Raw genomic sequence first — 54155 nt, 5'->3', positions numbered from 1 at the left:
CGGCCGGCCGGTCCGTCGAGGGCAGCCCGCGGATGGAGGAGATCGTGGCCCGGCTCGGCGGGGCGTCCGGCATGGCCGACGCGTACCTGGGCGTGACGCTGAGCCTGGCCGGGCTGGCCGCCGCCGGGTACGGCATCCAGGCCGCGCTGCGGATGCGCGCCGAGGAGTCCGCCGGGCACGCCGAGCCGGTACTGGCCACCGGCACCCGCCGCTCGACCTGGCTGCTCTCGCACGTGACGTTCGCGCTGCTCGGCCCGGTGGTGGTGCTCGCGGTGACCGGGCTGGCCACCGGCCTGACGTACGGGCTGAGCACCGGTGACGTGCCCCGCCAGCTGGGCCGGATGCTCGCCGCGGGCCTGGCTCAGGTGCCGGCGGCGTGGGTGCTGGCCGGGCTCGCCGTGCTGCTCTACGGCCTGCTGCCCCGGCTCGCGCCGGTCACCTGGGCGGTGCTGGCGGTCTGCGTGCTGCTCGGGCAGCTCGGCGCGGTGCTGGAGCTGGACCAGTGGCTGCTGGACCTGTCCCCGTTCACGCACACTCCGCAGGTGCTCCGCGACGCCTGGACCCCCACCCCGCTCTACCTGCTCACGGCCCTGGCGGTGACCCTGGCCACGGCTGGCCTGCTCACCTTCCGCCGCCGCGACGTCCCCGTCCTCTAGCAGCGTTGATCTTGCACTTGCGGCCCCGGCGAAAGGGGTGAATCACCCTCATGGAGGGCCGCAAGTGCAAGATCGCGGAGGAAAGCGAGGGTCGGGCTACGGGGTGGCTTCGTTGCGGATCATCAGGGCGCTGCGGAGACCGGTGATGTCCAGGACGCGGATCAGGAAGTCGCCGACGTTGGTGAGTATCAGCAGGCACTGGGCATGACTGGCCTTGCGGCTGAGCACCACGAGCGTGCCGAGGCCCTGCGAGTCGCAGAACGTGACCCCGGCCAGGTCGAGCACGATGCGCGGGGGCGGATCCGCCAGCACCTCGTTGACCACCGTCGAGAGCTGGGCGGCCGTGAGCATGTCGATCTCACCGGCCAGACGAAGCACTGCTTCGTCACCGGTCCGCTGTACGGCGATGGACAGTTCGGCACGATCCACCCGGTCAGCCTATCGCGATCTCGACCGACGGGCCTGTCGAGCGGATCGCTGGCGGCCTGCCGCCGCTCACCGGGGTGAGCCTGGTAACCCCCGTCGCGGGGTGCGTGCCAGGCAGCACTCCGACGCTGACACAATGGGCCCATCGTGACCGAGACGCTTTCCGCCGGATCCGGCCGCTACCCGGCCGACGCCCCGGCCTCCGAGGCCCTGTTCGACCGCGCCAAGGCCGTCGTGCCCGGCGGGGTGAACTCTCCCGTGCGCGCGTTCCGTGCCGTCGGCGGCACCCCGCGCTTCATGGTCCGGGGGGAGGGTCCGTGGCTCTTCGACGCCGACGGTCGTCGGTACGTCGACCTGGTCTGCTCCTGGGGCCCGCTCATTCTCGGCCACGCGCACCCGGCAGTGGTGGAGGCGCTGCGCGAGGCCGCCACGCTGGGCACGAGCTTCGGCACGCCCACCCCGGGTGAGGTGGACCTGGCCGAGGAGATCATCGCGCGGACGCCGGTCGAGCAGGTGCGCCTGGTCAACTCCGGTACCGAGGCGACCATGTCGGCGATCCGGCTGGCCCGCGGCTTCACCGGCCGCTCCAAAATCATCAAGTTCGCCGGCTGCTACCACGGCCACTCGGACGCGCTGCTCGCCGCCGCCGGCTCCGGCGTGGCCACGTTCGGCCTGCCCGACTCGCCCGGCGTGACCGGCGCGGCGGCGAGCGACACGATCGTGCTGCCGTACAACGACCTGCGCGCGGTCGAGGAGGCGTTCGCCGCCCAGGGGCAGCACATCGCCGCGATCATCACCGAGGCCGCCGCCGGCAACATGGGCGTGATCGCCCCGCGTGACGGCTTCAACGCCGAACTGGCCCGGATCGCGCACGCGCACGGCGCGCTGCTCATCGTCGACGAGGTGATGACCGGGTTCCGGGTGTCCCGCGCCGGATGGCACGGCCTCGACCCGTCGGACGCGGACCTGTGGACGTACGGGAAGGTCATGGGTGGCGGCCTGCCCGCCGCGGCGTTCGGCGGGCGCGCGGAGATCATGGCGAAGCTCGCCCCGGCCGGCCCGGTCTACCAGGCCGGGACGCTCTCCGGTAACCCGCTGGCCTGCGCCGCCGGACTGGCCACGCTGCGGCTGGCCGACGACGCGCTCTACCGGCGGCTCGACGAGACCTCCGCCGCGCTCGGCAAGCTCACCACCGAGGCGCTGTCCGCGGCCGGCGTGCCGCACCGCCTCTCCACCGCCGGCAACATGTTCTCGGTCTTCTTCACCGACGCGGACGTGCGCGACTACGACAGCGCCCGTACCCAGGTGGTGCCGGCGTTCAAGGCGTTCTTCCACGCGATGCTCGCCGGTGGCGTCTACCTGCCGCCGAGCGCGTTCGAGTCGTGGTTCGTCTCGACCGCGATCGACGACGCGGCGTGGGAGCAGATCGCCGCCGCCCTGCCGGTGGCGGCGCGGGCGGCGGCAGCGGCGGGAAGCGGGGGGTAACTATGGCGGAGACCGTGGTGCACGTGCTGCGGCACGGTGAGGTGCACAACCCGGACGGCATCCTCTACGGCCGCCTGCCCGGGTTCCGCCTCTCCGAGCTGGGCGTGCAGATGGCGAAGGCGGCCGCGCAGGCGCTCGCCGACCGGACCGTGGTGCACGTGGTGGCCAGCCCGCTGGAGCGCGCCCAGCAGACCGCCGAGCCGATCGCGGCGCAGTTCGGCCTCTCCGTCGGCGTCGACGAGCGGCTGATCGAGAGCGCGAACTGGTTCGAGGGCAAGAAGGTCTCGCCCGGTGACGGCTCGTTCCGCGACCCGCGCAACTGGTGGGTGCTGCGCGACCCGGTGACCCCGTCCTGGGGCGAGGCGTACCGGGCCATCGCCGAGCGCATGTTCGCCGCGCTGCACGCCGCCCGCGTCGCCGCCGAGGGCCGCGAGGCGGTGCTCGTGTCGCACCAGCTCCCGATCTGGACGCTGCGCCGGCACGTCGAGCGCAAGCGCCTCTGGCACGACCCGCGCCGCCGCCAGTGCGGCCTGGCCAGCCTCACCTCGTTCCACTTCGACGGCGCCAAGATCGTCGGCATCGGGTACTCCGAGCCGGCCGCCCACCTGGTGTCGATCTCGCCGACCGCCCGGACGGCCAAGGGGGCCTGATGCTCACCCGGAGGCTCGCCGCCGCCCTGCTCGCCGCCGTCACCGCCGGTACGGCGCTGGTCGGCTGCTCCTCCGGCAGCCAGGAGAGCCGGTGCGCGGCCGACGGCTCCGTCGTCACCTGCGCACCCGACCAGCGCTCGAAGACGCCGAAGGTCAGCGGTGAGCTGCTCACCGGCGGCGGCTACGACATCTCCCGCGACCGCGGCCAGGTCGTCGTGGTCAACTTCTGGGGCTCCTGGTGCGCGCCCTGCCGTGCCGAGGCGGACGACCTGGAGGACACCTACCAGGCCACGAAGGGCTCCGGCGTGACGTTCCTCGGCATCAACGTGCAGGACAGCAAGGACAAGGCGCTCGCCTTCGAGGAGGGCCGGGTCACGTACCCGAGCATCTTCGACCCGGCCAGCCGGCAGGCGCTCAACTTCGACATCCCGCCGAACACCACCCCGGCCACCGTCGTGCTCGACCGCGAGGGCCGGATCGCCGTGGTGATCCGCCGGGCCGTCACCCGCGACGAGCTGCGACCGATCGTCGAGAAGATCGCCGCCGAGTCACCGGCGCCGAACGGCGCCCGCTGATGGGCGAGACGTTCCGCCAGCTCGCCGAGTCCGGCCCGCTGCTGTTCGCGGTGGGCGCGGCCGCACTGGCCGGGCTGGTGAGCTTTCTGTCCCCGTGCGTGCTCCCGCTGATGCCCGGCTACCTGTCGTACGTGACCGGCCTGGCCGGCGCCGACCTGGAGGGTGCAAGGAAGGGCCCCCTGTTAACGCCTCCGGTAGAGGAAGGGCCCCTTGTTAACAGCGGCGGCGCGAGCGGGGGCGGTGTGGGCGTCGCCGAGCGGGCGGCGCCGGCCCGGACCACCGCGGCCGTCAAGGGCCGGGTGCTCGCCGGCACGCTGCTGTTCATTGCCGGCTTCACAGTCGTGTTCGTCGCCACCGCGATCCTCTTCTCCGGCGTCGGCAAGCTCTTCTTCCGGTACGAGCGCACGCTGGAGATCGTCATCGGCGCGCTCGTGGTGGTGCTCGGGCTCGGCTACCTCGGGGTGATCCCCGGCATGCAGCGGGAGTTCCGCATCCGCTGGCTGCCCTCCGCCGGGCTGCTCGGCGCGCCGGTGCTCGGCGCGGTCTTCGCGCTCAGCTGGCTGCCCTGCACCGGCCCGACGCTCGGCGCGGTGCTCGGCATGGCGGCCACCGAGGGGGGCACCGACCGGGCCGTGGTGCTCGCCGTGGCGTACTGCCTCGGGCTGGGGATACCGTTCGTCGTCTTCGGGCTGGGCTTCCAGCGCCTGCTCGGGGTGTTCCGCGCCGTCCGGCGCAACAGCCGCTGGGTCACCCGCATCGGCGGGGCCCTGCTGATCGCGATCGGCCTGGCGCTGATCAGCGGCGGCTGGGTGAACGTGGTGATCTGGCTGCAGACGAACGTGGGCGTGGGCGAGGTGAGCATCTGATGACGACCGTCGACGACCGGCCGTCGACCCCTCCGGCGCAGGCACCCCGACGGCGGGTCAACCCGGTGCTGGCCCTGCTGCGCAACTCGTGGCGGCAGCTCACCAGCATGCGTACCGCGCTGATCCTGCTGTTCCTGCTCGCCGTCGCGGCCATCCCCGGCTCGGTGCTGCCGCAGCGCGGCGTCAACCCGGAACGGGTCAACCAGTGGTTCGTGGACCACCCCGACCTCGCGCCCCGGCTGGACCAGATCGGCGCGTTCGAGGTCTTCGGCTCGGTCTGGTTCTCCGCGATCTACCTGCTGCTGTTCACCTCGCTGATCGGCTGCATCCTGCCCCGCGCCCGGGACCACGTCCGCGCGCTGCGGATGAAGCCGCCGGCCGCGCCGAAGCGGCTCGAACGGCTGCCCCAGCACACGGTGCTGGAGGCCCCGGCCGCCGCCGACCCCGAGGCGATCGCGGCGGTGCTGCGCGGCCGCCGGTGGCGGGTCACCGTGCGCGGCAACGAGGTCTCCGCCGAGAAGGGCTACCTCAAGGAGACCGGCAACCTGCTCTTCCACGTGTCGCTGGTCGCCGTCCTGCTCGGGGTCGCGCTCGGTTCCTGGTACGGATGGCACGGCAACCGCATCCTGGTCGCGGGCGAGGACAACGCCTTCTGCAACACCCGTCAGCAGTACGCCGAGGCGTCGCTCGGCCCGCGCGTGGACAGCGCCGACCTGCCGCCGTTCTGCCTGACGCTGGAGAAGTTCGAGGCCGACTACCTGCCGTCCGGGCTGGCGTCCCGCTACTGGGCCACGGTGACCGTGGACGAGCCGGGCGGCACGGCGCGGACCGCCGGCTTCTCGGTCAACTCGCCGCTGCGGCTCGGCTCGGCGAACGTCTACCTGCTCGGCAACGGCTACGCGCCGCTGCTGAAGTACACCGACAAGTACGGCCGCAGCCAGACCAGCGAGGCGCCGTTCCTGCGTACCGGCGACTCCAACGCGACCGAGGAGGGCGTGGCGATCTTCCCGGACGCCAACGTCGACCCGAAGACCGGCGCGCGGTCCCCGGACCAGCAGGTCGCCTTCGACGGGCTCTACCTGCCCACCGGGCCGGAGAGCGCGCCGTACGTGGCGTCGCAGTATCCGGCCGAGCGCAACCCGATGGTGAACCTGACCGCGTACCGGGGGAACCTCGGGATGGACGCCGGCATCCCCGGCTCGGTCTACGCGCTGGACCGGCGGCAGATCGACGACGGCAAGCTCAAGGAGATCGGCACCAAGCTGCTGCGGCCGGGGGAGAAGTGGACCCTCGACGACGGCAGCACGCTGGAGTTCGTCGGCACCAAGCCGTACATCACGCTCGCGGTCCGGCACGCGCCCGGGCAGACGCTGCTGCTGGTGGCCAGCGGCACGCTGCTGCTGGGTCTGATGGGCTCGCTGTTCGCCCGGCGGCGCCGGGTGTGGTTCCGGGTTTCGCCCCCGGAGGGTGTATCTCCGACGGGCGGTAGTAGTTTGGTGGAGGCCGGTGGGCTGCCGCGCACCGAGCACCCAGGGTTCGCCGACGAGTTCGCGCAGCTCGTCGCCGCGGTGAGCGGCGACGCGCCGGACGCGCGGCGGGCGCGAGAAGGAGACGAGTGATGTCCGCACTCTCCGACCAGCTGGTCGCGTACGCGATCCTGGTGTACCTGATCGCGATGATCAGCCACGCCGTGGAGTTCGCGCTGGGCAACGCGCGGAAGGTCCCCGCGGCCGCGCCCGCGCGGGAACTGGTCGGCGCGGGCGTCGGCGGCGCCGGCGGCACCGTCGACGAGCCGGCCGCGCCGCCGCGGCCGGACCACTCCGCCGCCCGGGCCGTGCTGGCCGGCCGGATCGCCGGCTGGCTCACCGCGGTCGCCGCCGCCGTGCACCTGGGCGCGGTGATCACGCGGGGCGTCGCCGCCGACCGGATGCCCTGGGGCAACATGTACGAGTTCGTGCTGACCGGCACCTGGATCGGTGTGGCGGCCTGGCTCGTGGTGCTCTGGAAGCAGCCGTGGCTGCGCCGGCTCGGGCTGTTCCTGACGCTGGTGATGGTGCTGCTGCTGGCGTTCGCCGAGCTGAAGCTCTACGTGCCGATCGAGCCGCTGATGCCGGCACTGCAGTCGTGGTGGTTCATCATCCACGTCTCGACGATCATCTTTGCCTCGGGCCTCTTCCTGCTGGGCGTGGTGCCCGCTGCCGCGTACCTGATGCGGGCCGGCTGGGAGCAGGGGCGGCGCAGCTTCCCGTACACCCTGGCCCGCCGCCTTCCGGCGGCGGCCGGGCTGGAGCGGTTGACCTTCACGCTGCACGCCTTCTCGTTCCCGATCTTCACGTTCGCGGTGATCGCGGGCGCGATCTGGGCCGAGGCGGCGTGGGGCCGCGCCTGGGGCTGGGACCCCAAGGAGACCTGGGCGTTCATCTCCTGGGTGGTGTACGCGGGCTACCTGCACGCCCGGGCCACGCCGAGCGTGAAGCGCAGCGTGGCCACCTGGATCTCCATCGTGGGCTTCCTGACCGTGATGATGAACCTGTTCGGCGTGAACTTCTTCTTCACCGGTCTGCACTCGTACGCCGGGGTGTAGTGGCCGGGCGCGCGCTCAGCACCTCGTCCACCCGGCGCGTGACCTGGTAGGCCACCTCCGGCAGGTCGGCCAGTTCGAGGCGGTCGGCCCGGAGCGCGAACTGGGCGTGCAGTTCGCGGGCCACCGCGTCGCGGATCTCTGCCTGGAGTGGGCTGAGGCCGTCCGGGTCACCCACCACGTATGCGTCGTCCATCCGCCGATGATGAACCGCCGTCGGCGATCCTGTCAGTGACGAATTCATCCGCCGAACCAGCCGGGGACGTCGAGGCGGAACACGTCGGCGGGAACCATCCGGCGCAGGTCGTCCTCGATGGCGGCGACCCGGTCCGCGCCGAGCGTGGCCGCCCAGCGGTCGCGTAGCTCGTCGAAGACCGCCGCCGAGCGGTGCAGCCCGTCGCGGCCCTTCGCGGTCGTCCGGACCAGCTTGCGTCGGGCGTCGGCCGGGTCGTCCACGCGTTCCAGGTAGCCGAGCGCGACCAGCCGGTCCACCGTCTTGCCCGCTGCCTGCTTGGAGACGCCGAGACGCTGGCCGAGGTCGGAGGCGGTGGTGCCGTCCGGGCCGACGGCCTGGAGGACGAACCCGTGGGCCGGGCGCAGCTCGGGGTGCCCCTGGCGGGCCAGCTCGGCGTGCAGGTCGTCGACGAGCGTACGGAAGCCGGCGAGCAGGAGCAGCGGCAGCGCGAAGCCGGGGCGGTCAGGCGTTGCCACGTTCGACAACCACGTTTACTATTTCGTCAACCACGTTGACCATCTTACGAGAGGGGCACAGTCATGTCCCGCTTCACCACGTACGAGCCGGACACCGCACCCGCCGCCGCCCGCCCGGTCATGGCCGGGGTACGCCGCACACTGGGCCACCTGCCCGCTGCCGTCGGCCTGATGGCGGGCTCACCCGAACTATTGAAGGGCTTCCTCGCCGCCAACGCCGCGTTCGAGGCGACCGACCTCGACCCGGTCGCCCGGGAGGTGGTCGTGCTCGCCGTCGCCACCCGCAACGGCTGCCACCTCTGCGTGGCCATGCACACCGCTACGCTCGTCCGGCACGCCGCCGCGCCGGAGCTGATCGAGGCGCTGCGGACCGGCGCGACGCTGCCCGACCCTCGGCTGGAGGCGCTGCGCCGGTTCACCGTCGCCGTCCTCGACCACCGGGGCGCGGTCCCCGACGCCGACCTCGACGCGCTGCTCGCCGCCGGGTGGCAGCGCCGGCACGCGCTGGACGTGGTGCTCGGCGTCGGCACGTACACCATCTCCACGTTCGCCAACCGGCTCACCGAGGCGCCGCTCGACGCGCCGCTGGCCGTGTACGCCTGGACGTCCGCGGCCTGAGCTGCGGGGTGTTAAGAAGGGGCCCCTCCTCTACCGGAGGCGTTAACAGGGGGCCCTTCCTTACCTCGCAGGAACGTGCGGGAGGATGGCGGCATGGCGGCTCGCTTCCCGTACACCGATCTCAAGGACTTCCTCGCGGCGCTGGAGCGCGCGGGCGAGCTGCGGCGGGTGAGCGCGCCGGTCGACCCCACGCTGGAGATCAGCGAGATCGTCACCCGCACCGTCCGGGCCGGCGGGCCGGCGCTGCTGTTCGAGCGCCCCACCCGGGGCGAGATGCCGGTGGCGATCAACCTGTTCGGCACCGAGAAGCGGATGGCGATGGCGCTCGGGGTGGAAGACCTCGACGAGATCGGCGCGCGGATCGGCGACATGCTCAAGCCGGAGCTGCCGCAGGGCTTCTCCGGGATGATGGGTGGCCTCGGCAAGGTCATGCAGCTCAAGTCGATGCCGCCGAAGAAGGTCAAGACCGCCCCCTGCCAGCAGGTCGTCTACCGGGGCGACGACGTCGACCTGAACCGGCTGCCCGGGTTGCAGGTGTGGCCCGGCGACGGTGGGATCTTCCACAACTTCGGGCTGACCCACACCAAGCATCCGGAGACCGGCAAGCGCAACCTCGGGCTCTACCGGCTCCAGCAGCACAGCCACAACACGATCGGCATGCACTGGCAGATCCACAAGAACTCCACCGCGCACCACGCGGTCGCGGAGCGGCTGGGCGAGCGGCTGCCGGTGGCGATCGCCATCGGCGCGGACCCGGTGGTGGCGTACTCGGCCAGCGCGCCGCTGCCCGCCGACATCGACGAGTACCTGTTCGCCGGGTTCCTCGCCGGTGAGCGGGTCGAGATGGTCGACTGCCTGACCGTCCCGCTCCAGGTGCCGGCGCACGCGCAGATCGTGCTGGAGGGCTACATCGAGCCGGGCGAGCGGCTGCCCGAGGGCCCGTTCGGCGACCACACCGGCTTCTACACGCCGGTCGAGCCGTTCCCGGTGATGCACATCGAGTGCATGACCATGCAGCGCGACCCGGTCTACCACTCGATCGTCACGTCCCAGCCGCCGCAGGAGGACCACGGTCTCGGCAAGGCCACCGAGCGGATCTTCGCGCCGCTGCTGCGCTTCCTGATCCCGGACATCGTCGACTACGACCTGCCCGCCGCCGGTGTCTTCCACAACTGCGCGATCGTGTCGATCCGCAAGCGCTACCCGAAGCACGCGCAGAAGGTCATGAACGCGATCTGGGGCGCGCACATGATGTCGCTGACCAAGCTGATCGTGATCGTGGACGAGGACTGCGATGTCCACGACTACAACGAGGTCGCGTTCCGCGCCTTCGGCAACGTCGACTACGCCCGTGACCTGCTGCTCACCGAGGGCCCGGTGGACCACCTCGACCACGCCTCGTACCAGCAGTTCTGGGGCGGCAAGGCGGGCATCGACGCGACCCGCAAGCTGCCCGAGGAGGGCTACACCCGGGGCTGGCCGGAGGAGATGCGGATGTCGCCCGAGGTGGTCTCACTGGTGGACAAGCGCTGGAAGGAATACGGGATCTGATGACGGCGGCGGTACAGGAACGGCCCGGCCGGGTCGCGTCCTTCCTCAAGCTCGTCGCCATCGAGCACTCGGTCTTCGCGCTGCCGTTCGCGTACCTGTCGGCGTTGACCGCCATGCAGCTCAACGGCGGCCGGGTGCGCTGGGGCGACCTGCTGCTGATCACCGTGGCGATGGTCGGCGCGCGGACGTTCGCCATGGCCGCGAACCGCATCCTCGACCGGCGGATCGACGCGCGGAACCCGCGTACGGCGAACCGGGAACTGGTCACCGGCGCGGTGAGCGTGCGGACGGCCTGGACCGGCGCGGCCGTCGCGCTCGTGGTGTTCCTGGCCGCCGCCGCCCTGCTCAACCCGCTCTGCCTGGTGCTCGCGCCGCTGGCCGTGGTGCCGCTGGTCGTCTACCCGTACGGCAAGCGGTTCACCAACTGGCCGCACGCCATCCTCGCGGTGGCGCAGGCGGTCGGCCCGGTCGGCGCCTGGCTGGCGGTCACCGGCACGCTCGACGGCTCCGGCCCGGCCTGGCTGCTCGGCGCGGCGGTCGGCCTCTGGATCGGCGGCTTCGACCTGATCTACGCCTGCCAGGACTCGGAGATCGACCGGGAGATCGGCGTGCACAGCGTCCCCGCCCGGTACGGCCGGCGCTTCGCGCTGCACGCCTCCACCGTCGCGCACGTGGTGACGTTCGCGCTGTTCATCTGGTTCGGCGCGTGGGTCGGCTTCGGCTGGCTGTGGTGGATCGGGCTGGCGCTGACCGCTGCCGCCTTCGCGTACCAGCACCTGGTGGTCAGCCCGACCGACCTGAGCAAGGTCAACCGGGCGTTCTTCACCGCGAACGGCTTCGTCGGCATCGCGTTGTTCGTCCTCGCGCTGCTCGACCTGGTGATCCGGCTCGGCCTGCGGCCGTAACGGCAACGCCGGAACGCGGTCAGGACGCCGGGGTGACCGGATAGCGGGCGCTCTCCAGCGTCCAGTCCACGGTGCCGCGCACGGCGGCGGCCAGGCCGTCGAGGTGGACGGAGACGGCGTCGTCGAGCGTCGGGCCGAACGACGGCGCCGCCGCGCGGAGCGCCGCGAACCGGTCCATCTCGGCCCGCCAGTGCCCGGCCACCAGGTCGACCGCCGCCGGCAGCGGCACGCCCCGCTCGGCGGCCACCGCCAGCACCAGGTTGTGCCCGCCGCCGGTGGCGTGGTCGCGCTCCAGCGAGGCGATGTCGTTGAACCAGGACAGCAGGTCGTTCGCGAGGTCCGCGAGCCGCCGCAGCGCCGGGTGGTGGTAGACCGCGTCGGGCAGCGGGCGTCCGGACGCGAACTCGATGAGCGGGTACGACACGTACGCCGCCGACGTGGCCCGGCGCAGCCGCACGTACTCGGCGACGCCCGGCGGACGGCCCGACCCGGTGGCGGTGGCCTCCCGGTGGACGCCGTCGAGGTGGTCGGCGACCGCGTCGGCGAAACGTAGCCGCCAGCGGGCCGGCATCCGGCGGCGGGGCTCCCGCCACGCCTGCACCAACAGGCGGCGCAGCGGGCCGGAGAAGCCCGGATGGCGGGCTCGCGGACCTTCGCGCAGCAACGCGAGCGCGCCGTCGCGCAACGCGCGGATCTGCCCCGGCGTCAGCCCGTCCCGCCCGTCGCAGGCGTCGTCGACCAGGAAGAACCAGGTGAACAGCGCGGTCAGCACCCGCAGGTCCGCCTCGGTGGCGTCCGGGTAGAGGCGGCCGGCGTACCGGGCGAACCCGGCCCGCGCCAGCCGCCGCCGGGTGGCCGGGTCGGGCGGCAGACCGAGCCGGTCGACCAGTTCCACCAGCCAGCCCTGCACGTCGTCCGCGTACGGGGAGAGGCGGGGCGTGATGGGGCAGTCGGAGCGCAGCGCCCGCAGCACCGCCGCAGTCATCACCGGCCCTTCCCACGGAAGTGGATTTGCCGATCGAAGAATTTCACGCCGAGGGAACTCCCGTGAACCCTCTGGACATCCCGGGCGGGCCGCCCGAACGGGGGTCGTGGTCCGCCGCCCGCGGCGACCAGGCACGCTTGAGGGCATGCGCGAACCATGGGTGGTGGGTGTCTCCGGCGCCTCGGGCACGCCGTACGCGGCGGCGGTCGTCCGGGCACTGCTCGACGCGGGCCAGGCGGTGGACCTGATCGTGTCCCGGGCGGCCCGGCTGACAGTGCTGGACGAAACCGGCCGGCCCTTCCGGGACGGGCACTGGGCCGAGGACCTGGCCGCCTGGCTCGACCGCGACCTCACCGGCGCGGACATCCGGCACTGGCCCGCCGGTGACCTGGCCGCCGGCCCGAGCAGCGGCTCCTATCGGGTACGTGGGATGGCGGTGGTGCCGGCCAGCACCGCCGCCTGCGCCGGCATCGCCATCGGGCTCTCCAAGGATCTGCTCCAGCGTGCCGCCGAGGTGAACCTCAAGGAGCGCCGCCCGGTAGTGGTGGTGCCCCGGGAGACCCCGGTGACCCGCAGCCACCTGGAGCACCTCATCGCGCTGCACGACGCCGGAGCCGTGGTGCTGCCGGCCAGCCCGGGCTTCTACGGCACCGGGGCGGCGGCCTCCGCCGGGCAGCTCGTGGACTTCGTGGCCGGCAAGGTGCTGGACGCGCTGGGCGTCCCGCACACGCTGTTCCGGCGGTGGGCCGGCGAGCTGGCCTCCGGTCGCCGGGAACCCGGCCCGGCCTGACCGGACCCGGCGTACGACGAGCGGGGCGCGGCCTCGATCGGACCGCGCCCCGCACGTTCAGTACATGCCGGCGTTCGCCGGGCCGGGGCCGGTGGAAGCGGTCGGGCCCATGTTGCGGGCCTTGCCCATGTCCTCCGCCTCGTCCAGCATGCCCTCCCCCTCGAGCAGGGCCCGCACCTCGGATTCCCGAAACCGGCGGTGCCCTCCTGGAGTCCGGATACTGCCGATCCGGCCGGCCGCTGCCCATCTGGTCACGGTTTTCGGGTCAACCCGAAACAGCGCAGCGACCTCACCCGGTGTCAGCAGGCGATCTCCAGTGTCCACAGCCCCCTCCTCGCGTCGACGAAGCCCCCGGCTGAACACACTGCCCCCGGCCGGTGCGAGCCCAGAGCCGTCATGAGGGACGTATGGCAATTACAGCACCGGCTACCGGACGTGTCCGCCAAACGCGAAAAACGCACACACTGGGAAGTTAGGAAATGGTACCGGCGGAGAACCCCCGTGAGCGCACGTTTGTGATAGGCGCGGCCCGACCTCATCGTCGCCCGGTGGCCGCAGTGCCGGGCCCCGATCGAGATAGGGTCACTCTCCGTGGACACGATCGACCTGAGCCTTGTGGAGCTGTTGCGAGGCAACGCCCGTCTGTCGTACGCCGAGCTGGCCCGTCAGGTCGGCCTCTCCGCCCCGGCCGTGCACGAGCGGGTCGGCAAGCTGGAGTCCAGCGGCGTGATCCGGGCGTACCGGGCCGAGGTCGAGCCGGAGTCGATCGGGCTCGGCGTCACCGCGCTCATCGGCATCATCGAGGACTCCGACGCGGACACCGACGACGTGCTGGAGTCGTTCCGGCGCATCCCCGAGATCGAGTCCTGCTACTTCATGGCCGGCGTCGAGTCCTTCCTGCTCAAGGCGCGGGTCGGCACGATCGCCGAGCTGGAGCAGCTGATCGTCCGGCTGAACCGGACGGCCGGCGTGGCATCCACCCGTACCAGCATCGCCCTGTCGACCAAGTGGGAGAACCGCCCGCAGCCGCTGGAACCGCCCACCGCCTGATCACTCTGGCCCCGGCGCGGGGATTGCGGTTACCGTGCGCCGATGACGATCTCGGGACGCGGCGCCGCAGTGGTCACCGGCGCGGCCGGCGGGCTGGGCCGGGCCATCGCCGTCGCGCTGCACGCCGACGGCTGGAACGTGCTGCTCACCGACGTCGACGCCGATGCCGTGGCGACCGCCGCCGCGCCGCTGGGTGGCTGGTCGCGCCCGCTCGACGTACGCGACGAGTCCGCCTGCGCGGACGTGGCCGCCGAGGCGGCGGCCGCACCCGGCGGCCTCGGGCTCTGGGTGAACAACGCGGGCATCCTGTTCACCGGCCCGTCCTGGGCGCACGACGCCCCGACCCGGCGCGCGGTGGTCGAGGTGAACGCGCTCGGCGCGATGAACGGCACGCTCGCCGCCGTCGCGGTGATGCGCGAGCAGGGCCGCGGCCACGTGCTGAACGTCGTCTCGCTGGCCGGGCTGATCGCCGCGCCAGGCGAGACGGTGTACGCGGCCAGCAAGCACGCCCTGCTCGCGTTCAGCCTCGGCACGCTGAGCGACCTGCGGATGGCCGGCGTCCGGGGCGTACACGTGTCGTGCCTGTGCCCGGACGGGATCTGGACGCCGATGCTGCACGACAAGCTGGACGACCCGGGCGCGCTGGCATCCTTCACCGGTTCGCTGCTCACGCCGGAGCGGGTGGCCGCGCGGGCCGTCCGGCTGGCCCGGCGGCCCCGGCCGGTGGTCAGCCTGCCGCGCTGGCGCGGCGCCCAGGTACGGCTGCTCGACGCCTTCCCCCGGCTCGCCCTGGCGCTCACGCCGGTGATCCGGGCCACCGGCCGGGCCGGTCAACGGCGGCAGGCCCGCCGGGTCCGGGAAAACCCGAGCCCACCTCGCTTGTAACGTTGCCGACGTGACTCATCTCGACCGGTGCGACGAGGCCAGCCGGCGCTGGGTGACCGAGGCGATCGCCGCTGTCGAGGCGGACGCCAACCGCTCCGCCGACACCCACCTGCTGCCGTTCCCGCTGCCCCGCGAGTGGGGGATCGACCTCTACCTCAAGGACGAGTCGGTGCACCCCACCGGCTCGCTCAAGCACCGGCTCGCCCGCTCGCTGTTCCTCTACGGGCTCTGCAACGGCTGGATCGGCCCGGACACCACGATCGTCGAGGCGTCGTCCGGCTCGACGGCGGTCTCCGAGGCGTACTTCGCGCGGATGCTCGGGCTGCCGTTCATCGCGGTCATGCCCGCCTCCACGTCACCGGAGAAGATCGCCCAGATCGAGTTCCAGGGCGGGCGCTGCCACCTCGTCCAGGACCCGGCGAAGGTGGTGGTGGAGGCGCGCTGGCTCGCCGAGGACACCGGCGGCCGGTTCATGGACCAGTTCACGTACGCCGAGCGGGCCACCGACTGGCGGGGCAACAACAACATCGCCGAGTCGATCTACGCCCAGCTCGCGCTGGAACGGCACCCGGTGCCCGCCTGGATCGTCGTCGGCGCCGGCACCGGCGGCACCAGCGCCACCATCGGCCGCTACGCCCGCTACCGGCGGCTGCCCACCAAGCTCTGCGTGGTGGACCCGGAGAACTCCGCGTTCTACCCCGCCTGGCAGGCCGGTGACTGGTCGGCGTGCACCGGCCGCGGCTCCCGGATCGAGGGCATCGGGCGGCCCACCGTCGAGGCGTCCTTCCTGCCCAGCGTGGTGGACCGGATGGTGCAGGTCCCGGACGCCGCGTCGCTCGCCGCCATGCGGGCCGGCTCGGCGGTGCTCGGCCGCCGCGTGGGCGGCTCCACCGGCACCAACCTGTGGGGCGCGTTCGGGCTGATCGCCCAGATGCTGGCGGACGGACGTACCGGCTCGGTGGTCACGCTCATCTGCGACCCGGGCGACCGGTACGGCGACACCTACTACTCCGACGAGTGGGTGGCCGCGCAGGGCCTCGACCTCGCCCCGCACCTGGCCACCATCGACCGGTTCCTCACCGACGGCACCTGGCCGGCGGCCTGAGCCGGACCCCGGACTGTCAGCGCGGGTCGACCCGCTCGGCCAGCCCCGGATAGCGCACCACGAAACCCTCCGGGTCGACCTCCAGGTCGGCCGTGAACGTGCCGCTGGCGTACCGGACCCGGCCCGGGCCGAGCGAGGTGTAGACCTGCTCGGCGGGGACCACGGCCAGGCCGGGCAGCAGCACCCAGGCCACGGTCACCGCCGTCGCCATGTCGGCGGGCAGCCGCCCCAACCCGATCCGGCGGATCGGCAGCGTGTTCGTCAGCGGGGACCCGCCCAGGTCGACGTCGAGCGCGTCGTCCAGCCGGCCCGGGTCGTCGGTGCCCGGCAACCCCGCCGGTGGGTGGCCCGCCGCGCTCAGCGCCGCGTCCAGGTCACCCTCCTCGCCGGTACGCACGCGCCACCCGTCCCGGCCCCGTTCCAGGCGTACGCTCCGCGACCAGCCCGCGCCCTCTGCCTCGACCTCCAGCTGGTCGGTCGACCAGTCGGGCGCGAGCGCCAGGCGGTAACGGCAGGTGTACGGGATCGGGTCCACGGCGAGTGCCACGCCCTGCGCGGTCAGCCCCTGCCCGCCGTCGAGCACGACGTGCTCGCAGCCGGCGGTGTCGGTCCGGGCCCAGAAGAGCGACTTCGGCATGGTCCGGACGTTACGCGACCCGGCCGTCGGCGGCAGCGGATGCGCGAACGCCGCCGCCGGCCGGATGGCCACTGACTACCCCTGCTCGTCGCCCTCAGTGGGGCGCGACGGCCGGTTGTGGCGGGCCCACTCGTCGACCTCGTCCGCGTCCCAGACGTTCATGCCGATCAGCCGGGCGAGCGGCTCGGGGAACCCGGGGCGGCGGGTGATCTGCAGGACCCGCTGACGCGATACGCCGAACAGGGCGGCCAGCTCACCGGGCCCGTACAGGCGTGGTCGTCTCACCCGACGAAGGTAGTCATGGTCGTGCCTCTTCGGGCTACTCGTCGTCGTCCGCCGGCCGGGGCGGCCGGTGCTCCCGGATGTACCGCTCCACGTCCCGCTTCAGCCAGACGGCGCCGACCGACAGCTCTTGATACGGCGCGGGGAATGCGGGATGCCGCCGGATCTCGCGGAATCTCGATCTGCCCACGCCGAGCATCTTCAAGATCTCACCGGCCGCGACGAGTTCGCCCGGTCCCGTCTCCTTGGTCACGACTTCGAAGGTAGGAGCGGGCCGACCCGACTATCTTGACGCGAACAAGAAATCGCACCTACGTGGGCCCGTCAACATTGACAGGGGGGCAAGGGAGCGATCTGATGGATCAGGCCCCCCGCCCGGTGGCGAGTTCGCGGCGGACGGGGGTGCCACCTGGAAGCCGACCCACGGCAGGAGGCCCCGAGTGACCCAGCGCCACGCTCCGCTGAAACCCCTTTGGGTCTGCACGGCAGACCTGCTCAACTGGCCGTGCGAAAACGCAAAGGTCGAGTTGGTCGCTGACTACAGGCACGACCGGCGTAACCTCGCCGTCGATCTGGCCGCCCTCATGCGGCAGGCGACCGATGACCTGGCCGGGCTCTACTCCGAGCCGCCGGATCCCGCCAAGATGCACATTCGATTCATGGGCTGGCTGCGGTCGGTGCGCGATGTCTGACCCGATCGGCACTGGTCTGCTGTTGTCCGCCGTCATCGCCCAGGCGTTCGGCTGCTGGGTGGCCTGGTCGTGGGGCCGGTCCGCTCGGCGAAGTCTCCGGCAGACCATCGATCAGACCATCCCGACACCGCCGCCCGACTGGCAGCCTCGGCATCGCCTGTCGATGTTGAACGAGCCGACCCGGCGGTATCCCGTCCTCGCACCGCGCAGCTAGAACGCCACCGGCCCGTTGACCCGCAGACGCACAGCCGCCGCCGAGCGGGTGCTCGGCGGCGGCGTCGTGGGTGCGCTCAGATCAGTGGGTACGCGCCGGCGGTCGCCCGCCGAAGCCGCGCCGGTCGTCCCGGCCCCGCCCCTCGGCCCGGAAACCGCCGCTCCGGCGCTCGGCCGGGCGCGCGTCGCCCCGGTCACCGAAACGCCGCTCGGCGTGCGGGCGGTCCTCCTGGCGACGGTCACCGAAGCCACCCGGCCGGTCGTCGTACCGCCGCTCGTCGCGGTCGTACCCGCGCCCGGCCGCCGGCCGGTGCCGGTCCCCGAACGGGCGGTCGGCGCGCTCGCCGAAACGCCTGTCGTCGCGCTGGCCGCCGAAGCGGTCGCTGCGCTGGCCACGGTCGTCGGACCGCTGCTCGCCGAAGCTCCGGCCGTCGGACCGCCGGTCGCCGAAGCTCCGGTCGTCGCGACGCTCCGGCCGCCCGAAGCGGCGCTCGCCGCCACCGGCCCGCTCGCCCGAGTAGCGCTCGCCCGCCGGCCGGTCGCCGAACCGGCGGTCACCGCCACGGTCCGCGAACCGGTCGCCGGACCGCTCGCCCGCGGGCCGGTCGCCGTAGCGGCGCTCGCCCCGGCCGTCGCGGTCGCCGAACCGGCGCTCGCCACGGTCGGAGAAGCCGCCCCGGCCACCCCGGTCGAAGCCCCGGCCGTCCCGGTCGCCGAAGCGGCGCGGGCCGCCGCGCCGCGGCTCCGGCTCGTCCCGGACGGGTACGCCGCTGGGCTCGCGCGCGCCGGTCAGCTCGGCCAGTGCCTCGTCGCCCGCCCGGACCCGGGTCTCGGCCGGCTCGACGCCCGCCTTCTCCATCATGGCCAGCGTGGTGCGGCGCTGCTTGGGCAGCACGAGCGTCGCCACCGCGCCCGACTCGCCGGCCCGAGCCGTGCGGCCGGCCCGGTGCAGGTAGTCCTTCGGGTCCTTCGGCGGGTCCACGTGCAGCACCAGCGACACGCCGTCGACGTGGATGCCGCGGGCCGCCACGTCGGTAGCGACCAGCACGGGCGTGCGGCCCTCGCGGAACTCGGCGAGCGTCTTGGTACGCATTCGCTGGGTCTTGCCGCCGTGCAGCCCACCGGCCCGCACGCCGACGGCCGCGAGCTGCTCGACCAGCCGGTCCACGCCGAGCTGCGTACGGGCGAACAGCATGGTGCGGCCCTCGCGGGCGGCGATGGACGCCGCGACCGCGAACTTGTCGTGCGGCGGGATCAGCAGCAGGTGGTGGTCCATGGTGGACACGGCGGCGGTGGCCGGTGCGGTCGAGTGGGTGACCGGGTCGGTCATGAACCGCTTGACGAGCGTGTCGACGTCGTTGTCCAGAGTGGCCGAGAACAGCAGCCGCTGCGCGTCCGCCGGGGTCTTCGACAGAAGCTGGGTGACCTCGGGCAGGAAGCCCATGTCGGCCATCTGGTCGGCCTCGTCCAACACGGTGATCTCGACGTCGTCGAGCCGGCAGACGCCGCGCTCGATCAGGTCGCCGAGCCGGCCCGGGGTGGCCACGACGATCTCCACGCCGCGGCGCAGCGCGTCGATCTGCCGGTCGTACGGCACGCCGCCGACGGCGGTCTTCAGGAAGACGCCCACCGACTTGCCGAGCGGCACGAGGGCGTCGTTCACCTGCATGGCGAGTTCACGGGTGGGGACCAGGACGAGCGCGCGGGGGTGCAGCGGCCGGGCCCGGTTGCGGTCGGCGACCCGGGCGATCACCGGCAGGCCGAAGGCGAGCGTCTTGCCCGAGCCGGTCTGGCCCCGGCCGAGTACGTCGCGGCCCGCGAGCGAGTCGGGCAGGGTGGCCCGCTGGATCTCGAACGGGGTGGTGATGCCCTGCCGGGCGAGCGCCTCGACGAGCTGCCGGGGCAGGCCGAGCGACGCGAAGTCGACGGCGTCGGAGTTCGGGTCGACGGACGGGGACGTGCTGGATTCAGCGAACGTGGTCAAGAAATGCCTCTCGAGCGGGGCGCATCTTCGCGATGGCCCGCCGCGGCCTGTCACGCCGCCGAATCGCCCGCAAGATCGCCCATGAGCGCGCAATCGGGGCGCGCCAGGTCAGTAATCGGAGACAAGTGTACGGCGCTTCGCCCACTCCGCCACGGCAGTGCGAGGCGGTAGTGGGCGGGCTCACCCCGTCACTCGATCGGCATGGCTCCGGTCAGGCCGCTGAGCGCGTCGTTGGCCAGGAAGACCACGAGCAGGCTGATCGCGATGAGCATGGTCAGCGCGACCGCCAGCACGATGATCACCTTGGCGTTGCCGCCCCGGGCCGCCGGGCTCTCCTCGGACCAGCCCTGAGCCAGGATGTGCCCGGTCAGCGAGCCGGAGTTCTCCAGCGGATTGCCCTGCGGAAACGACACGGTGGCGAAACCGGGTCCGTCCGTCCCGCCGCCGTAGACGGCGCCGGCGAGGTCCGTGCTGCCGGACTGCTGACGTACCGGACGGGTCGCGTCGGCGTCGCGGGCCGGCGTGGCCGGCGGCGGCCAGGTCGGCAGCGCCGGCGCCGGGACCGCGGGCGGCGGCGGGGCGGAGACGGGCGCGGCGGCCCACGCCGGAGGCGACTCGGCGGAGGACGCCGGAGTGCCGGTCGTGGCCGGCGGCGCGGACGGGAAGGGCGTGGTGGCCGGCGCGGGCGGCACCGCCGAGCCGGCCGACGGCGTGGCGAACGACGGCGGGCCCGCGGTGACCGGTGGCGTGACGAACGACGGCGCGCCTGGGGTGGCCGACGGCGTGCCGAACGACGGGCCTGCGGTGGCCGGTGGCGCGGGGAACAGCGGCGCGGGCAACGGGTTCGCCGCGGCCGTCATCGCCGGTGGTGGCGGGAACGGAGGCGCGGGCATCGGACCCGGTGGGGGCGGCGGCGGGGGCACCGCGGGTCCGGGCGGCGGCACCGGCGGCCCCGGTACGGGCGGAACCGGCCCCGGTGGGGTGGGCGCCGGCGCGGGCGGCGCGGGCGCGGGCGGCGTGGGCCGGAACGGCGGCTCCGGCTCCGGCACCGGCGGCGCGGGCGACGGCGGGGTCGGACCCGGTACCGGGGTCGGCGCCGGCTCGGGCTCCGGACCGTGCGGGGCCGGGGGCTGCGCGGGCTCCGGCGGCTGGGCGGGCTCGGGCGGCTCCGGGTTCACCGGACCCGCCCGGTAGACGGTCGCGGCGGCGGGAGCGGTCACCACCGAGGCGGCGATCTCGTCGGCGGACACCCGGCTCAGGCCGGGTACCGCGGCGCTGGCCCGGGCGTGCGCCGTCCCGCCTTGCCCGGCCGGCTTCGTGGACAGCGCCGCATTGAGCCCGGCGGGCTTCGCGGACGGCGCCGCATCGAGGTCGGCGGGCTTCGCGGAGGGCACCGCACCCGGCCCGGCCGGTTGCTCGGCGAGGGCGGGGGACGCGGTGCCGGAGTCGGCGGACCCGGCTGCCGGGGCGCCGTCCCGGGGATCGGTGGCGGTGCTTCCGGCCGCGTTCTCCGGCCCGCCCGGCGCGGCGTCGCGGTCCGGTCGATCGTCGGTCGCGACCGCATCCGCGCCGGCGGCGTCCTCACCCGGCGTCTCGCCGCCCGCCGGAGTGGACACGCCAGCCGGAGCGGCCGGTGTGGACGAGTCGGCGGGAGCGGAAACGGCGGGAGCGGACACGGCAGGCGGAACGGCCGGGGCAGCCGAGTCGGCGAGGGCCGTCGGAGTGGGCACGGGCACCCGGGCGGAACCGGAGACACGGGGAGCCGGGATACCGGCAGCCGGGCCGTCCGGCGTGGCCGGGGAGGGCGTACCCGCAGCGGGTGTGCTGATGGGGGCCTCGGGTGTCGCCGGGCGTTCGGCCACGGCGAAGGCGGACCAGGTCGACGGGGGAACTGTCGCGCCGGGCTGACGCCGGTCCAGCGGCGGGGCGTCCGCCGGGGTGCCCGCGCGGTACGTGGTTGGGCTCGACGGCGCCGCCGGCGGCTCGTCGCCTGCGGGAGGCGGTACGGCCGCCCCGGCGACGGTCACCCGTGCCCGCGCGACGGCCACCGGCCCGGGGCGGGCCGCTGCCGGGCTGTCGTCGGCAGGGTCGGCGGCGTCGGGCGTCGGTCCGGGGTGGACCTTCTCCGCCGGAACCTCGTGCTCGCCCATCTCGCCCCTCCGCACCTACGCTCGCCCCCGACCGTGGCGCCGGCCGAAAGTGCCTGGATCTCACCGTGCCATATTCCGGCCCGGGCGCACAGCCGGAGTGCGGGTTGGGTCAGTCGGCGCTGCCGCTCGCGCTGGCAGAGGCGCTGGCGGACGTGCTGCGCGACGGGGCGACGCTGCTGCTGCTCGGGGCGGCGCTGGTGCTCGGCGCGGCGCTCTTGCTCTCGCTCGGCGTCGGCGTCGGCTCCTCGGGCGGGCTGGGCGGCGTGCTGGGCGTCGGGCTGGAGGTCGTCGGGTCCGGCGTGGGCGTGGTCGGCCTCGGGGTGGTCGGCGTCGGCCTGGGGGTCGTCGGCGTCGGCTTCGGCGTGGTGGGCGTCGGCTTCGGCGTCGGGGACGACGGCGGCGGGGTGGTCGGCACGGGCGGCGGGGGAGCCGGGGTGGCCGGGGCGGCGACGGCTCCGATCACCCGGGTCGCGGCGTAGAGCCGGGACCAGCGGACCACCGAGATCTTGACGACGTCGCCGGTCCGGGGCGCCTCCACCATCTTGCCGTTGCCGATGTACATGGCGACGTGGTGGATGCTCGTCCAGCTGCTGCTGGAGGCGAAGAAGAGCAGGTCGCCGGGGAGCAGCGCGTTCGGTGAGACGGTGCGGGAGCGGGTGGCGTAGTACTGGTCCTTCGCGACCCGCGGCAGGCCCTTGTAGCCGGCCGACCGGTAGGAGGCGAGCACCAGGCCGGAGCAGTCGAACCGGTCCGGGCCCTCGGCGGCCCAGAGGTAGGGGTCGCCGAGCTGGGCGAGGGCGTAGCGGACCGCGGCGAGCGCCTTGGGGTCCGCCGCCAGACCGTCGATGCTCTGGTTGACGACGTACGAGCTGCCGAGCTGCTGCTCGGCGGCGTCGGCCAGGCGCTCGATCTCGAGCAGCTTGGCGGCGTTCTCCTTGCGCAGCGCGACGAGCGTCGTCTCCTGCTTGCGCAGGTCGGTCTCGGCGCGGGTGAACTCGGCGGCCTTCTCGGTCGCCCGGCGCTGGGCCGAGTCGTGCGCCTCCCGGGCGATCCGCTCGGCGTTCGTGGCCCGGAGGAGTTCGCCGGTCACCGACGTGGTGGCGCCCTCGGCCTTGTCGCCCCGGGTGATGCGCTGGAGGTTGGCGAAGTCACGCAGGCTGGCGCCGAACTCGCCCGGCGGCAGCGCCGCGTCGGCCTTGACCGCGTCGGCGGCGGCGCTCTTCGCGTTCTCCTGGGCCCGGGTGAGCGCGTCCTGGGCCTCCTTGAGCCGGGCGGCGGACTGGGTCAGCTCGGCCTGTGCGGCGTCCCGCTCGCCCTTGATCCGCAGCATTTCCTCGCCCAGCAGCCCGACCTGGGCGTCGAGCTGGTTGATCTGCGCGATCAGCGGGCCGTCGGCCGGGTTGGTGACGCCGGTGGTGCCGCCCGGCAGGCCCGGGACGGTTACTCCGGGCACGCCCGGAACGCTGCCGGGCAGGCCGGGGACGCTGCCGGGCAGGCCGGGGACGCTGCCGGGCAGTTGCAGGGGGCCGGTGACCTGGGGGCGGGAGCCGGTGCTGGGCACGGTGTCGGGCAGCGGGTCGGCCCAGGCCGGGGTGGCGAGCGCCGCCGCCGCGACCGCACCGAGGAGGGCGGACCAGAGGGCCGGACGCAGGACCGGTGAGATCACCGGCTGCCGGCCTCGTCGCCGCCGGGCCTTGGTGCTGTCGGACATTCCGCTCCCCGTCCGGTCTGGTGCCCGCCACGCGAGGTGGGGCGTGTCAGGACAGGACGGCACTGGTGTGTGTTCCGCCCCACCCTGTCTTACCTCACCGTCGCAGCGATGTCGATGTGCGGAGAGTGACGGCGGGTGAACTGGCTCGACCACGTCGGCGGCTGGTCGGACCCGCGACGTACGCTCGATCGGGAACCCAGGGGGAAGGACGTGGCTTTCGGATGGACGCCGGACTCAAGCGCGAACTCGAAGCGAAGGTGTACGCCGGGGAGCGGTTGACCCGCGAGGACGGCATCGCCCTCTACGACAGCGACGACCTGACCTGGCTGGGCCGGCTGGCCCACCACAGGCGTACGGAGCTCAACGGCGACCGGGTGATGTTCAACGTCAACCGGCACCTGAACCTGACGAACGTCTGCTCGGCGTCGTGCGCGTACTGCTCGTTCCAGCGCAAGCCGGGCGAGAAGGACGCCTACACGATGCGGATCGACGAGGCGGTCCGTAAGGCCAAGGAGATGGAGGACGAGCAGCTCACCGAGCTGCACATCGTCAACGGCCTGCACCCGACGCTGCCCTGGCGCTACTACCCGAAGGTGCTGCGGGAGCTGAAGGCCGCGCTGCCGAACGTCAACCTCAAGGCGTTCACCGCGACCGAGGTGCAGTGGTTCGAGAAGATCAGCGGGCTCACCGCCGACGCGATCCTCGACGAGCTGATGGACGCCGGCCTGGAGTCGCTGACCGGCGGCGGCGCGGAGATCTTCGACTGGGAAGTCCGCCAGCACATCGTCGACCACAACTGCCACTGGGAGGACTGGTCGCGCATCCACCGGCTGGCCCACTCCAAGGGCATGAAGACGCCGTCGACCATGCTCTACGGCCACATCGAGGAGCCCCGGCACCGGGTCGACCACGTGCTGCGGCTGCGCGAGCTGCAGGACGAGACCGGTGGCTTCCAGGTCTTCATCCCGCTGCGCTACCAGCACGACTTCGTCGACTCGGCGGACGGCAAGATCCGTAACCGGATCCAGGCCCGCACCACGATGGCCTCGCCGGCCGAGTCGCTGAAGACGTTCGCGGTCTCCCGGCTGCTGTTCGACAACGTGCCGCACGTCAAGTGCTTCTGGGTCATGCACGGCCTGTCGGTGGCGCAGCTCTCGCTGAACTTCGGCGTCGACGACCTGGACGGCTCGGTCGTGGAATACAAGATCACCCACGACGCCGACTCGTACGGCACGCCGAACACCATGCACCGCGACGACCTGCTGCACATGATCTGGGACGCCGGGTTCCGCCCGGTCGAGCGGAACACCCGCTACGAGATCGTGCGCGAGTACGACGGGCCGCCGTCGCTGGCCGAGCGCCGGTCCGAGCCGCAGCAGGTCTGGGCCTGAGCGGGCGATGAGCGGCGAGGAACAGCAGCGCGCCTTCCCCCGGCGTGACGCCGAGGGACGCATCCTGACCCTCGGTGACCTGCTCGGCGTGAGCCTCGCCGGCCTGGTCATCGGAGTGCTGGCGCTGCTGGTCTTCGAATGGGCGTTCGCCACCATCGGCGACAGCGGCTTCGGGGGCACGAACGGCTGGCTGGCGGTGATCCTGCCGCTCTGGTTGTTCTGGGACGAGTTCCGGGCCTGGGAGTTCGGCGCCGCCCGGGTGGTGGCGGCGCTGGCCGGCATCGCGCTCGGCGTGCTCGCCGGTCTGCTGGCCGCCGGGCTGGCCACGGGACTGCCCGCGCTGTTCACGGGAGCGTTGGCCGCGGCGGTGTTCACCGTGGTCTACGCGGTCGTCTGGTTTCATGGCGTGCACTGGCTGGCCCGGCGTACGGGCTGAGGCACGAAGAGAGTGGGAATGCGGGAATGAGCGCGGCGCTCAAGTACACGCTGGGCCGGATCGGGCTGTTCGTCGTCGTGCTGGCGGCCCTCTGGTTCGTCGACATGAACATGTTCCTGCGGCTGATGCTGGCGTTGATCTTCTCCGCCACGCTGTCGTTCTTCCTGCTCAAGGGCCTGCGGGACCAGATGGCCGGGGAGATGGCGGAGGCGGCGGAGCGGCGTCGCCTGGAGAAGGACCGGCTGCGCTCCGCGCTGGCCGGTGAGGACCAGGCCGAGCCGGAGGGCGAACGCCGCGACAGCTGAGCGGACCGGCGGGGCCCGGCGCGCGACGTCGCGCCGGGCCCTTCGCGGTTCACCAGCCGGTCGAGCGGTTCACCGGATGGTCGAGCCGCTCACCAGTTGGTCGAGCCCGGGACGACCGGCCACGGCCGGTCGACCGGCTTGATCAGGTACGCGATGCCGCCCGAGCCGGAGGCCACTGTGCCGTTGGCCCGGTAGCGCTTGGTGCGCAGCCAGATCTGCTCGAACTGCTCCCGCTTGTAGACGTTGCGCACCGCCTCGTTCGAGGAGGACGCGGGGTCGTTCACGATCACGTCGCCCTCGGCGGTGAAGCCGACGATCACGAACAGGTGCCCGGCGGTGCCGTAGTTGGCCCCGTCGAGTTCGCTGGCGAGGAACGACTGCGAGGTGACCACCGGGATGCCGGCCTTGATGAAGCGTTCCGCCTCGTCCAGCGAGTGCAGCCGGGTGACCCGGCCCTCCAGGCCGGGGAAGCTCGCCGCGTACGCGGTGTTGAACGGCCAGTTGCCCGCGCCGTCGTACTCGTAGTCGTAGGTCATCCGGGCGGCGTGGTCGACGGTCGGGTCGGGGTAGGCGGGGTCGACCCAGGAGGTGTCCTCGGCCGAGGGCTTGCGGCCCCAGTACTCGACCACCATCTCCGTCGAGGTGGGTGAGCACCACGCCTCGCCGCCGCCGTTGTACTCGGGGTACTCGCCGATGTGGACGTTCTGCGAGTAGCGCGGCACGGCCAGCTCGGTGCCCCAGGCGATGCCGCCCCGGCTCGGGGTGACGGTGAACCGGTCGGGCACGTTCGACGCCATCGCGCCGAGCATCCGCACCTGCGGCGCGGCGGCCTGGCCGGGCGCGCGGTAGAGCGTCAGCCGCAACTGGTACGAGCGCAGCAGCACTCCGGCGTCGGCGTCGTCGATCGAGAACGTGTCGGTCCAGATGCTCGACCAGGGGTCGCCCTGGCCGTCCAGCGTGGACCGCTTGATGTCCTGGTCGCCGGAGGCCCAGCGGCCCATGACGAACCACGGGGTCTGCGCCCCGGTGTTGTACGTGCCGTGCAGCTCGACCTGGATCCAGGTGCCGGCCGGGGTGGCGGCGTTCCAGGACGCGACCATCTCGCTGGCGTCGAACCCGATCCGCCGCTCGGGTGAGGTCCAGGTGGCGTACTCCCAGGTGCGGGTCGTGCCGGTGTGCTCGTCGGTGAACTCGGTGGTGCCCACCGGGCGGTCGATGGTCAGCGCGGGGTGGCGGCCCGGTACGGCGCGGGTGCCCTGGTGGGAGCCGCTGCGCCAGTCGGGGAAGCGGGAGAACTCCTGGAACGTGATCTGTTCGTCGTGTGTGACGCCCGGCCGCGGGGCTTGTGCCTGGGCCGGTGCGGTGGTGCCGAGGAGGGTGAGCGCGGTGAGGCCGGCGAGGGCGGCCGCGCGCATGGGTCGTCCGAACATGGCAGCTCCACGGGGAGACGGCATCGTTGCCGTTCACTGTCGCGCCTGGCGGGAAGTTTCGCCAGATGTTCAGGCATGGAAAATCATTGCCGAAGTGACGATCAGGTCGGGATGACTAAAGGGAGAGACAGATATTGATATGACCATGTGTCTCCTGGTGGAGTGTGCGGACAACGGGAGCTCTCCCGTACCCCCAGGAGGTTGTCCATGGCCTTCCGCACCTCTCCGTTCCGCCGCCGGCTGGCGCTCGCCGCCGCCGTCGGCCTGACCATCGTCAGCGCGGCCGCCGCGCCCGCCGTCGCCCGGCCCGCGCCGGAGGGCTCCGGCGAGCCGGCCACCGTCGCGTACCGGGTGCTCGGCCCCCGCACCGCCGCGGACCGCACCGCGGTCGCCGGCACCGGCGCCGCCATCGACTACTCCGAACACGGTGTGTTGCACGTCACGGCCACCAAGGCCGAGGCGAACGCGATCACCCGGCTCGGGTTCCGGCTCGAGAAGGACGTCGTGCCGGAGCACGACCACGCCGACGGGGGCATGACCGCCAACGCGTTCCCGCCCGCCGACTCGAACTACCACGACTACGCCGAGCTGACAGCGGTGGTGAACAAGGTGGTCGCCGACCACCCGACCATCGCGCGGAAGCTGAGCATCGGCACGTCCTACCAGGGCCGGGACCTGATGGCCGTGAAGATCTCCGACAACGTCGCCACCGACGAGGCGGAGCCGGAGATCCTGTTCAACGCCCAGCAGCACGCGCGTGAGCACCTCACCGTCGAAATGGCGATCTACCTGCTCAACCTCTTCACCGACAACTACGGCAGCGACTCCCGGATCACAAACATCGTCAACACCCGGGAGATCTGGATCGTCCCCACCGTCAACCCCGACGGCAGCGAATACGACATCGCCACCGGCTCCTACCGCTCCTGGCGCAAGAACCGGCAGCCCAACAGCGGCTCCACCGCCGTCGGCACCGACCTGAACCGCAACTGGGGCTACCAGTGGGGCTGCTGCGGCGGCTCGTCCAGCTCGAAGTCGTCGGACACCTACCGGGGCCCGTCCGCCTTCTCCGCGCCGGAGACCGCGGCGCTGCGCAACTTCGTCAACAGCCGGGTCGTCGGCGGGGTGCAGCAGATCAAGGCGAACATCGACTTCCACACCTACTCGCAGCTGGTGCTCTGGCCGTACGGGTACACGTACAACAACACCGCCACCGGGATGAACACCGACCAGTACAACACCTTCGCCACCATCGGACGGCAGATGGCGGCGACCAACAACTACACCCCGGAACAGTCGAGCGACCTCTACATCGCCGACGGCACCAGCATCGACTGGATGTGGGGCGCCCACAAGATCTGGGCGTACACCTTCGAGATGTACCCCGGCTCGGCCTCCGGCGGCGGCTTCTACCCGCCGGACGAGGTGATCCCGGCGCAGACCTCACGCAACCGGGAAGCCGTGCTGATCCTGTCCGAGTACGCCGACTGCCCGTACCGGGCGATCGGCAAGCAGAGCCAGTACTGCTGACCTCACCACCGGGTGGGAACCCCGGTTCCACCCCCGCCGGGGTTCCCACCCACCCCCACCGTCCGGACGATCTCCGCTGGTCGTGCGCTACCGTGGCACCGACCGTGCCACAGCGAAGCCGGTGCGAAACCGGCGCTGTCCCGCAACTGTGATGCCCCGTACGCGCGGCGTCGGCCTCCCGCCGGCGCCGACGGACGTGGGACGAGCCAGGTCGCCTGCGGCCCGGTCGCGACACGCGCTCTCGAGGAAGGGCGCCTCGCGGACGGGCCTCTCTTCCTGTCGGCGAAGCACCACACTCCTCGACCGACAGGAGGCTTCATGTCCCGACGTACCCCCCGGCTCTTCGCCACCGCGCTCGCGGCCGGCGTGCTGCTTCTCGGCGGTTGCGCCGAGAAGACCTCGACCGACACCCCCGCCACCGGCGCCTCCGGCGGCGCGTTCCCGGCCACCGTCGGCAAGCTGACGCTGGAGAAGCGGCCCGAGAAGATCGTCTCGCTCTCGCCGACCTCCACCGAGATGCTCTTCGCCATCGGCGCCGGCAAGCAGGTCACCGCCGTCGACGACCAGTCGAACTACCCGGCCGACGCGCCCCGCACCGACCTGTCCGGCTACCAGCCGAACGCGGAGGCGGTCGCCTCCCGCAACCCCGACCTGGTGGTGATCTCGGACAACCTCAACAAGATCGCCGACCAGCTCGTCGCGCTGAAGATCCCGGTGCTGCAGATCCCCGCCGCGGCCACGCTCGACGACACGTACCGGCAGCTCACCGACCTGGGCACGCTCACCGGCCACCGGTCCGAGGCCGAGGCCGTGGTGCAGAAGATGAAGGACGACATCACCGCGCTGACCAAGGACCTGCCCAAGCGCACCGAGAAGCTGACCTACTTCCACGAACTGGGTCCGGAGCTGTACACCGCGACCAGCAAGACGTTCATCGGCACCATCTACGCGCTCGCCGGGCTGGAGAACATCGCCGACCCGTCCGACGCCGACGGGAAGAACGGCGGCTACCCGCAGCTCTCCCAGGAGGTCATCGTCAAGGCGAACCCCGACTTCGTCTTCCTGTCCGACACCAAGTGCTGCAAGCAGAACGCCGACACGGTGAAGGCGCGCAGCGGGTGGGCCGGCATCAACGCGGTGAAGAACAACCAGATCGTGGAGCTGGACGACGACATCGCCTCGCGCTGGGGCCCGCGCGTGGTCGACCTGCTCAAGGTCATCGTCGACGCCACCGCCAAGGTCCCGGCCTGACAGTGGCCCTACGACAGGCGGACTCCGCCCCGAACCCGGCCGGAACGCCTCGGGCGTCCCGGCCGGGCATCCGGCCGCTGTCCCGCCCCGGGCGGCGCGGGGCGCCCGGCGCGGGCGGCGCCCCGGTCCGGCCCGCCGGGCTACGCAAGCGCTGGCTGCTCGCCGGAGTCGTGGCCGTGCTCGTCGCGCTGGTGGCCGGCGTCTCACTCGGCCCGGTCAGCCTGCCGCCCGGCAGCGTCGCCGCCGAACTGCTCAACCTGCTACCCGGGGTACGCCTCGACAGCGGGCTCACCGAGCGGGAAATCGCGATCATCACCGAGCTGCGGCTGCCCCGGGTCGTGCTCGGCCTGCTCGTCGGCGCGCTCCTCGCCCTGGCCGGCGGCTGCTACCAGGGCGTCTTCCGCAACCCGCTGGCCGACCCGTACCTGCTCGGCGTGGCGGCCGGCGCCGGCTTCGCGGTCACCACGGCGATCGTGCTCGGCGCCGGAGCCGGCGGGGCGCTGACCGGGCTGCCGATCACCATCCCGCTCGCCGCGTTCGTCGGCTCGCTCGGCGCGGTCGTGCTGACGTACCTGCTCGGCGCGGCCGGCGGACGGGACCGGTCACCGGCCACGCTGATCCTGGCCGGGGTGGCGGTCTCGGCGTTCTTCGGCGCCGGGCAGACGTACCTGCTGCAACAGCACTCCGACAACATCCAGCAGGTCTACTCCTGGCTGCTCGGGCGGCTCGCCACCGCCGGCTGGCACGACGTGTGGCTGGTCCTGCCGTACTTCGTGCTCACCGCCGTGGTGGTGCTGCTGCACCGGCGTGAGCTGGACGTGCTCTCCGTCGGCGACGACGAGGCCACCGGTCTCGGCCTGCACCCGCAGCGCTCCCGCTACCTGCTGATCGCCGCCGCGTCGCTCGGTACCGCCGCAGCGGTCTCCGCGTCCGGGCTGATCGGCTTCGTCGGCATCATCGTGCCGCACACCATGCGGCTGCTCTTCGGCTCCAGCCACCGGATCATCCTGCCGCTGTCCATGCTGTTCGGCGGCGCGTTCCTCGCGCTCACCGACGTGGTCGCCCGTACCGCCGCCGCCCCCGCCGAGATCCCGATCGGCGTGGTCACCGCGCTGCTCGGCGGCCCGTTCTTCGTCCTCGTCCTGCGTACCGCCCGCCGGGTGGCGATGTGAACGCCCCCGCCGTGCGCGTGCACGACCTGCGGGTCGCCCTCGGCGGCAACCCGATCCTGGCCGGCGTCGACCTCACGGTCTCCGCCGGTGAGTGGGTCACCGTGATCGGACCCAACGGCGCCGGCAAGTCGACCCTGCTGCGCGCCGTCGGCGGCCTGCTGACCGGCCCGGGCGAGGTCGCACTCTTCGGTACGCCGATCGGCGCGCTCCGCCGCCGCGAACGGGCCCGGGTGGTGGCCACGGTGGCCCAGTCCCCGGTGGTGCCGGCCGGCATGTCGGTCTTCGACTACACGCTGCTCGGGCGTACCCCGTACATCCCGGCGCTGGGCCGCGAGTCCGCCGCCGACCTGGCCGCCGTGCACGAGGTGCTGGACCGGCTCGACCTCGGCCCGTTCGCGCACCGTGAGCTGGCCACGCTCTCCGGCGGCGAGCGGCAGCGCGTCTTCCTGGCCCGGGCGCTGGCCCAGGGCGCCACCCTGCTGCTGCTGGACGAGCCGACGAGCGCGCTGGACATCGGGCACCAGCAGGAGGTGCTGGAACTGGTCGACCAGCTCCGCCGCGAGCACGGCCTGACCGTGCTGGCCACCATGCACGACCTCTCCATCGCCGGCGAGTACGCCGACCGCCTGGTGCTGCTGGCCGACGGCCGGGTGGCCGCCGCCGGTTCACCGGACGAGGTGCTCACCGAGGCCCTGCTGGCCCGCCACTACCGAGCCCACATCCGGGTGATCCCCGGCGACCACGGCCCCTTGGTGGTCCCCGTCCGCCCAACCTGACCCCACCCGCCCCGCCTTCGCGCCGTCGATCTTGCACTTCCGGCCCCGACAAAAGGTGCGAATGTGACGCCACGAGGGCCGCAACTGCAAGATCGGCGGACGGGGTGGCGGCTTTGCCGCTGAACAGCCCACCCTCAGGGAGCGCCGTCCCGAATCCTGGGCAGGTGTTCCGATTGCCGGGAGGGCAGATAGATCTTGGTACGAACAGGCCCTCCTGGGGGCCAACCCGTACCAAGATCTCGACCGGACCCGCCTCGCGCGCGGCGGAGGGGGTCAGCGGAGGGTGGAGATGGAGAAGAGGGCGCCGGACGGGTCGCGCAGGGCGGCGCTGCGGCCGGCCGGGTTGTCGCGCGGCGGGACCAGGATGGTGCCGCCCAGCTCGGCGGCCCGCGCGGCGGTGACGTCGGCGTCCTCCACCGCGAAGTAGACGGCCCAGTACGCGGGCAGGTCCTCCGGCATCGGCTCGGCCCGGGGCAGCATGCCGGCGACGATCCGGGCGCCGCAGCGCCACCCGGTGTACGGCACCGGCCCGGCGGGACGTTCCTCCGGGTGCCAGCCGAAGACCAGCGCGTAGAACTCCTTGGCGTTCTCCGGATCGGGGGTGACCAGCTCGTTCCAGCACATCGCGCCGGGTGCGTTGAACAGTTCGGCCCCGCGCATCGCCATCGGCTGCCAGACGCTGAACACCGCGCCCGCCGGGTCGGCGAGCACCGCCATCCGGCCCTGCGTGGCGACGTCGAACGGGGAGACCACCACCTGCCCGCCGGCCGCCTCCACCCGGGTCGCGACCAGGTCGGCGTCGTCGGTGGCCACGTACATCGACCAGACCGGCACCTGGTCCGGCGTGGCCGGCGGGCCGGCCCCGGCGACGGCCTTGCCGTCCTTCTGGAAGACGGTGTAGCCGCCCGCTTCCGGCTCGGGGGAGATCTGCCCCGTCCAGCCGAACAGCTCGGGGTAGAACCGTCGCGCGTCCTCCAGCCCCGGCGTGGCCAGGTCGGTCCAGCAGGGTGTGCCGGGCTCGACGCCGTTCACGGTGACCCCTCTCGCCGGGGACGGTCCCGCTGACCCGCCCTGTCGGCATCGTGGCACCGCCGGGTCGGCCACCGGGCCGGAACCGGACAAAAGGTCAGGTGAAGCGGCGTCCCTCGTCCCGCCGGTACGCCCAGCCGGCGGCCGCGGCGAGCACCAGCACCCAGACTCCCAGCATCACCAGCGACAGGGTGCCGGGCCGGAAGTCGGTGACCGCCGCCCAGATCAGTTCCACCGCGCCCCGGGTCGGCAGGTAGGGGGCGATCGCCTTGATGAAGCCGGGCGCGTCGTCCGGCCCGGAGAGCAGGCCGCCGCCGAACGCCAGCGGGAAGAAGATCACCTGCGCCACCACGATCGCCGCCTTGCTCGGCAGCGCGTAGCCGATCGCCAGGCCGAGCAGCGTGAACGGCACCGAGATCACCGCTACCGCGCCGAGCCCGAGCAGGAACTGCAGCGCGCTGACCCGGGCCTCGGTGGCCACCGCGGCGATCACCACCACCGGGATCATCGACACGTACGTCAGCACCAGCCCGGCCAGGATCCGCCCGGTGAGTCGCGGGGCCGGTCCGGTCGGCAGGGTCCGGGTGTACGGGTTCCAGGGCTGGTCGCGGTCCTCGGCGACACCCACGCCGTACTGGAAGATGTTGGCGCTCATCACCGCGAACGTCACCATGGCGGCGGTGGCGTAGGTGGCGCCGGTGGGGTCGTCGCCGGCGAACGGCACCACGAAGAAGAGCATCGCGGCCGCGGGGAAGAAGGCGCTGCCCACCACCGCCACCGGAATCCGGATGATCTCCAGGAGGTGGTAGCGGGCGTGGACGAGGGCGAGCGGCACGACTGTCTCCTAGGCGGGGGTGGGCGCGGGCCGGTCGCCGGCCGTGATGGCGAGGAACGCCTCCTCCAGCGAGGTGGGCCGGACCTCCAGGTCGCGGAACGCCACCCCGGCGGTGACCAGGTCGCGGACGAGCTGGTCGGCGTCGGTGGTGAGCAGGTGCACCCGCCCGTCGGCGCGTTCGGTGGCGACCACCCCGGGCAGCGTCGGCAGATCGTCGGCGACCAGGCTGACCCGGCGTACGCCGACCATCCCGCGGATCGCCGTCACCGAGTCGTCGGCCAGCACCCGCCCGTGGCCGATCACCACGACGCGCTGCGCGAGCGCCTCCACCTCCTCCAGGTAGTGGCTGCTCAGCAGCACGGCGCCGCCGTCGGCGTGGAAGCCGCGGATCGCGTCCCAGAGCGCGTGCCGCGCCTCCACGTCGAGGCCGGTGGTCGGCTCGTCCAGCACCACCAGCCGGGGACGGCCGACGAACGCCAGCGCCACCGCCAGCCGGCGACGCTGGCCGCCGGAGAGGCCGCCGGTCTGCCGGCGTACCTGGTCGGCGAGGCCGAACCGGTCGAGCAGCTCGCCCCGGGGCACCGGGTCGGGGAAGTGCGCGGAGACGAAGTCGACCACCTCGCCGACCCGCAGCGTGCCGGGCAGGCCGGTCTCCTGCGGCGTGACGCCGAGCTGCCGCCGGCTCGCCGGGTCACGCGGGTCGCCGCCGCACAGCTCGACCCGGCCGCCGCTCGGGCGGCGCAGCCCGACCAGCAGGTTGATCAGGGTGCTCTTGCCGGCGCCGTTCGGGCCGAGCAGGCCGACCAGCTCCCCGGCCCGGACGGTCAGGTCGACCCGGTCCAGGGCCAGCACGTCGCTGTAGCGGCGACTGACCTGTTCGGCGCGGGCCAGGATCATCCGGGGCTCCTCGGGCGGCGGAAGGGTGCTCGTGCACTCCCTGTCTACCGTGCCGGGGCAACCGTCGCCGCCCCCTGTGGAACTGCGCACATCCCCTAGGCTGGTGGCGCCGTCGAGGACGGTGGAAGTTCCGACCGGACACTGGGGAGGGTCCGTGACCAGTCCGAGCAGGAATCTCGCGGTGCAGCCGGAGGCGTTGACGGCGTTCGCCGCCGCCTCCCGGGACCGGGCCGGCCAGTTCCGTGAGCTGCACCGGCTGTTCCGCGACGGCCACGTGGCCCGGCACGCGTTCGGCGTGATGCCCGCGTCGTTCAGTCTCGCCGCCGCGTACGAGCAGCAGTTCGAGGCGTGCCTGGCAGGGCTGGAGGACGGCGCCGAGGTGATGGCGACGATCGCCGAAGGGCTCCGCGACACCGCCGAGGCGTACACCGGCACGGACGTTGCCAACACCGACATGTTCCAGCCGGGCGCCTGAGGGGGGCGGGATGAGCACCGAGGCGCTGCAGCGCAACAAGACCTACTTCGAGCAGATCGTGTCGGGCACGCCCGACCCGTTCAAGCCGCTCTCGAACGCCGTGCTGTGGCCGTTCGAGCAGCTGCTGGAACTGGTCGCCGGCGAGCCGGACGATCTGATGCGGGCGGCCCAGCTCGCGCTGACCACCGGCGACGCGGTCCGGCGGATCGCCGGCGACCAGGTCGCCGACCGGGCCCGGCTGCGCGGCGCCTGGGACGGCGACGCGGCGGACAAGTTCCACGCCTCGATGGAGTCGATCGAGGAGGCGATGGAGGAACTGGCCAAGGGGCTGGACGGCACCAAGGAGGTGCTGGTCGACGCCGCCAATGCCGCTGTCGACGCGTTCAACCTGCTGGTCGAGCTGATCCTGGAGTTCCTGCTCTGGTTCCTGACCGAGGTCATCATCGCCGCGGTGGCGGCAGTGCTGAGCGCCGGGGTGAGCCTGGCCGCCACAGTGGTACGGGTGCTGGCCCGGCTCGCCACCACCGTCGGCCGCATGGTCAAGATCGTGGCGCGGTTCGCGGAGATCCTCACGAAGCTCGCCACCAAGCTCCAGAAGGTCGCCGAGCTGCTCATGCGCTACCGCCAGGTGGTGCTGGAGCTCCGCAAGGCCAAGAAGGCGTACGGCGCGTTCAGTAAGGCCGGCTACACCAGGGAGGCGGTGCTGTTCAAGGCCAAACGCGCCGCCATCCTGTTCCCGGGCAAGTTCGCCATCAACCAGGCGTCACCGGTGAACATCCCCGGTATCGGCGGCGCCCTGCTCGACACCGGCATGGGGCTGCACGACATCTCCGACGGGCGCAAGGACCGCAACTACCTGGTGGACGGCACGTACCGCGAGGATCTCGGCCCGTACACAAAGGGCGTGCAGAACGTGTTCGACTCGATCGTGAACTGAGAGGCACCCATGACGTTCCCGGCCCTGGACCGGATCGAGGCGCTGGCCCGCAACCTGGACGGGTGGCAGCGCGAACTCGGCGCGCGGATGGCCGAGCTGGAGCAGAGCAGCGCCCAGGGGGTCAGCGACTCCGGCCTGGTCACCGTGGTGGCCGCCGCCGACGGCAAGATCCTCTCCACCGATATCAACGCGCGGGCCATGCGGTTCGACTCGTACACGCTGGCCGAGGAGATCACCGCCGCGGCGAACCGGGCGCAGGAGGCCGCCGCCGCCCGGGTACGCGAGATCGTCGGCGAGGTGATGGGCAACGCCCCGGCGGCGGAGCGCCGTACCGACGACGGCTACGGCGACGGCCGATACTGAGCCGATGGACGAGACCAGATACCGCGACCCGATCGACCGGCTCGTCGAGCCGGGCGAGCGCGTGCTGGCCCACGCCAAGGCCGACGTCGGCCAGGGCCTCGCTCCGGCGCCGCCGCCCGAACCGGAGTCCACTGCCGAGCCGGGTCGGCGGACGCTCGGCTCGGTGCTGCTGAACGTCCTCCTGCCGCTCGCCACCTGGGACCGCGGCGACCGGCTGGTCGATGCGATCGGCTGGGGGATCGCCGGCCGTGGCGAGCCCGGCTCGGCCGCCTCCCGCCTGCACCGCGCGCTCCGCCCGGCCCGGCCCGACCTCCAGGTCCGGGAGACGCTGCTCGCGGTCACCGACCGGCGGCTGCTGGTCTGCCGTACCGGCGGGGTCAAGCTGCTGGCCGGGCGCGAGGCCGAGGAACGCGCGCTGGCCGAGACGTCGGTGGCGTGGTCGGCCGCGCGTGCGGAGGTCGCCTCGGCCCGGGTCGGGTGGCACCGGCTCAACCCGAAGCGGCTGCGGATCGACTTCACCGACGGTTCCTGGCTGTCGTTCACCGTGCCGATCGCCGACTCCGGCCGGCCGCTGCGCGAGGTCGCCGCCGCGTTGAGCACCTGACCGGGCCCGCTCGCCGGGCCGCGACCAGGGGCCGGGCCGCAGCAGCCCGCCCAGGTCAGGTGGCCAGCGGCGCGGGCAGCGGCTCGCGGTGCAGCACGGCCAGGCGGGAGACCGCCCGGGTCAGCACCACGTAGAGGCGGTGCAGCCCACGCGGCTCCGCGGCCACGATCGCGGCCGGCTCGACGACCACCACGTGGTCGTACTCCAGGCCCTTGACCAGCGTCGCCGGGACCACTGTGACGCGCGCCGCGGCCTCGACGTCGTCGGCCGTCGCGGTTGCGACGCCCGCGTCGGCGAGCGCCGCGCGCAGCCGGTCCACCGCGTCGTCCGCGGCGATCACACCGACCGAGCCGTCGTGCGCGAGCGCCGCCCGCACCTCGGCCACCGTCGCGGCCGCCAGGTCCTCGGCGGTACGCACATCCAGCGCGCCGTCGTGGCGAAGCGAGCGGGCCGGGGGTACGTCGACGGCGAGCGCCGGCAGCAGCCGGTTCGCGAACGCCACCACTGCCGCCGGCACCCGGAAGCCCACGCTCAGCGGCACCACAGCGGCGTCCGGCTTGCCCAGGTGGGCCAGGGACTCCCGCCAGTCGGTCGCGGCCCACGGCGCGGTGCCCTGGGCGAGGTCGCCGAGAAGCGTGATCGAGCCGTGCTCGCTGCGCCGGGCGATGGCGCGGCACTGCATCGGGGAGAGGTCCTGCGCCTCGTCCACCACCACGTGCCCGAAGCCGGCGGGCCGTTCCAGCAGCCCGGCCACCTCGTCGATGAGCACCGCGTCGGCGGCGGTCCACCGGGTCGCCTTCGCGGTGCGCGCGGGCTTGCCGGACCGGAACAGCTCCTGCTCCTCGGGCGTGAGCAGGCCGTCCGCGGCGGCGGCGAGCGCGTCGGCGTCGGTGCGCAGCCGGTGCAGCAGCCCGTCCGGGGTGAGCGCCGGCCAGACCGCGTCGAGCAGGTCGGTGACCGGCTTGATCCGGCTCATCCGGCGCAGCCAGGCGTCGCTCGGCGACTCCGCCCGGCGCGCCTCCGCCTGCCGTTGCAGCAGCCCCACCACCCGCGCCCGGACCCGTTCCCGGCCGGTGGCGTAGGGCAGCCCTTCCTGGCGCGTCTCGGTGACCAGCCGGTGCAGCGGGTCGAGCCCGATCCGCCACCGGTACGAGCCGTCCGACACCATGATCGGCTCGGTGGGCGTACCGATGTGGGCCTCGACGGCCCGGCGCAGCACCTCGGCCATCCGGACGTCGTGCTTGAGCGCGGCGGCGGCCGGATCGTCGACCGCGCGGACCGGGACCCGCGCGACCAGGTCCTCCACGGTGGCCTGCTCGACCTCGACCTCACCGAGCGCGGGGAGCACCGCCGCGATGTACGACAGGAACGCCCGGTTCGGCCCGACGATCAGCACTCCCGAGCGGCGCAGTCGTTCCCGGTGCAGGTAGAGCAGGTACGCGGCGCGGTGCAGCCCGACCGCCGTCTTGCCGGTGCCGGGCGCGCCCTGCACGCAGATCGAGTCGGCCAGGTCGGCCCGGACCAGTTCGTCCTGCTCCGGCTGGATGGTGGCGACGATGTCGCGCATCGGGCCGACGCGGGGGCGCTCGATCTCGGCGGTGAGGATGCGGCTGGCGGTGCCGAGTTCCTCGCCCCGGTCCAGGTGCTCGTCCTCGAAGCTGGTCAGCACGCCCGCGCTGAACCCGAACCGGCGGCGTACGGCGACGCCCTGCGGGTCACGCGCGCTGGCCCGGTAGAACGACCGGGAGACCGGGGCCCGCCAGTCCAGCACCAGCGGCTCGCCCAGCTCGTCGGTGACGTGCCGCCGCCCGACGTGGTAGTCCCGCCCGGCGTGGTCCGGGTCCGTCTCCCCGAAGTCGAGGCGGCCGAAGAACAGCGGCGTGGTCGGGTCGTCGGCCAGCTCCTTGACCCGCCGGGCCATGTGCCGGCCGAGCTGCTCGGCGGTGTACGAGTCACCGGCCACCTTGTCGCCGGTGGCGAAGAGCGCCTCGGCGCGTTCCCGCATCCGTTTCAGCGCGGCTCGGGAGGCGTCGAGGTGGGCGCGCTCGGCGGCGAGTTCGGCGTCGAGGTCGGGCGTGGCGTCACGTTCGGGCGTGGTGTCAAGTTCGGTTGCGGGCACTGTGAACTCCGATGGCTCAACTGAGGCTCGCTCGCGTGTCCGGGGCGGTTGGCCTGCTCCCGGCGCGGGGACGTCCGCTGCGGTGCATGCTCACCGCGGCCGTCGGGCGGCCATCCACGCTACGGCCATCCAGCCGCCCGCACCACCGATTTTTCCTGCCGAGCGTGTCACTCGACCGACCCGGCTCTTAATAATATTCTTAAGTTCGGGGGTGAGAAGTGGAGTGGGAAATTCTGATGACCGGGCAGGTCGAGGACTTCCTCGATGAGCTCTACGCTGCCGACCGTGAGTCGCACCGCCTGGTGAACCAGGCAATCCTGGTGCTGGAACGCAACGGTCCCATCGAGGGGCGCCCGCTGGTCGACAGCATCACCGCATCTCGCCTCAGTAACCTCAAGGAGCTGCGGCCTCCCTCTGCCGGGCGCACCGAGATCAGGATTCTCTTCGTCTTCGACCCGTGGCGCTCCGCGGTTCTGCTGGTCGCCGGCGACAAGTCGGGGCAGTGGACGCGCTGGTACCGGGATGCCATTCCGGAGGCGGAGCAGCTCTACGACACCTACCTCAAGGAGCGGCAGGAGGAGATTCGATGAGCGGCGTCAAGCGGTGGCGTGACACCTCGCACCTGGGCCGGGCGGTGGAGACCGCCGGTGGTGTGCAGGCATTCGAGGCCGCGATCGGTGGCATGCTCGACGAGGCCCGCGGGTGGCGTCTCGCGGAGCTGCGCAAGCGGCGCGAGATGACTCAGGAGCAGGTCGCGTTGAGGATGGGTGTGTCGGTCGCGCGGGTGTCGCAGATCGAGGCGGGCAGTGTCGCGACCCAGGACGTGCTCGCGCGATACATCGCCGCTCTCGGCGGCACGCTCAAGCTGATCGCCGATTTCGGCGACGAGCAGCTCAAGGTCGCCTGAGTCGACGGGCTCCACCCTGCGTGTCCAGGTGTCGGCGGCGCGGGATCATTGGGGCATGACCGAGGCGCGGCCCGAGCAGCGCCGGGTGACGATCAGCGACCCGCAGGTGATGCGGGCGCTGGCTCACCCGGCCCGTATGGCGATCATGGAACATCTCGGCACGCTGGAGGGCGGTGCGACGGCCACCGAGTGCGCCGAGATCGCCGGGCTGTCGCCGAGCGCGACCAGCTACCACCTGCGTGAGCTGGCGAAGTTCGGGCTGATCCGGCAGGCGCCCGGCCGGGGGGACGCGCGGGAGCGGGTGTGGCAGGCGGTGAATCCGTCGTTCCACGTCGAGGTGGGGCCGGATGCCGAACCGGAGGCACGCGCCGCCGAGGCGGCCCTGGTCGAGGCGCACATGGTCCGCGACGCCCAGCGGGTCCGGGACTGGTTGCGCCGCGCGCCGGACGAGTCGCCGGAGTGGTACGCGGCGACCTGGTTCAGCGACAGCGTGCTGCTGGTGACCGCCGAGGAGTTGAGCGAGTTGAACCAGGCGATCCAGGCGCTGATGGAGCCGTACCGGCGGCGGCATCGGGCCGATCCACCCGCCGGGGTCCGTGCGGTGGCGGCTCAGTACCGGGCGATGCCCATCGATTGAGGGGTTGTGCGCACCAGGTGTGAAGGATTATTTTCGAAGTATGTCCTTCACACCTGGCTCCTCGTGCTGGCCGGACGTCTGGCTCGCGGCCACCGCGCGTGGCATCTCCAGTTGCGGGAACTTCCTGGTCACCAGCGCCCTCACGCTCGCGCTCCAGTCCGCCGGGGCCGGTGGGCTCGCCGTCTCCGGGCTGCTGCTCGCCGCGACGCTGCCGCTGGTCGCGCTCGCGCCGCTGACCGGCCGTCTCGCCGACCGGGTGGACAGCCGGGTGCTGCTGATCGCGACCGGGCTCGGTCAGGGGGCGACCTGCCTGGCGCTCGCCTACGCACCGGGTCCGGCGCTGGTGATCGCGCTGGTGGCACTTCTGGCCACCGGCCTCGCGGTCTCCCAGCCGGTGATCTCCGCGCTGGTGCCGGTGATGGTGCGGCCGGAGGACCTGCCCCGGGCCGGCGCGCTCAACCAGACCGCCGGCACACTCGGCGCGCTCGCCGGACCGGCGCTGGCCGGGCTCCTGGTCGGCCAGTTCGGCACCCGGGTACCGCTGCTCCTCGGCGCGCTCAGCTATCTCTCCCTGGTGGCGGCCGGGCTGCTCGTCCGTACCCGAAGGGGTGGCCGCCGGGTGACCGTCGGCGCCGCCGCGGCGGTCGCGCCCCCGTGGCGGTTCCGGCGCGACCCGTTGCTGACGGTGATGGTCGGCAGCGTGGCCGCGGTGATCGGCGCGGTCGGGGCGGTGAACGTGATCGAGGTCTTCTTCATCCGGGAGACGCTCGGCAGCAGCGCCACCGTGTACGGGCTGGTCACCGGCTCGTGGACGCTCGGCATCGTGCTCGGCGCGTGGCTGTTCGCCCGGGTCGCCCGCCGGCTCGCCGACGACGGCGCGCTGCTCGGCGCCGGGCTGGTGCTGCTCGGCGGATGCTGCCTGGCGGTGCTCGTGTCGGCGGCGGTGCCCTCGGCGTGGCTGCTCGTGCCGATCTGGTTGCTGGGCGGGGTCGGTAACGGCGGCGACAACGTCTTCAACAACCTCCTGCTGGCCCGGCGGGTGCCGGAGGCGGCCCGGGGCCGGGCGTTCGCGGTCTTCGGCGCGGCGGCACAGGGTGCCGCGATGGGCGGCTACCTGGTCGGGGGCCTGCTGCTGGAGGTGGCCGGCCCGCGCACGCTGATCGCCGGCTGCGGCGTGGCCGGCCTGCTGGTGGTGGCGGCGCTGGCCGGGCCGGTCCGCCGGGCGGTACGCGCCGAGCGCGCCGTCGTCCCCGCCGCAGCCGTGGCGGCGGAGGCCGCGTGAGCTGGTGTTAAGAAGGGCCCCTTCCGCTACCGGAGGCGTTAACAAGGGGCCCTTCCTTACCGCCGGGTGCGGGGTTCACCACTCCATCGGATCCCCCGGCGGCGGGGGAGAGGTCGCGGCGATACGGTCGGGTCATGGCCGATCGCATCGCCCGCCCCCGGGTGGGGCACATCCAGTTCCTCAACTGCCTGCCCATCTACTGGGGGCTGATGCGGTCCGGCGCGCTCATCGACGTCGACCTGCACAAGGACTCGCCGGACCGGCTCAGCGCCGACCTGGTCGCCGGTGACCTCGACATCGGCCCGATCACGCTCGTGGAGTTCCTCAAGCACGCCGACGACCTGCTGCTCCTGCCCGACCTGGCGGTCGGCAGCGACGGGCCGGTGCTCTCGGTGAACATGGTGTCCACCCGCCCGCTGGGCGAGCTGGACGGCGCCCGGGTCGCGCTCGGCTCGACGTCGCGTACCGGGGTGCTGCTGGCCCAGCTGCTGCTCGCCGAGCGGCACGGGGTGCGGCCGGAGTACTTCCGCTGCCCGCCGGACCTGACCCAGATGCTGCTGGAGGCCGACGCCGGGGTGCTGATCGGCGACGTGGCGCTGCGCGCGCTGTACGAGGCGCCCGCCAAGGGCCTCGAGGTGACCGACCTGGGTCAGGCGTGGCACGACTGGACCGGGCTGCCGATGGTCTTCGCCGTCTGGGCGGTACGCCGTGACTTCGCCGCCGCCCACCCCGGCCTGGTCAAGGAGGTGCACGAGGCGTTCCTGCGCTCGCGTGACCTGTGCCTGGCCGAGCTGGACCAGGTGGCGGAGGCGGCGGCCCGCTGGGAGACGTTCGACGCGGACACGCTCGCCACGTACTTCCGGGCGCTGGACTTCTCGCTCGGTGAGCGGCAGGTGGCCGGGCTGCGCGAGTTCGCCCGCCGGGCGGCCGCGTACGGGGAGGTGCCGGCGCTGCCGGCCGACGGTCCGGAGTTCTTCCAGGGCTGAGCGTGCGGCCCGGCTGCCGACCCCGCGGTAGGCGGCCGGGCGGGTCAGGTCGCCGGTCGCAGCAGCGCCTTGGTGATCCGTTCGCAGGCGTCCATGCCGTACTCCCAGCCGCCCTCGACACCGAACGGGCTGCGGATCATCACGCCCATCGTCCACGTGTCGCCGATGGCGAGGCAGTTGACGTGGTACTCCTCTTCCTTGTCCCGGTCGATCCACCCGTTCTTGATGGCGATCTTCTTCTGCTGGGCGGCCGGGAACGCCTTGCGGATGCCGAAGTCACCGGGGGCGCGTACCTGGCGCATCTCGTTGAGCAGCCACTTGGTCCACTTCGGCCCCGCCGCGCGGCCGTCGTCGATGCAGAGCCCGAGCCGGGCGGTGTCCCGGGGGGACAGCTCGGTGCGGCTCCAGCCGCCGTCGTCGGCGACCGCGCTGTCGGTGAGCTTGCAGATCGAGATGAGCCGCTCGATCGAGTCGGAACCGCCCACGCTCTCGTAGAACTCCTGGGCGCGGGTGTTGTCGCTGTCGCGAATGATCTTCGTGGCGTCGGCCAGCTTCGCCTCGCTCGGCGTCCTGCCGTCCTCGGCGCGCAGGCGCAGGTAGTCGGCCACCACCCAGGACTTGATCAGCGAAGCGGTCGTGCTGGTCTCGTCCATGTTCGCCGAGCCGATGATCTTCCCGGTGCGCTTGTCCAGCACGGACCAGGCGTACCAGCCCTTGATCTTCAAGCTGTCCAGGTTCTTCTCCTGGAACGGCAGCGGGGTGACCGTCGGTGAGGGGGCGACGCGCGGCGCGTTGCGGTCGACGGTTTGCCGAGCGGACCGCTCGCTCGTCGGCTCGGGATGCGAGTTCGCGGTGGCCTCCAGCGGCGAGCCGGGGATCACCCGCAGGGAGAGGCCGAGCAGTCCGAGGAGAACCACTGCCAGCGCGCTGAACGCCAGCGGGCGGCGATGGCTGCCGGGTCGACGCCGGGCGCCGGCCATCAGAGCTTCCCGGCCGGCTGTTGCGGCACCTTGAGCGCGGCGCCGGGCTGCGGCGTCACGAGCTGGGTGGCGACGCTGGCGCACATCTTCGCGCCGTACGACAGGCCGGCCCTGGCCGGGTAGCGCATCATGACCGAGAGACTCCACTTGTCGGTGAACGCCAAGCAGCTGACGTGCCAGTTGCCGTCGTAGGCGAGCCGCGTCCAGCCGTTCTTCATGTGCACCGGGCCCTGCGCCTTGATCGTCGCGGGCAGGCCGTCGATGATGCCCCACCGGCCGCCGCCGGAGCGCTCCTCCTGCTGCTTGACGCTGCCGGCCACCTTGGTCATCTCGCTGAGCAGCCACTTCGTCCACTTGGGCCCGGCGGCGCGGCCGTCGGCGATGCAGTCGCCGAGGCGAACGGCGTCCCGGGGGGACATCTCGGTGAAGCTCCACCAGCCCTCGTAGTCGGGCACGTCGCCGGGCCTGGTGTCGGTCAGGCCGCAGATCCGGATCGCGCGCGCGATGACCGGGTCCGGCTTGCCGCCCGGCTGCGGCTTGTAGGAGCCGCCGGCCGCCCGGTAGACCCGGTTGGCGCCGTCGTCGTCGCTGTCCCGGATCGCCAGGATCGCCGCCTTCTTCAGGTCGTCGCTCGGCTCCTTCTCGCCGAGCTGGCGCAGGTAGTCCGCGACGATCCAGGCCTTGAGCATCGACTCGGTGGAGCTGGTCTGGTTCATGTTCTTCGCGCCGGTGACGGTGCCCGTCTCGCGGTCCATCAGTGCCCAGGAGAAGAACTCGCCCTCGAACTTCACCGAGACCGGCGCGTCGGCGAGCGTCGGCGGTGCGGGGGCGGTCGGGCTCGGCGCCGGGACCTGTCCACCGCCGCCGATGCCGCCCTCGCCGCTGCCGCCGGCGAACTTGGCGTACGCGGCGGGCACCAGCATGACGCCACCGACGAGGACCGCCACGATGGCGAGCACCATGGTCACGCGAGGTCGCATGAGTGGTGAACTCCAGATGTATGGCCGGGGGGACCGGCGCTTCCGCAGGTTTCGCTCCGGTCGCCACAAGGCCGGGGGACGTTGGCCTGAACGGTGACGATCTTGGAGCCGAACGGCTTGCCGGGGGAAGTCTACTTCCGGACTGTCGATATGCCAGGTCTCGACACCCGCCGACTTGGTGGGAAGGGCGGGTTATTGACGTGCTTTGCCAGCCTTGGGAGGTTTCACCTTCATTGAGTGATCGACATCACAGTCACTCTCCGATTGCTGGCGATGACGGCAGGCGCTTGTCCGGTCGTGGAAGGCGGCTCGCGAATGCTGTTACACCCTCTGGTGTCAATCGTGCCGAGCTGTAACACTAGCTACATGTATGGCAATGACTTCGCTCCGCCGGAGGACGCTCCGGGCGGCGGCCTGCTCGGCGAAGTGGAGGCCGCGGAGGCGGCGCTGCGCGAAGCGGCGGCGCGGGCGCGGCGCGGCGGTCCGGCGCCGGACGAGGACGTCGAGGCGTACTTCGCCGACGTCATCGACGCGGACCAGAAGATCGAACCCCGCGACTGGATGCCCGAGGCGTACCGCAGGACGCTGATCCGGCAGATCGCGCAGCACGCGCACTCCGAGATCATCGGCATGCAGCCGGAGGGCAACTGGATCAGCCGGGCGCCGTCGCTCAAGCGCAAGGCGATCCTGCTGGCGAAGGTGCAGGACGAGGCCGGCCACGGCCTCTACCTCTACGCGGCGGCCGAGACGCTCGGGATCAGCCGCGACGAGCTGGTGGACCTGCTGCTCGACGGGCGGCAGAAGTACAGCTCGATCTTCAACTACCCGACGCTGACCTGGGCCGACGTGGGCGCGATCGGCTGGCTCGTGGACGGCGCGGCGATCGTCAACCAGGTGCCGCTGTGCCGCTGCTCCTACGGCCCGTACGCCCGGGCGATGATCCGGGTCTGCAAGGAGGAGTCGTTCCACCAGCGGCAGGGCTACGAGATCCTGCACACGCTGGCGCACGGCACCGAAGCGCAGAAGGCGATGGCCCAGGACGCGGTGGACCGCTGGTGGTACCCGTCACTTGCCATGTTCGGCCCGCCGGACGGCGACTCGACGCACAGCGCCCAGTCCATGGCCTGGAAGATCAAGCGCTTCTCCAACGACGAGCTGCGCCAGCGTTTCGTCGACATGTGCGTCGGCCAGGCCGAGGTGCTCGGCCTCACCCTGCCCGACCCGGACCTGCGCTGGAACGACGAGCGCCAGGCGTACGACTACACCCAGCCCGACTACGACGAGCTGATGCGGGTGATCAAGGGCAACGGGCCGTGCAACAGGGAGCGCATGGCGCACCGGCGCAAGGCACACGCCGACGGCGCGTGGGTACGGGAGGCCGCCGCGGCGTACGCCGCGAAGCGGTCAGATCGAAAGGAGCCGGTGGCGGCATGAGCGAACGCACCGAGCGCAGCGAGGGCCGTGAGGGCATGCCCAGCGGGCACGGCATGAGCAGCTCGTCCTCTCCCCTCTGGGAGGTCTTCGTGCGGGCCCGCCGTGGCCTGTCGCACACCCACGTCGGCAGCCTGCACGCCCCCGACGCCGAGCTGGCCCTGCGCAACGCCCGGGACCTCTACACCCGCCGCCAGGAGGGCGTATCCATCTGGGTGGTGCCGGCGAGCGCGATCACCGCGTCCAGCCCGGACGAGAAGGACTCGTTCTTCGACCCGGCCGCCGACAAGGTCTACCGGCACCCCACCTTCTACGAGGTCCCCGAAGGGGCTGCGCACCTATGAGCCGGTTCGACTTCACGCTCGCCATCGGCGACGACGCGCTCATCGCGGCGCAGCGCCTCGGCGAGTGGACCTCCCGCGCGCCGGAGATGGAAGAGGACATCGCGCTCGCGAACATCGCCCTCGACCAGCTCGGCGCGGCGCGGCTGCTGCTCACGTACGCGGGCGAGCTGGAGGGCGCCGGCCGCGACGAGGACGACCTGGCCTTCCTGCGCGACGACCGCGAGTTCCGCAACTGCCTGTTGGTCGAGCTGCCCAACGGCGACTTCGGCGTGACCATGGCGAAGCTGTTCTTCCTGGCCGCGTACCAGGTGCCGCTCTACACGGCGCTGGCCGGCTGCGCGGACGAACGGCTCGCGGCGGTCGGCGCGAAGGCGCGCAAGGAGTCGGCGTACCACCTGGACCACGCGGCGCTGTGGGTGAAGCGGCTCGGCGACGGCACGGAGGAGTCGCACCGGCGCATGCAGGACGCGGTCGACGAGGTGTGGCCGTACGTCCACGAGCTGTTCAATCCGGATCCGGCGGCGCCGGTCGACCCGTCCACCCTTCGGGCCGACTTCGACGCCACCGTGTCCGCCGTGCTGGACGAGGCGACGCTCACCCGCCCGGAGACGGGCTGGACGCCCGGTGGTGGCCGGGACGGCCTGCACACCGAGCACCTCTCGTACCTGCTCGCCGAGATGCAGGTGCTGCACCGCGCCCACCCCGGAGCGAGCTGGTGACAAGCGCGAGGAACGCCGCGGCGGCGGTGGTGGACCCGGAGATCCGGGTCATCACCATCGACGAGCTGGGCATCCTGCGCGCCGTCGACGAGGAGCCCGGCACCGGCCGGGTCGTCGTCACCATCACCCCCACCTACACCGGCTGCCCGGCCATGGACGTGATCCGGGCGGACATCCGCCGGGCGCTGGCCGCCGCCGGGCATCCGGACGCCGAGGTCCGCACCGTCTACCACCCGGCGTGGAGCACCGACTGGATCTCCGACACCGGCCGGGCCAAGCTCGCCGCCGCCGGCATCGCCCCGCCCGCGCCGCGCGGCGACGACACGGTGGTGCCGCTGACGCTGGCCGTACGCTGCCCGCGCTGCGGGTCGCCGGAGACCACCCAGATCAGCCGCTTCGGCTCGACCGCGTGCAAGGCGCTGTGGCGCTGCCGCTCCTGTTCCGAACCCTTCGACCACCTGAAGGCGCTGTGACTGTCACCATCACGCGGCCGGTTCGCCGCCGGCCGGTCTTCCACCCGCTGCCCGTGGCCGCCGTGGACCGGCTCACCGACGACTCGGTGTCGATCACGTTCGCGGTGCCGGAGGAGCTGCGCGAGACGTTCGCGTTCTCCGCCGGGCAGCACCTCACGGTCCGCCGCCCGGCCGACGCCGACGGCGGGGAGGTGCGGCGGTCGTACTCGATCTGCTCCACCCCCGACGAGCTGGCCCGGCACGGCCGGTTGCGGGTCGGGGTGCGTGAGGTGCCGGGCGGGGCGTTCTCCGCGTACGCCTGCGGCGCGCTGCGTGGCGGCGACACCGTCGAGGTGCTGCCGCCGCTGGGCCACTTCACCTCCGCGTTCACCCCGGACCGGGCCCGCCGGTACGGCGCGGTGGTCGCCGGTTCCGGCATCACCCCGGTCCTCGGCCTGGCCGCGACCGCGCTGGCGACCGAGCCGCGCAGCACGTTCACACTGGTGTACGGCAACCGCACGGCGAACTCGGTGATGTTCGCCGAGGAGCTGGCGGACCTGAAGGACCGCTATCCGACCCGGCTGCACCTGGTGCACGTGCTGTCCCGGGAGATGGGCGAGTCGGCGCTGCTGTCCGGGCGGATCGACGCCGACCGGCTGACCCGGCTGCTCGACACCGTCGTGCCGGGGGACGAGATCGAGGAGTGGTTCCTCTGCGGCCCGTACGGGATGGTGGTGGACGCCAAGGCGGTGCTGGCCGGTCGCGGCGTGCCGGACGCGGCGGTGCACACCGAGCTGTTCCACGTCGACGCCCCGCCGGAGCCGGTCCGGCGTGAGGTCGAGCGGCCCGGCGCGGGCACCGACGTGACGATCGTGCTGGACGGGCGCTCGTCCAGTTTCACGATGGGCCGGGACGAGCGGGTGCTGGACGCGGCGCTGCGGGTGCGCGGCGAACTGCCGTACGCCTGCAAGGGCGGGGTGTGCTCGACCTGCCGGGCCAAGGTGACGTCCGGCGAGGTGACGATGGCGCGCAACTACGCGCTGGAGCCCGACGAGGTGGCCGCCGGTTACGTACTGACCTGTCAGTCGAGTCCCGTAACCGACGAGCTGACCGTCGACTACGACGCCTAGCGGCGCCGCCGCTCAGATCACCACGGGCGGTGCCGTGGCGGCGCGGCCACGGGCCCGGCTGACGTGGCCGCGCCACCCGCCGACGAGCGCGAACAGGGTCCATCCCGCCGCGCCGAACACGAGCATGCCCCGCTTTCCGTCCGGGTCCACGTCCCGCGCGTCGGTCAGTTCCACCTCACCACGCGGGTCGACGAGCACAGTCAGCCGCTGGCCCACCCGGTAGCCGGGGGAACTGCCCCGGTAGACCAGCGGCTCGTCCAGCCGGCCGGCGTCGCCCTGGAGGGCGAACTCGTGCCGCTTGCCGGCCGTCTGCACGTCGGTGATGGTCACCTGCTGGGCGACGCCGCGCTCCCGGAGCACCGACTCGGGGGCGAGCTGGACGGCGCCCACCAGCACGAACAGGGCCGGCAGCACCGACAGGAGGGTCAGCCACCAGCCCCGGTGCAGCAGGCGCAGGCCGACCGCGAAGGCGAGGCAGCCGACCAGGCCGACGGAGATCGGCACCGCGATCGGGAGTCCCACGGTGAGGTGGCCGACCGCCGCGGTCACGACGATCACGGCGAGGCCGAAGCCGACGAGCACGGCGGTCATCGTGAGGGACCAGAGGGCGGAGCGGGCGCCGGCCACGCGTACGGGGGTGGGCGGGGGCGATACGACTGACACGCCGAGAGCGTAGACGGGCGACGCCAGCGCTCCGCTTCCCGCGGTGGCGCTTCGGGTCGACCACCATCCGTGACGGGTAGAACGTTACGTTCTACACTTGCCTGATGGAGCAGATCGCCGTCCGGGAGCTGAACCAGCACACCAGCCGGGTGCTGGCGCGGGTGCGCGCCGGTGAGACGGTCGAGGTGACCGATCGGGGTGAGCCGATCGCCCGCCTGGTCCCGGTGCTGGCCGGCGACGCGCTTCTCGGCCGGTTGGTGGCCGAGGGCCGGGCCACGGCCCCGACCACGACCGGCCCGGTCCCGATGCCGCCGGTGCTCGGGGATCCCACGGTGGACGCCGCGGCCGCGCTGGTCGAGGCACGCGACGAGGAGCGTTGGTGATCTACCTCGACTCGGCGGCGGTCATCAAGATGCTGCGGCGGGAGGCGGAGACGCCGGATCTGCTCGGCTGGCTGAACGAGCGCGCCGGCACCGCGCTGGTGTCGTCGGCTCTCGTCGAGGTGGAGGTGCCGCGGGCGTTGCGTCGTGCCGCTCCACAGGCGCTGGTGGGTGTCCCCTCGGTGCTGGGACGTCTCTACCGGGTCGAGATCGACGCCACGGTCCGTGCGACGGCGGGCGCGTATCCGGAGCCGATGCTGCGCAGCCTGGACGCCGTCCACCTCGCCACCGCCGAGGTCCTGGCCCGGCAGGCGGCGGCCGAGTTCGTCGCGTTCGTCACGTACGACAAGCGGCTGCTGGAGGCGGCCAGGGCGATCGGGCTGCCGGTGGCCAGTCCGGGGATGCCCTGACCGGGTGGGTCTCTCGTCACCGGGTGAGGAGTGGCGTTTCCCGCCGTCGGGCCCGCGACGTACGCTCGGGAGTGTGACGGCGAACCGGGAGATCGACGACATCCTGCAACGCGGCGCGGACGGCGGGCGCATCACGCCCGAGGAGGCGCTGCTGCTCTACACCGACGCGCCCTTCCACGCGCTGGGCGAGGCGGCCGACGCGGTACGGCGGCGCCGCTACCCGGACAACATCGTCACGTACCTGATCGACCGCAACATCAACTACACGAACGTCTGCGTGACGGCGTGCAAGTTCTGCGCGTTCTACCGGGCCCCCAAGCACAAGGAGGGCTGGACCCACCCGACCGAGGAGATCCTGCGCCGCTGCGGCGAGGCGGTCGAGTTGGGCGCCACCCAGGTCATGCTCCAGGGCGGCCACCACCCGGACTACGGCGTGGAGTACTACGAGGAGCTGTTCTCCTCGGTCAAGAAGGCGTACCCGCAGCTCGCGATCCACTCGATCGGCCCGAGCGAGATCCTGCACATGGCGAAGGTCTCCGGCGTGAGCCTGGACGAGGCCATCGCCCGGATCAAGGCCGCGGGCCTGGACTCGATCGCCGGCGCCGGCGCCGAGATGCTGCCGGACCGGCCGCGCAAGGCGATCGCGCCGCTGAAGGAGTCCGGCGCCCGCTGGCTGGAGGTCATGGAACTGGCCCACCGGCAGGGCCTGGAGTCGACCGCCACCATGATGATGGGCACCGGCGAGACCAACGCCGAGCGCATCGAGCACCTGCGGATGATCCGCGACGTGCAGGACCGCACCGGCGGCTTCCGGGCCTTCATCCCGTGGACGTACCAGCCGGAGAACAACCACCTGAAGGGCCGCACCCAGGCGACCACGCTGGAATACCTGCGGCTGGTCGCGGTGGCCCGGCTGTTCTTCGAGACGGTGCCGCACCTGCAGGCGTCCTGGCTGACCACCGGTAAGGACGTCGGGCAGCTGGCGCTGCACATGGGCGTGGACGACCTCGGCTCGATCATGTTGGAGGAGAACGTCATCTCCTCCGCCGGGGCCCGGCACCGCTCCAACCTGCACGAGCTGATCGGCATGATCCGGTCGGCCGACCGGATCCCCGCCCAGCGGGACACGCTCTACAACCGGCTCGCGGTGCACCACACGCCCGCCGACGACCCGAGCGACGACCGCGTGGTCTCGCACTTCTCGTCGATCGCGCTGCCCGGCGGCGGGGCCGGGAAGTCGCTGCCGCTGGTCGAGGTCAACTGACCTCGTTCCCCCGTTCGGCCGGTCGGCTCCCGTCGTGCGGCCGGAGCTCCGCCCGTTTCCGGTGAAGCTTCCGCCAGGGGTCTTCACCTGCGTGATCACCGGCGGCTAGCCTGCCCGCGCGACACCACCGATCCGGGCCGCGAGCAGGCAGGTAACAGGTCGGCGGCGACCCGGGTGAGCACCGCCCGGCAAGCCGGCGACGCCATTACGCTGGCGGCGTCCGTCGGGGACCGTCGTCCTCCATCGGCCCATGAGGGCCGTTCACATAACGCACCGCGGCAGGGGCGGGATGGGTGACCATCCCGCCCCTGCCGTCTGTCGAATCGATGGGAATTCCCACCGTACGACGCTGGCGCGGCGATGCGTCGCTCCGGTACCGTCCCTTCGTTCCGTGCGTTGATCGGCACGTCCCTACCCCCGGGGGAACCATGACCTTCCGCTACCGGTCCACGCTGGCGCGCGCCGGCGTGGTGGCCCTGCTCTCCACCGCCGGCCTCGGCGCGGTCGCCGGCCCGGCGTACGCCGCCGACAAGGCCGACCTCCAGCTCATCCCGCTCAGCTACCAGCTCGCCAAGGGCGTCACCGAGGCGAAGGCCAAGCCGTTCAAGTTCCAGGTGAACAACGCCGCCGGGACCGTCGACGCGAAGGGCGTCCGGGTCACCGTCGAGACGAGGGACCTCAAGCCCGGCAAGGTCGGCGTGCTGGCGCCGAAGGGCTGCGACATCCGCGGCACCGCCTTCTCCTGCCTGCTGGGCGACGTGCCCGCCGGGACCACCGAGGACTTCGGCATCCCGCTGTTCTCCACCGGCGGCAAGGGCGGGGCGGGCACGCTGACGGTGTCGATCAGCGCGGCCAACGGCGCCGGCGTGCTGGACACGGTCGAGCACGACATCACCGTCACCGACCCCGGCTACGACCTCACCACCTGGGTCCAGGACGTGTACGCCGACGTGGTCGTCGACGGCGACGACGCCGGTGAGGCGAACCTGCGCCCGGTCCGGCCGGGCCAGACCGCGCCGCTGGACTGGGCCGTGTTCAACGACGGAAGCGAGAACGCCACGGGCGTCGCGTACGGCATCACGCTGCCGGCCGGTGTCACCTTCGCCGAGCTGCCCGAGGGCTGCGTCGAGCAGGACCTGGGCGGCTTCGCCAACGCGTACTGCGAGGACCTGGGCGCGGTGCTCAAGCCCGGCCAGTACTACACCGCCGACGTGCGGGTGAAGGTCGGCGCGGACGTGACCGAGAAGCTGCTCCGGCCGGGCTTCGTCTGGGCCGCCGGGCTGGAGGCGGCCTCCGGCACGCCGGAGGAGCAGCCGAAGGCCGCCACCTCGGCGCAGCGTCGCGCGTTCTCCGAGGCCGACGACGGCGACAACACCGCCCAGTTCGACGTCTTCGTCGACCAGAGCCCGCAGTCGACCCCGAGCCCGACGCCGAGCGCTGAGCCGACCTCGACGCCGACCGCCGAGCCGACCCCGACCGGTAGCGTGACGGCGGTGCCGACGCCGACCTCCGGTGGTGGCGCGGGTGGCGGCACCGGCGGCGGTGGCCTGCCGGTGACCGGTATGCAGGTCGGCCTGATCGGCGGGATCGGCGCTGCGGTGGTCGCCGCCGGTGTGGCGCTGATGATGCTGTCCCGGCGCCGCAAGGTGGTGCTCGTCACGCCGGGCGAGGAGCGCACCGAGGACTGACACCGTCACCGTGGACACGGCGAGGGCGGGGTGGGCGACCACCCCGCCCTCTCGCGTACCCGGGGCGGGGCGGAAGGGGCGCGGCTGGCAGAGTGGAGGGGTGAGCCGTACCCCGCAGGGCCAGCGCGCCAGCCTGGACAAGCAGCCGCACGAGGTAGCCGCGATGTTCGACGGTGTCGCGGCCCGCTACGACCTGACGAACACCGTGCTCTCCTTCGGGCAGGACCGGTCCTGGCGGCGGGCCACCCGGGCGGCGCTCGGGTTGGCGCCGGGCGAGCGGGTGCTCGACGTGGGCGCCGGCACCGGTGTCTCGACCGAGGAGCTGGCCCATTCCGGGGCGTACGCGGTCGGCGCCGACCTGTCGCTGGGCATGCTGTACGCGGGCAAGCGCACCCGCCCGTCGGTGCCGCTGCTGGCCGGGGACGCGCTCCGGCTGCCGTTCGCCGACGCCAGCTTCGACGCGGTGACCATCTCCTTCGCGTTGCGCAACGTCAACGACACCGACGCGGCGCTGCGCGAGCTGGCCCGGGTGACCCGGCCGGGCGGGCGGCTGGTGGTCTGCGAGTTCAGCACCCCGGTCAACCCGGCGTTCCGCACCGTCTACCTGTCGTACCTGATGCGGTCGTTGCCGGCCGTGGCGCGTGCGGTGTCCAGCAACCCCGACGCCTACGTCTATCTGGCGGAGTCGATCCGGGCCTGGCCGGACCAGCCGGCGCTGGCCGCGCGGATCGGCGCGGCCGGCTGGGGCCGGGTGGCGTGGCGCAACCTGACCGGGGGCGTGGTGGCCCTGCACCGGGCCGTCCGAAACTGACCGGCCGACCAGGCGTTAGCCGGTCATTTCGTG

Annotated in this window: 59 protein-coding genes, 1 pseudogene and 1 riboswitch (1 of these 61 running past the window's edge); of the genes and pseudogenes, 41 read left to right on the top strand and 19 right to left on the bottom strand. The window is 72.7% G+C overall.

Annotated elements, in window-relative coordinates:
• Nucleotides 1-656, top strand: partial view of an ABC transporter permease gene (locus tag DQE82_RS06670; protein WP_069088712.1) — the end only. Its footprint begins 937 nt before the window's first position; the window shows 656 of its 1593 coding nt (coding positions 938-1593); its start codon lies off the left edge, out of view; it ends in the stop codon at nucleotides 654-656.
• A gap of 96 nt (nucleotides 657-752) precedes the next feature.
• Here the strand turns inward: DQE82_RS06670 and DQE82_RS06665 are convergent, their stop codons facing one another.
• Nucleotides 753-1085: an STAS domain-containing protein gene (locus DQE82_RS06665; protein ID WP_043327409.1), complete on the bottom strand. Its 333-nt coding sequence runs from the start codon at nucleotides 1083-1085 to the stop codon at nucleotides 753-755.
• 144 nt (nucleotides 1086-1229) lie between these two features.
• Between DQE82_RS06665 and hemL the strand changes: the two genes are divergently transcribed.
• The 6 genes from hemL to ccsB are packed head-to-tail and all read left to right on the top strand — an operon-like array spanning nucleotide 1230 to nucleotide 7242.
• Nucleotides 1230-2567, top strand: a complete 1338-nt coding sequence (gene hemL / locus DQE82_RS06660) for a glutamate-1-semialdehyde 2,1-aminomutase (RefSeq protein ID WP_043327407.1) — start codon at nucleotides 1230-1232, stop codon at nucleotides 2565-2567.
• Nucleotides 2568-2569: 2 nt separating this feature from the next.
• Nucleotides 2570-3217: a histidine phosphatase family protein gene (locus DQE82_RS06655; RefSeq protein WP_013283542.1), complete on the top strand. Its 648-nt coding sequence runs from the start codon at nucleotides 2570-2572 to the stop codon at nucleotides 3215-3217.
• On the top strand, nucleotides 3217-3792 hold the full coding sequence (locus DQE82_RS06650) for a TlpA disulfide reductase family protein (protein ID WP_030500717.1): 576 nt from the start codon (nucleotides 3217-3219) through the stop codon (nucleotides 3790-3792). The genes DQE82_RS06655 and DQE82_RS06650 overlap by 1 nt, the downstream gene beginning before the upstream one ends.
• Complete coding sequence (locus DQE82_RS06645) at nucleotides 3792-4658, top strand: cytochrome c biogenesis CcdA family protein (protein ID WP_064448401.1); 867 nt, start codon at nucleotides 3792-3794, stop codon at nucleotides 4656-4658. The genes DQE82_RS06650 and DQE82_RS06645 overlap by 1 nt, the downstream gene beginning before the upstream one ends.
• Entirely contained in the window at nucleotides 4658-6277 is a 1620-nt protein-coding gene (locus DQE82_RS06640) for a cytochrome c biogenesis protein ResB (protein ID WP_113972219.1), read from the top strand. The genes DQE82_RS06645 and DQE82_RS06640 overlap by 1 nt, the downstream gene beginning before the upstream one ends.
• Entirely contained in the window at nucleotides 6277-7242 is a 966-nt protein-coding gene (gene ccsB / locus DQE82_RS06635; RefSeq protein WP_043327400.1) for a c-type cytochrome biogenesis protein CcsB, read from the top strand. The genes DQE82_RS06640 and ccsB overlap by 1 nt, the downstream gene beginning before the upstream one ends.
• Here ccsB and DQE82_RS06630 read toward each other — a convergent pair.
• Nucleotides 7211-7435 (bottom strand): hypothetical protein, encoded by a 225-nt coding sequence (locus DQE82_RS06630; RefSeq protein WP_043327397.1) that lies wholly within the window; start codon nucleotides 7433-7435, stop codon nucleotides 7211-7213. The genes ccsB and DQE82_RS06630 overlap by 32 nt on opposite strands.
• 44 nt (nucleotides 7436-7479) lie before the next feature.
• Complete coding sequence (locus DQE82_RS06625; RefSeq protein WP_113972218.1) at nucleotides 7480-7950, bottom strand: MarR family winged helix-turn-helix transcriptional regulator; 471 nt, start codon at nucleotides 7948-7950, stop codon at nucleotides 7480-7482.
• Between the two features lie 63 nt (nucleotides 7951-8013).
• On the opposite strand from DQE82_RS06625, the gene DQE82_RS06620 reads away from it, so the two are divergent.
• From DQE82_RS06620 to mqnP, 3 genes are all read left to right on the top strand, one after another.
• Entirely contained in the window at nucleotides 8014-8568 is a 555-nt protein-coding gene (locus DQE82_RS06620; protein ID WP_113972217.1) for a carboxymuconolactone decarboxylase family protein, read from the top strand.
• Nucleotides 8569-8661: 93 nt separating this feature from the next.
• Entirely contained in the window at nucleotides 8662-10119 is a 1458-nt protein-coding gene (locus tag DQE82_RS06615; protein WP_113972216.1) for a menaquinone biosynthesis decarboxylase, read from the top strand.
• A complete protein-coding gene (gene mqnP / locus DQE82_RS06610) occupies nucleotides 10119-11024 on the top strand; it encodes a menaquinone biosynthesis prenyltransferase MqnP (RefSeq protein ID WP_069088707.1) in 906 nt (301 codons plus the stop codon). The genes DQE82_RS06615 and mqnP overlap by 1 nt, the downstream gene beginning before the upstream one ends.
• A gap of 19 nt (nucleotides 11025-11043) precedes the next feature.
• Here the strand turns inward: mqnP and DQE82_RS06605 are convergent, their stop codons facing one another.
• A complete protein-coding gene (locus DQE82_RS06605) occupies nucleotides 11044-12009 on the bottom strand; it encodes a terpene synthase (RefSeq protein WP_069088706.1) in 966 nt (321 codons plus the stop codon).
• Between the two features lie 145 nt (nucleotides 12010-12154).
• On the opposite strand from DQE82_RS06605, the gene DQE82_RS06600 reads away from it, so the two are divergent.
• Nucleotides 12155-12799, top strand: coding sequence for a UbiX family flavin prenyltransferase (locus DQE82_RS06600; protein ID WP_069088705.1), 645 nt, complete (start codon nucleotides 12155-12157; stop codon nucleotides 12797-12799).
• A 57-nt stretch (nucleotides 12800-12856) separates the two neighbouring features.
• Here the strand turns inward: DQE82_RS06600 and DQE82_RS06595 are convergent, their stop codons facing one another.
• Nucleotides 12857-13123, bottom strand: a complete 267-nt coding sequence (locus tag DQE82_RS06595) for a BldC family transcriptional regulator (protein WP_013473529.1) — start codon at nucleotides 13121-13123, stop codon at nucleotides 12857-12859.
• Nucleotides 13124-13390: 267 nt separating this feature from the next.
• Between DQE82_RS06595 and DQE82_RS06590 the strand changes: the two genes are divergently transcribed.
• From DQE82_RS06590 to DQE82_RS06580, 3 genes are read left to right on the top strand one after another with little or no spacing between them, the layout of a single operon-like run.
• On the top strand, nucleotides 13391-13849 hold the full coding sequence (locus DQE82_RS06590) for an Lrp/AsnC family transcriptional regulator (protein ID WP_018787850.1): 459 nt from the start codon (nucleotides 13391-13393) through the stop codon (nucleotides 13847-13849).
• Between the two features lie 42 nt (nucleotides 13850-13891).
• The gene (locus DQE82_RS06585; RefSeq protein ID WP_113972215.1) at nucleotides 13892-14734 is read left to right on the top strand and encodes an SDR family oxidoreductase; all 843 of its coding nucleotides are present in this window, start codon (nucleotides 13892-13894) and stop codon (nucleotides 14732-14734) included.
• 10 nt (nucleotides 14735-14744) lie between these two features.
• A complete protein-coding gene (locus DQE82_RS06580) occupies nucleotides 14745-15839 on the top strand; it encodes a PLP-dependent cysteine synthase family protein (RefSeq protein WP_113972214.1) in 1095 nt (364 codons plus the stop codon).
• Between the two features lie 16 nt (nucleotides 15840-15855).
• On the opposite strand, the gene DQE82_RS06575 is transcribed toward DQE82_RS06580, so the two are convergent.
• From DQE82_RS06575 to DQE82_RS06565, 3 genes are all read right to left on the bottom strand, one after another.
• The gene (locus DQE82_RS06575; protein ID WP_043330730.1) at nucleotides 15856-16476 is read right to left on the bottom strand and encodes a putative glycolipid-binding domain-containing protein; all 621 of its coding nucleotides are present in this window, start codon (nucleotides 16474-16476) and stop codon (nucleotides 15856-15858) included.
• Between the two features lie 75 nt (nucleotides 16477-16551).
• Nucleotides 16552-16761: an AlpA family transcriptional regulator gene (locus DQE82_RS06570; RefSeq protein ID WP_064448409.1), complete on the bottom strand. Its 210-nt coding sequence runs from the start codon at nucleotides 16759-16761 to the stop codon at nucleotides 16552-16554.
• Between the two features lie 34 nt (nucleotides 16762-16795).
• Entirely contained in the window at nucleotides 16796-17011 is a 216-nt protein-coding gene (locus tag DQE82_RS06565) for an AlpA family transcriptional regulator (RefSeq protein ID WP_036311366.1), read from the bottom strand.
• A 187-nt stretch (nucleotides 17012-17198) separates the two neighbouring features.
• Here DQE82_RS06565 and DQE82_RS06560 point away from each other — a divergent pair, with 187 nt between their 5' ends.
• On the top strand, nucleotides 17199-17450 hold the full coding sequence (locus tag DQE82_RS06560) for a flavin reductase (RefSeq protein ID WP_113972213.1): 252 nt from the start codon (nucleotides 17199-17201) through the stop codon (nucleotides 17448-17450).
• Between the two features lie 295 nt (nucleotides 17451-17745).
• Here the strand turns inward: DQE82_RS06560 and DQE82_RS06555 are convergent, their stop codons facing one another.
• From DQE82_RS06555 to DQE82_RS06545, 3 genes are all read right to left on the bottom strand, one after another.
• Nucleotides 17746-19647 (bottom strand): DEAD/DEAH box helicase, encoded by a 1902-nt coding sequence (locus DQE82_RS06555; RefSeq protein ID WP_113972212.1) that lies wholly within the window; start codon nucleotides 19645-19647, stop codon nucleotides 17746-17748.
• Between the two features lie 188 nt (nucleotides 19648-19835).
• Nucleotides 19836-21797 carry a hypothetical protein gene (locus tag DQE82_RS06550; protein ID WP_113972211.1) on the bottom strand — a complete coding sequence of 654 codons (1962 nt, stop codon included), beginning with the start codon at nucleotides 21795-21797 and terminating at the stop codon, nucleotides 19836-19838.
• A 109-nt stretch (nucleotides 21798-21906) separates the two neighbouring features.
• Nucleotides 21907-23508 carry a C40 family peptidase gene (locus tag DQE82_RS06545; protein WP_199495944.1) on the bottom strand — a complete coding sequence of 534 codons (1602 nt, stop codon included), beginning with the start codon at nucleotides 23506-23508 and terminating at the stop codon, nucleotides 21907-21909.
• Nucleotides 23509-23729: 221 nt separating this feature from the next.
• Between DQE82_RS06545 and mqnE the strand changes: the two genes are divergently transcribed.
• Genes mqnE through DQE82_RS06530 form a run of 3 tightly spaced genes read left to right on the top strand, consistent with a single transcriptional unit; the run spans nucleotide 23730 to nucleotide 25640 of the window.
• Nucleotides 23730-24899, top strand: a complete 1170-nt coding sequence (gene mqnE, locus DQE82_RS06540; protein ID WP_113972210.1) for an aminofutalosine synthase MqnE — start codon at nucleotides 23730-23732, stop codon at nucleotides 24897-24899.
• A gap of 7 nt (nucleotides 24900-24906) precedes the next feature.
• Nucleotides 24907-25335, top strand: coding sequence for a hypothetical protein (locus tag DQE82_RS06535; RefSeq protein WP_113972209.1), 429 nt, complete (start codon nucleotides 24907-24909; stop codon nucleotides 25333-25335).
• A 26-nt stretch (nucleotides 25336-25361) separates the two neighbouring features.
• A complete protein-coding gene (locus tag DQE82_RS06530; RefSeq protein ID WP_113972208.1) occupies nucleotides 25362-25640 on the top strand; it encodes a DUF4229 domain-containing protein in 279 nt (92 codons plus the stop codon).
• Nucleotides 25641-25729: 89 nt separating this feature from the next.
• Here DQE82_RS06530 and DQE82_RS06525 read toward each other — a convergent pair whose 3' ends face one another.
• A complete protein-coding gene (locus DQE82_RS06525; RefSeq protein ID WP_113972207.1) occupies nucleotides 25730-27070 on the bottom strand; it encodes a C39 family peptidase in 1341 nt (446 codons plus the stop codon).
• A gap of 207 nt (nucleotides 27071-27277) precedes the next feature.
• On the opposite strand from DQE82_RS06525, the pseudogene DQE82_RS06520 reads away from it, so the two are divergent.
• The 4 genes and pseudogenes from DQE82_RS06520 to DQE82_RS06505 form a co-directional block, all read left to right on the top strand.
• Nucleotides 27278-28597, top strand: a pseudogene (locus DQE82_RS06520) (M14 family metallopeptidase); the annotation flags it as partial.
• Nucleotides 28598-28717: 120 nt separating this feature from the next.
• A riboswitch (cobalamin riboswitch) is annotated at nucleotides 28718-28811 on the top strand.
• A 107-nt stretch (nucleotides 28812-28918) separates the two neighbouring features.
• Entirely contained in the window at nucleotides 28919-29851 is a 933-nt protein-coding gene (locus tag DQE82_RS06515) for an ABC transporter substrate-binding protein (RefSeq protein ID WP_113972206.1), read from the top strand.
• 77 nt (nucleotides 29852-29928) lie between these two features.
• On the top strand, nucleotides 29929-31023 hold the full coding sequence (locus tag DQE82_RS06510) for an iron ABC transporter permease (protein ID WP_051611556.1): 1095 nt from the start codon (nucleotides 29929-29931) through the stop codon (nucleotides 31021-31023).
• On the top strand, nucleotides 31020-31799 hold the full coding sequence (locus tag DQE82_RS06505; RefSeq protein WP_113972205.1) for an ABC transporter ATP-binding protein: 780 nt from the start codon (nucleotides 31020-31022) through the stop codon (nucleotides 31797-31799). Before DQE82_RS06510 ends, DQE82_RS06505 begins: the two co-directional genes overlap by 4 nt.
• A 273-nt stretch (nucleotides 31800-32072) precedes the next feature.
• On the opposite strand, the gene DQE82_RS06500 is transcribed toward DQE82_RS06505, so the two are convergent.
• The 3 genes from DQE82_RS06500 to DQE82_RS06490 form a co-directional block, all read right to left on the bottom strand.
• Nucleotides 32073-32831, bottom strand: coding sequence for a VOC family protein (locus DQE82_RS06500; protein ID WP_064448418.1), 759 nt, complete (start codon nucleotides 32829-32831; stop codon nucleotides 32073-32075).
• 94 nt (nucleotides 32832-32925) lie between these two features.
• Nucleotides 32926-33663 (bottom strand): ABC transporter permease, encoded by a 738-nt coding sequence (locus DQE82_RS06495; RefSeq protein ID WP_043327358.1) that lies wholly within the window; start codon nucleotides 33661-33663, stop codon nucleotides 32926-32928.
• A gap of 9 nt (nucleotides 33664-33672) precedes the next feature.
• A complete protein-coding gene (locus DQE82_RS06490; protein ID WP_113972204.1) occupies nucleotides 33673-34560 on the bottom strand; it encodes an ABC transporter ATP-binding protein in 888 nt (295 codons plus the stop codon).
• 154 nt (nucleotides 34561-34714) lie between these two features.
• Here DQE82_RS06490 and DQE82_RS06485 point away from each other — a divergent pair, with 154 nt between their 5' ends.
• Genes DQE82_RS06485 through DQE82_RS06470 form a run of 4 tightly spaced genes read left to right on the top strand, consistent with a single transcriptional unit; the run spans nucleotide 34715 to nucleotide 36939 of the window.
• Nucleotides 34715-35035, top strand: a complete 321-nt coding sequence (locus DQE82_RS06485; protein ID WP_064448420.1) for a type VII secretion target — start codon at nucleotides 34715-34717, stop codon at nucleotides 35033-35035.
• Nucleotides 35036-35045: 10 nt separating this feature from the next.
• Nucleotides 35046-35972 carry a WXG100 family type VII secretion target gene (locus DQE82_RS06480; protein ID WP_043327351.1) on the top strand — a complete coding sequence of 309 codons (927 nt, stop codon included), beginning with the start codon at nucleotides 35046-35048 and terminating at the stop codon, nucleotides 35970-35972.
• 9 nt (nucleotides 35973-35981) lie between these two features.
• The gene (locus DQE82_RS06475; RefSeq protein WP_043327350.1) at nucleotides 35982-36335 is read left to right on the top strand and encodes a YbaB/EbfC family nucleoid-associated protein; all 354 of its coding nucleotides are present in this window, start codon (nucleotides 35982-35984) and stop codon (nucleotides 36333-36335) included.
• 4 nt (nucleotides 36336-36339) lie between these two features.
• Nucleotides 36340-36939 (top strand): hypothetical protein, encoded by a 600-nt coding sequence (locus DQE82_RS06470; protein WP_069088829.1) that lies wholly within the window; start codon nucleotides 36340-36342, stop codon nucleotides 36937-36939.
• A 55-nt stretch (nucleotides 36940-36994) separates the two neighbouring features.
• Here DQE82_RS06470 and DQE82_RS06465 read toward each other — a convergent pair whose 3' ends face one another.
• Nucleotides 36995-39058, bottom strand: coding sequence for an AAA family ATPase (locus tag DQE82_RS06465; protein ID WP_113972203.1), 2064 nt, complete (start codon nucleotides 39056-39058; stop codon nucleotides 36995-36997).
• A 236-nt stretch (nucleotides 39059-39294) separates the two neighbouring features.
• Between DQE82_RS06465 and DQE82_RS06460 the strand changes: the two genes are divergently transcribed.
• From DQE82_RS06460 to DQE82_RS06440, 5 genes are all read left to right on the top strand, one after another.
• Nucleotides 39295-39648 carry a type II toxin-antitoxin system RelE/ParE family toxin gene (locus DQE82_RS06460; protein WP_043330725.1) on the top strand — a complete coding sequence of 118 codons (354 nt, stop codon included), beginning with the start codon at nucleotides 39295-39297 and terminating at the stop codon, nucleotides 39646-39648.
• On the top strand, nucleotides 39645-39965 hold the full coding sequence (locus DQE82_RS06455; protein ID WP_043327344.1) for a helix-turn-helix transcriptional regulator: 321 nt from the start codon (nucleotides 39645-39647) through the stop codon (nucleotides 39963-39965). Before DQE82_RS06460 ends, DQE82_RS06455 begins: the two co-directional genes overlap by 4 nt.
• 55 nt (nucleotides 39966-40020) lie before the next feature.
• Complete coding sequence (locus DQE82_RS06450) at nucleotides 40021-40602, top strand: helix-turn-helix transcriptional regulator (RefSeq protein WP_043327342.1); 582 nt, start codon at nucleotides 40021-40023, stop codon at nucleotides 40600-40602.
• A 40-nt stretch (nucleotides 40603-40642) separates the two neighbouring features.
• Nucleotides 40643-41884 carry an MFS transporter gene (locus DQE82_RS06445; RefSeq protein WP_113972202.1) on the top strand — a complete coding sequence of 414 codons (1242 nt, stop codon included), beginning with the start codon at nucleotides 40643-40645 and terminating at the stop codon, nucleotides 41882-41884.
• Between the two features lie 134 nt (nucleotides 41885-42018).
• Complete coding sequence (locus DQE82_RS06440; RefSeq protein WP_030500756.1) at nucleotides 42019-42870, top strand: menaquinone biosynthetic enzyme MqnA/MqnD family protein; 852 nt, start codon at nucleotides 42019-42021, stop codon at nucleotides 42868-42870.
• 44 nt (nucleotides 42871-42914) lie between these two features.
• On the opposite strand, the gene DQE82_RS06435 is transcribed toward DQE82_RS06440, so the two are convergent.
• Nucleotides 42915-43850: a hypothetical protein gene (locus DQE82_RS06435; RefSeq protein ID WP_113972201.1), complete on the bottom strand. Its 936-nt coding sequence runs from the start codon at nucleotides 43848-43850 to the stop codon at nucleotides 42915-42917.
• Entirely contained in the window at nucleotides 43850-44830 is a 981-nt protein-coding gene (locus DQE82_RS06430; RefSeq protein WP_064448424.1) for a hypothetical protein, read from the bottom strand. The genes DQE82_RS06435 and DQE82_RS06430 overlap by 1 nt, the downstream gene beginning before the upstream one ends.
• Nucleotides 44831-45196: 366 nt before the next feature.
• On the opposite strand from DQE82_RS06430, the gene paaA reads away from it, so the two are divergent.
• The 5 genes from paaA to paaE are packed head-to-tail and all read left to right on the top strand — an operon-like array spanning nucleotide 45197 to nucleotide 48906.
• Entirely contained in the window at nucleotides 45197-46264 is a 1068-nt protein-coding gene (gene paaA, locus DQE82_RS06425) for a 1,2-phenylacetyl-CoA epoxidase subunit PaaA (protein WP_064448425.1), read from the top strand.
• On the top strand, nucleotides 46261-46605 hold the full coding sequence (gene paaB, locus DQE82_RS06420; RefSeq protein ID WP_370446776.1) for a 1,2-phenylacetyl-CoA epoxidase subunit PaaB: 345 nt from the start codon (nucleotides 46261-46263) through the stop codon (nucleotides 46603-46605). Before paaA ends, paaB begins: the two co-directional genes overlap by 4 nt.
• The gene (gene paaC / locus DQE82_RS06415; protein ID WP_043327329.1) at nucleotides 46602-47324 is read left to right on the top strand and encodes a 1,2-phenylacetyl-CoA epoxidase subunit PaaC; all 723 of its coding nucleotides are present in this window, start codon (nucleotides 46602-46604) and stop codon (nucleotides 47322-47324) included. Before paaB ends, paaC begins: the two co-directional genes overlap by 4 nt.
• Nucleotides 47321-47797: a 1,2-phenylacetyl-CoA epoxidase subunit PaaD gene (paaD, locus tag DQE82_RS06410; RefSeq protein ID WP_113972200.1), complete on the top strand. Its 477-nt coding sequence runs from the start codon at nucleotides 47321-47323 to the stop codon at nucleotides 47795-47797. The genes paaC and paaD overlap by 4 nt, the downstream gene beginning before the upstream one ends.
• Nucleotides 47794-48906, top strand: coding sequence for a 1,2-phenylacetyl-CoA epoxidase subunit PaaE (gene paaE, locus DQE82_RS06405; protein WP_113972199.1), 1113 nt, complete (start codon nucleotides 47794-47796; stop codon nucleotides 48904-48906). The genes paaD and paaE overlap by 4 nt, the downstream gene beginning before the upstream one ends.
• A gap of 12 nt (nucleotides 48907-48918) precedes the next feature.
• Here the strand turns inward: paaE and DQE82_RS06400 are convergent, their stop codons facing one another.
• Entirely contained in the window at nucleotides 48919-49569 is a 651-nt protein-coding gene (locus DQE82_RS06400) for a hypothetical protein (RefSeq protein ID WP_233514599.1), read from the bottom strand.
• A 104-nt stretch (nucleotides 49570-49673) separates the two neighbouring features.
• Between DQE82_RS06400 and DQE82_RS06395 the strand changes: the two genes are divergently transcribed.
• From DQE82_RS06395 to DQE82_RS06375, 5 genes are all read left to right on the top strand, one after another.
• Nucleotides 49674-49952, top strand: coding sequence for a type II toxin-antitoxin system Phd/YefM family antitoxin (locus DQE82_RS06395; protein ID WP_013283593.1), 279 nt, complete (start codon nucleotides 49674-49676; stop codon nucleotides 49950-49952).
• Entirely contained in the window at nucleotides 49949-50359 is a 411-nt protein-coding gene (locus tag DQE82_RS06390; protein ID WP_043327321.1) for a type II toxin-antitoxin system VapC family toxin, read from the top strand. The genes DQE82_RS06395 and DQE82_RS06390 overlap by 4 nt, the downstream gene beginning before the upstream one ends.
• Before the next feature lie 73 nt (nucleotides 50360-50432).
• On the top strand, nucleotides 50433-51623 hold the full coding sequence (mqnC, locus tag DQE82_RS06385; protein ID WP_030500766.1) for a cyclic dehypoxanthinyl futalosine synthase: 1191 nt from the start codon (nucleotides 50433-50435) through the stop codon (nucleotides 51621-51623).
• A 428-nt stretch (nucleotides 51624-52051) separates the two neighbouring features.
• Entirely contained in the window at nucleotides 52052-53311 is a 1260-nt protein-coding gene (locus DQE82_RS06380; RefSeq protein WP_113972197.1) for a cell wall anchor protein, read from the top strand.
• Nucleotides 53312-53411: 100 nt separating this feature from the next.
• Nucleotides 53412-54122, top strand: a complete 711-nt coding sequence (locus tag DQE82_RS06375; RefSeq protein WP_064448431.1) for a demethylmenaquinone methyltransferase — start codon at nucleotides 53412-53414, stop codon at nucleotides 54120-54122.
• The last annotated feature ends 33 nt before the right edge of the window (nucleotides 54123-54155 follow it).

The organism is Micromonospora sp. LHW51205, from assembly GCF_003315815.1.
Taxonomy (GTDB): domain Bacteria; phylum Actinomycetota; class Actinomycetes; order Mycobacteriales; family Micromonosporaceae; genus Micromonospora; species Micromonospora chalcea.
The sequence above is the reverse complement of the archived record's forward strand: the minus strand, read 5'-3'. Positions and strand labels throughout refer to the sequence as shown.

Coding starts and splice junctions, on each gene's coding strand:
- DQE82_RS06655 (WP_013283542.1), top strand. CDS start 2,570: ATGGCGGAGACCGTGGTGCACGTGCTGCGGCACGGTGAGGTGCACAAC.
- DQE82_RS06650 (WP_030500717.1), top strand. CDS start 3,217: ATGCTCACCCGGAGGCTCGCCGCCGCCCTGCTCGCCGCCGTCACCGCC.
- DQE82_RS06645 (WP_064448401.1), top strand. CDS start 3,792: ATGGGCGAGACGTTCCGCCAGCTCGCCGAGTCCGGCCCGCTGCTGTTC.
- DQE82_RS06640 (WP_113972219.1), top strand. CDS start 4,658: ATGACGACCGTCGACGACCGGCCGTCGACCCCTCCGGCGCAGGCACCC.
- ccsB (WP_043327400.1), top strand. CDS start 6,277: ATGTCCGCACTCTCCGACCAGCTGGTCGCGTACGCGATCCTGGTGTAC.
- DQE82_RS06630 (WP_043327397.1), bottom strand. CDS start 7,435: ATGGACGACGCATACGTGGTGGGTGACCCGGACGGCCTCAGCCCACTC.
- DQE82_RS06620 (WP_113972217.1), top strand. CDS start 8,014: ATGTCCCGCTTCACCACGTACGAGCCGGACACCGCACCCGCCGCCGCC.
- DQE82_RS06615 (WP_113972216.1), top strand. CDS start 8,662: ATGGCGGCTCGCTTCCCGTACACCGATCTCAAGGACTTCCTCGCGGCG.
- mqnP (WP_069088707.1), top strand. CDS start 10,119: ATGACGGCGGCGGTACAGGAACGGCCCGGCCGGGTCGCGTCCTTCCTC.
- DQE82_RS06605 (WP_069088706.1), bottom strand. CDS start 12,009: ATGACTGCGGCGGTGCTGCGGGCGCTGCGCTCCGACTGCCCCATCACG.
- DQE82_RS06600 (WP_069088705.1), top strand. CDS start 12,155: ATGCGCGAACCATGGGTGGTGGGTGTCTCCGGCGCCTCGGGCACGCCG.
- DQE82_RS06585 (WP_113972215.1), top strand. CDS start 13,892: ATGACGATCTCGGGACGCGGCGCCGCAGTGGTCACCGGCGCGGCCGGC.
- DQE82_RS06575 (WP_043330730.1), bottom strand. CDS start 16,476: ATGCCGAAGTCGCTCTTCTGGGCCCGGACCGACACCGCCGGCTGCGAG.
- DQE82_RS06550 (WP_113972211.1), bottom strand. CDS start 21,797: ATGGGCGAGCACGAGGTTCCGGCGGAGAAGGTCCACCCCGGACCGACG.
- DQE82_RS06545 (WP_199495944.1), bottom strand. CDS start 23,508: ATGTCCGACAGCACCAAGGCCCGGCGGCGACGAGGCCGGCAGCCGGTG.
- mqnE (WP_113972210.1), top strand. CDS start 23,730: ATGGACGCCGGACTCAAGCGCGAACTCGAAGCGAAGGTGTACGCCGGG.
- DQE82_RS06535 (WP_113972209.1), top strand. CDS start 24,907: ATGAGCGGCGAGGAACAGCAGCGCGCCTTCCCCCGGCGTGACGCCGAG.
- DQE82_RS06530 (WP_113972208.1), top strand. CDS start 25,362: ATGAGCGCGGCGCTCAAGTACACGCTGGGCCGGATCGGGCTGTTCGTC.
- DQE82_RS06525 (WP_113972207.1), bottom strand. CDS start 27,070: ATGTTCGGACGACCCATGCGCGCGGCCGCCCTCGCCGGCCTCACCGCG.
- DQE82_RS06515 (WP_113972206.1), top strand. CDS start 28,919: ATGTCCCGACGTACCCCCCGGCTCTTCGCCACCGCGCTCGCGGCCGGC.
- DQE82_RS06490 (WP_113972204.1), bottom strand. CDS start 34,560: ATGATCCTGGCCCGCGCCGAACAGGTCAGTCGCCGCTACAGCGACGTG.
- DQE82_RS06480 (WP_043327351.1), top strand. CDS start 35,046: ATGAGCACCGAGGCGCTGCAGCGCAACAAGACCTACTTCGAGCAGATC.
- DQE82_RS06475 (WP_043327350.1), top strand. CDS start 35,982: ATGACGTTCCCGGCCCTGGACCGGATCGAGGCGCTGGCCCGCAACCTG.
- DQE82_RS06470 (WP_069088829.1), top strand. CDS start 36,340: ATGGACGAGACCAGATACCGCGACCCGATCGACCGGCTCGTCGAGCCG.
- DQE82_RS06460 (WP_043330725.1), top strand. CDS start 39,295: ATGACCGGGCAGGTCGAGGACTTCCTCGATGAGCTCTACGCTGCCGAC.
- DQE82_RS06455 (WP_043327344.1), top strand. CDS start 39,645: ATGAGCGGCGTCAAGCGGTGGCGTGACACCTCGCACCTGGGCCGGGCG.
- DQE82_RS06450 (WP_043327342.1), top strand. CDS start 40,021: ATGACCGAGGCGCGGCCCGAGCAGCGCCGGGTGACGATCAGCGACCCG.
- DQE82_RS06445 (WP_113972202.1), top strand. CDS start 40,643: ATGTCCTTCACACCTGGCTCCTCGTGCTGGCCGGACGTCTGGCTCGCG.
- DQE82_RS06440 (WP_030500756.1), top strand. CDS start 42,019: ATGGCCGATCGCATCGCCCGCCCCCGGGTGGGGCACATCCAGTTCCTC.
- DQE82_RS06435 (WP_113972201.1), bottom strand. CDS start 43,850: ATGGCCGGCGCCCGGCGTCGACCCGGCAGCCATCGCCGCCCGCTGGCG.
- DQE82_RS06430 (WP_064448424.1), bottom strand. CDS start 44,830: ATGCGACCTCGCGTGACCATGGTGCTCGCCATCGTGGCGGTCCTCGTC.
- paaA (WP_064448425.1), top strand. CDS start 45,197: ATGTATGGCAATGACTTCGCTCCGCCGGAGGACGCTCCGGGCGGCGGC.
- paaB (WP_370446776.1), top strand. CDS start 46,261: ATGAGCGAACGCACCGAGCGCAGCGAGGGCCGTGAGGGCATGCCCAGC.
- paaC (WP_043327329.1), top strand. CDS start 46,602: ATGAGCCGGTTCGACTTCACGCTCGCCATCGGCGACGACGCGCTCATC.
- DQE82_RS06395 (WP_013283593.1), top strand. CDS start 49,674: ATGGAGCAGATCGCCGTCCGGGAGCTGAACCAGCACACCAGCCGGGTG.
- DQE82_RS06380 (WP_113972197.1), top strand. CDS start 52,052: ATGACCTTCCGCTACCGGTCCACGCTGGCGCGCGCCGGCGTGGTGGCC.